Genomic DNA, 57,671 nt, shown 5'->3' with positions numbered 1-57,671 from the left:
CGTATGAATTTATTCGTCTTTCAACAGAAGAACTTCTTCGTAGAGTGGAAGAAGAAGCTGGAAATCCGAAGGCGGATATTATTATTGGCGGTACAGTAGATGCGCATCAAATGATGAAGCAAAAAAATCTTTCTATTCCTGTGATAAGTCAACATGCAAATCGTATTTCAAAAACTGTTAAAGATAAAGATGGTTATTGGTACGGTTATGAAGTAGAGAAGCTGGCAATTGCGATTAATAAAGAGCGGTGGAACGAGGAAATAGCGCCGCTCGGTCTCTCGTATCCGTTAAGATGGAAAGATTTATTGAATCCAGTATATAAAGGAAAGATTATCATGCCCGATCCAAATGTTTCAGGTACAGCATATACGTTTTTCCAATCACTTATTGATACATTAGGTGAAGAGGAAGCGAAGGAATATGTGAAGAATCTGGCAGAACAAGTTGGAGAAGTAACAGTGAATGGTTACATCCCAGCAGAACTTGTTGCGAGTGGTGAATATATGATAGGCATCAACTTTATGGGAGATCAGAGAATGCTTCAAAAACAAGGCTTTCCGATTTTAAGTAACGAACCTGAGCAAACAGGGTTATCTGTTAATGCGATTTCTAAACTAAAACGTGCACCGAGTGGTATTATTGCGGATTTATTTATTGATTATTGTTTATCAGAAGAAGCGGGGCATATTTTAGAAAAGGTATCGTTTGGCGTACCAACGATGTTTGCGAAGAATGAGAAAGAAATAGAAGGACAGCCGGTTAGAAGGACGAACCAAAATATATCAAATAGCGGAATAATCGAGATATGGAATAGACAGCGTCTCTCTCTGAAGTGAGAAAAGGAGACGAAAATATATGTTTAAATGGCTCAAGCCAGCACCTGCAATTGAAAGATTGCCAGCGGATATGATCGACCGTGTATATCGATTACTACGTATTCGTGTGTTAATCGGGATTTCAGTTGGATATGCTGCTTATTATTTAGTTCGTAGTAACTTTAATTTATCTACTACGTATTTAGTAGACGAGTTCGGATTTAGCACTACACAAATTGGATTATTAGGTGCAGTAATGGCTGTTGTTTACGGACTTAGTAAATTCTTTATGGGTAATTTATCGGATAAGGCATTTGCTCAACGATTTATTGCAGTAGGTTTATTTTTATCTGGGCTTGTTAATATTTGTTTCGGTTATGCATCTTCCTTTGGGATGATTTTAACATTACTTGTTCTAAACGGTATTGTACAAGGTATGGGAGCACCACCTTGTAGTATTGTAATGACGAAATGGTTTTCAAAGAAAGAACGTGGGACGAAAACAGGTCTTTGGAATATTTCACATAACGTCGGTGGATTACTTGTTCCACCATTCATTGGAATTGGTGTAGGTATCTTCGGTGAAAGTCATTGGCAAGGTGGCGTATTTATTTTCCCAGCGATTATCGCAATGGTAATTGCAGTTCTTGTTTGGATTAATGCGAAAGATACGCCAGAATCTGAAGGTCTTCCTCCCATTGATGAGTATCGTAATGACTATGAAAATCTTGAAAAAGCAGATAATGCTAACAAGATGTCTCCAAAAGAAATTTTAATGAAATATGTAGTGAAAAATAAATTTGTTTGGTTCTTATGTATTGCAAATGCATTTGTTTATTTAATTCGTTTCGGTGTTATTAACTGGGTACCGATTTACTTAACCACAGTTAAAGGTTTTACGAAAACAGAAGCACATGCAGCATATTCAATATTTGAAGCAGCAGCGATTCCAAGTTCTTTAATTGTCGGTTTTTTAAGTGATAAATTATTCAAAGGAAAACGTATGCCATTATGTGTTATTAGTATGGCTGGAGTTGTTGTTGGTACAATTGTATATTGGCAAGCAACTAGTATACTTGTTGTAAGTATTGCAGTTTCTGTAATTGGTTGTTTAATTTATGTACCACAGTTCTTAATCGGTTTAAGTGCAATGGAATTAGTACCGAAATTTGCAGTAGGTACAACAGTTGGTATGTGTGGTCTGTTCGGTTATGTTGGAGGTAGTTTCGTAGCAAACGCAGCAATTGGTATTATTGTTGATCGTTCTGGCTGGGATGGTTGCTTCATGTTACTGTTAGCAGGCGGCATATTAGCAACGATATTCTTACTGATTGTTCAAATGGGACATGAGAGAAAAGCTTCTAAGGTAGCATAATATTTTATTTGAAAAGGCTATCCAATTGTGCGTGATTGGATAGCTTTTATATTAGAAAAAACAAACAGTATGTAAAATTGCAGTTTAATATATAAATGATTTTTGTTAATTAATATAATTTTTTTAGATTTAATAAACCAATTACGTACATAGTTAGACCGAAAAATCCGCCGCCACAGATGAAAATTACAACCTTAAATAAAGAAATAGAGATTTCTTCTGAACCTACATAGGGAAGGATATAATTCATAAAAACAAACATTTGAAAGCCCCAAAGCACACCTGCTTTTAAGCCAGCTTTTCTTAATTTTTTCTTGTGTTGTAAATATTCTTCTTTTGTTGCACATTCAGTATCACTTAAACCTTTTTTCTTGAATTTAAAGGCTAAGTAATTAGCGTAAATCATATTAGATAGAAAAATGAATATTGTCCCTATAGATATTGTGTGATTCATAGTATCAACAAGTAACATAATAAGCATTACCAACATATTTAACCACCACAAACCAATTCCAGCTACAGATAACTCTTTATTGATTTCTTGTTTTTGGTATTCATCTCTCTCACTTAGTGTTCCAACAAAACTATTATAAACTCTTTCTTTCCATTCAATTTTCATCATTTAATCTCCCTCCCAAAATAGACTATTTAAATCTGTTTTTAGTGCTTTTGCTAATTCGATACATAAGGCTAAAGAGGGATTATATTTATTGTTTTCAATTAAATTTATTGTCTGTCTCGCCACGTTAACTTTTTTAGCTAACTCTAGTTGCGATAGCCCTTCAGATTTTCGATATTGTTTAACGTTATTCAAATATAACCCTCCCATTGATGGTTGTAGACCTCGTGTACCGAAATGTCATTTATATGTGACATTTTATAATTGAATAGATGAAATGTCAAATATATATGACAAAATAGCGATGGTGCAATTAGGAAAATGATTTTAATGATTCATTTTGGTAAGAAATATGTTAATAAAGAATGGCTTCCATTCAATTAAAATTGCTCTTTTTCCTTTCCTTAAATCTATCTTAAAAGATATAATGTCATATTTCTAATCATTGGAATTTTTGTTACAATATAAATGGATGTGTAAAACTTTGTAAAAAGATTGTAATAATATACAGTTTATTTTCAGAAAGTTTTATACAATTATGTTATTTATTAAACTATTAATTTATAAAGGGAGAGAGAATATGTTACCAAATACGGTTCGTACTCCAAACAAGAAGAAGAAATGGATTATTATTGGGGTTATTGCACTAATTGTTATTGTAGCGGCAATTAATATTTTTGTTATGCAAGGTAAGAAGAAGGGTGCATCAACAACGTCTGATGCTGTAAGTTTTGAGAAAGTGACAGAGCGTAAGCTGAATAATACAAAGTTAATTTCTGGTCAGGTGAAGCCTGGTAATATTGAAAGTTTTTATGCAGATCCGGCCAAAGGAAAAGTGAAAGATATTGAGGTAAAAGAAGGGCAAGAGGTAGAAAAAGGCACGAAGTTATTCTCTTATGATAATGAAGAGATTAATCTTCAAATGAAGCAAGCTGAGCTTGATCAGAAGATGGCGGATATGCGTTATGATCAAGGAAAGAAGAAGATTGATTCGCTCAAGAAAGAAATTAAGAAGGCGAAAGATAGCGGAGCTGGGAAAGAAGTAACAGATCCGATGGACGAGCAAGTAAACGAATTAGAGATAGCTCAAAAGACAACTGACCTTGAGAAAGAAAAAGGAAAGTTGCAGAAAGAAGAGTTAAGTAAGAAGCAGAAAGAGCTTACGATCTATAGTAATTTCGCTGGTGTTGTTCAAAAGTTAGATAAAGATGCGGCGCAAAGTTCATCTCAAGCGTTAGGTGGTCAAGGAAAATCGTTTTTACAAGTAGCTTCTAAAGATCCATTCCAAGTGCAAGGTACGTTAACTGAGCTTCAGAAGTCACAAATTCAAAAGGATCAAACATTCACTGTAACGGCGAAAGCAAATAATAAGAAGAAGTGGACAGGTAAGATTACAGAGGTAAGTGAGTTCCCTACGAGTGCAGAGATGGCGCAAGCTGGCGGCATGGGTGAAGCAACTCAAAATATGTCCCAATATACATATAAAGCTAGCCTTGATAGTCAAGATGGTTTATCTCCAGGTTATCACGTTTCTCTGCAAGTAAACTTAGAGAATAAGACGATGATTGCTGTTCCAAGTAAGAGCATTGTAGAAAAAGGCGATGATGCATTTGTTTATGTTGAGGATAAAGGGAAGCTTCGTAAACAAAATGTGAAAAAAGGTTCTACTGATGGAGACTGGACAGAGGTTGTAGAAGGCGTAACAGTGGGGCAAAAGGTGGTTAAAAATCCTTCCGACGATGTGTATGACGGAATGGAAGTGAAAGAGAAATGATTACGTTAAATAATATTGCTAAAACGTATTATCAAGGAAAATTGGCGGTGCCGATTTTGCATGGTATTAGTTTAACGATTCAGAGTGGTGAGTTCGTTTCGATTATGGGACCGTCTGGTTCTGGTAAGTCGACGCTTATGAATATTATTGGTTGCTTAGATCGTCCAACAGAAGGCAAATATATGCTGAATGACGTGAATATCTTAACAGCAGACGAGTCAAAGCTTGCTTTAATTCGTAATGAATATATTGGCTTTGTATTCCAACATTTTAATTTACTACCTCGTCTTTCCGCAGTGGAAAATGTTGAGCTTCCGCTCGTATATGGTGGCGTGAAGAAAGCGGAGCGTCGCAAGCGTGCTTTGGAGGCGCTAGGTAAAGTTGGATTGGCGGATCGCGTGCATCATTTACCAAATGAGTTATCAGGTGGACAGAAGCAGCGTGTAGCGATTGCAAGAGCGATTGCGAATAACCCAACGTTCATTATGGCCGATGAACCGACTGGTGCACTTGATACGAAGTCTGGTGAGCAAGTTATGGATATTTTCACGAAGCTTAATGCAGAAGGCACGACGATTGTTATGGTTACGCATGAAGAGGAAGTAGCAGCGTATTCTTCCCGCCGCATTGTACTGCGAGACGGGAAAGTTACAGAAGATAGAAGGTGTGCGGTATGAGTTTACTAGATAGTATAAAAATTGCCCTCTCTTCTATTTTAGCTCATAAACTACGTTCAGCTCTTACGATGCTCGGTATTATTATCGGGGTAGGTTCGATTATTACTGTCGTTGCAATTGGGCAAGGCGGGGAAGCTGCATTGAAATCGCAGTTTGTTGGGGCAGGTAATCAAACGGTTCCGATTCATTATAGTGCAGATATAAACGATCCTTTCGGTATGGGAATGGTAGAAGCACCGAAGATAACTGAAGAAGACATTTTTGAAATTAAAAAAATTCCAGAAATCGCACATGTGGTAACAACAAATTCAACCATGGAACCACTTGATATTGAAGATAAAAAAGAAATGGTGAGTATTACTGGATTAGATAGTGAGTACTTTGCAGTAAATAAAGTAAAGGTGTTAAAGGGACGTTCTTTACAAGAATCAGATGTGGATCAAGGTAATAACGTTGTTATGATTAGTAAACAAATGGAAGAAAAGGTGTTTAAGGATACCAATCCAGTCGGTAAAATTATTGAAATGAAAGGTCAACCGATGCAAATTATCGGTGTCTACAAATCAGATAATGAGTTTATGGGAATGGGACCATCAGAAGCACTAGTTCCAATTTCATTATGGCCGACACTGTATGGGAAAGATGAAATTCAAAATATTTCTGTTCAAGCAAAAAATGTAGATAATCTAGAAAAAGCAGGTAAAAAAGCTGCAGATGTTTTAAATAGTCGTAAACCGACTGATGCAACTGGTAAATATGAAGTTATGAATTTAAAAGAAATTCAAGAAGGTATTTCGAAGATGACCGGTATTATGACAATGATTATCGGTGGTATCGCTGGTATTTCATTAGTCGTTGGTGGAATTGGTGTTATGAACATCATGCTTGTATCTGTAACGGAGCGTACGCGTGAAATTGGTGTACGTAAAGCACTTGGAGCAACGCGTAGTAAAATTTTATTACAATTTTTAATTGAAGCAGTTATGTTAACACTTCTAGGTGGTTTGATCGGAATTGGTCTTGGGTATGGCGGAGCATATATCGTTTCTACATTCGCAAAATGGCCACCACTTGTTTCATGGGAAGTTGTCGTTGGAGGCGTACTGTTCTCGATGACACTCGGTATTATTTTCGGATTAATTCCAGCAAACAAAGCTGCGAAATTAGATCCAATTGAAGCATTGCGTTATGAGTAATTAATAGTGTAGTAGAACTACACATTACCGTTCTAGTGGGCGGTTCGTAGCCTCTTGCATGAGGAAGTGAACCGCCCGTTAGAACGGGTTATATAAATAGAAGGAGGCGTTATAATGGAAGCAAATATTAATACGCAAGATGTAGGTGCAAAGAAGCCATCATTATTAGGAATGATTACTTCTCCAGGTGAGCAGTTCGAGAGAATGAAGAATAGTAATGCGGTTTGGGGTGCGTTTTGGATACTTTCTTTACTATCGGGGATTACTGGTGGAATTGGTGCCTATGTATATTCTTTAACACCTGAATCAATTAAGCTCAATCAAGAATTAGGGGTTAATGTTACACCTGTAATGACTTTCGGTGCTGGTTTTGTATTTGGTGTTATCGGTATGATAATAGGTTTCTTCATTAGTGCTGCTGTATATAAAGTGTTAATGATGTTAATGAGCAATGATACTTCTTACAAGAAATTATTAACAATTAATGTATATTCAAGCATTATTTCAGTACTTGGTTTATTAATAAATATAGTTTTAGCACTTATTCTAGGTGGTTCAGGAAAAGAACTTTACACTGGTTTAGGCCCAATTTTTGCTTCAAGTGGAGGCGCTGTAAAAGGTATTGCAAATAGCATTGAAGTATTTACAATTTGGGGATTTGTTATTACATGGTTAGGTCTTCAAATTACGGCCGGTTTAAGTAAAAAGAAGGCAACGATTCTTATGGTTATCTTCTTCATTTTAACGATCGGCTTTGGTGCACTAAGAGGATTGGTGCAATAATATTGATATTTCATGTAACTAGAAAGAAATGCAGCAATTATAAAAGTAATTGCTGCATTTTTGTTATAAGGAGAAGATACATATGTTTAAGAAACTTATAGCAAATTTTTTGTTCATGTTACAAGTTGTATTTTAGCTACTGGTCTATATGCGATCGATAGATTTTTCAAAAATATAACTACAGAATAGTATAACTTGAGAATTCATAAACAAAAGGTTCCTTCTAATGTATAGAAGGAGCCTTTTTTATTTTTACCCCTACTTCAAATACCGCCAACAAAATTTCAAATACTACATAGTGTAATTTCAAATTCCGTCGGTAGTATTTGAAATTACTCACAGTGAAATCTTTCCCTTATTTTTATATTGTGAAGGTACCGCGGAATACTAGAAAGGTATACCTTTTAGAAACGGGTACTGTGTGAAGCCAGCGACTTTTAAAGAGGCAGTTGTTTTGTATGAAGGGATGATTGTGAATCAAATAAAGAAGCTAGGTATTTATCAAGATCATGAAGAGTATTATCAATGTGGTTTAATTGGTCTTTGGTATGCGTATGAAAGGTATGATGCTGAGAAAGGGAGTTTTCCCGCATATGCAGTCGTAACGGTGCGTGGTTATATATTAGAGAGATTGAAGAAAGAATCTACTGTACAAGAAAGATATGTATGTGTAGGGGAGTATGAGGATATCTTTCATTTTGAAGACGTTGAAATGAAAGTGAAGGATTTTATGAGTGTGTTAGACGAAAAGGAGAAGTATATTATTTTTGAACGTTTTTTTGTAGGGAAGACGATGGGAGAAATCGCGTTAGAGATGGAAATGACATATTATCAAGTAAGATGGATGTATCGGCAAGCACTCGAGAAAATGCGAGATAGTGTAAGAGGATAAATATTAATATAAGAATGGAAGGCAAGAGATGTTGCTTTCCATTCTACTTGTTAGTTTAATGTAGTAAATGTAACAAGGGGTTTTTAAATTGTAGTGAATCTTGCATGTTCATACGAGATAGTATGTATCCAGCTTTTAATAATTGTTGCTGCAATTTATGGGGACTGATAGATATTGTTGTAGTAGTGCCATTTGAAAAGTGTATTTTAGTCTTTTTAATCTTTTGGCAAAATTCTATATCGTGTATGTGGTTATAAAATAGCCATATACAGTTTGGAGATGAAGGAGATTCTGTTGGAAAAGTACAAATGTATTCCCGATGATTAATTGGAATTGGAACGTTTTGTTTAAATCTAAAATTTGTTTGGACTGCATTACGCCTGCCTTGATAAGTAGAGTGAATATGGGTTAAGCAAGATTGTTTGATGAGTTGTAATGCGGTTTGGCAGGAACGAAGATCATTTCCGCTACTGTCGATAAGTTTTGTACGATAATAAGGGTGATTGTATGGAACAAGCATCATAGTAGAACTAGAAATAATAATGTTATTTTCATCATTCATGATTTTAAGTCCTCCCTTATGAAATTAATATTTCGAATATAATTATATACGGAATAAGTAAATTAAGTGTTAATATTTTGTTTTGTATTGTAAATTTTGGCTATTCGTTTACAATCAATAGGTGATAGTCTTTCTAATTTGCATCGCTTGTACATATATATGAAAATAGAAAAGAGTAGGCGGTGATATAGTATGAAGAAAAAGTATATTATTATGGCTTTAGTTGTCATTCTCCTAGTATATTTAGCAAACAGCAATCCGAGTAAAGGAGAATATACAGAATGGGCAGCGAAGCAGTTTATGAAGCGTAATGATGTGAGTAAGAAGCTAGATGAAGTTCAAAAAGAGAATGAAGAGGGTCTCCTTGGCGACTTGGCATCGGCCGGTAAAAAGTTAGCGAAAAAGTATGTTGAGCCACAAGTTGGGTTATTAATTGATCATTATACGAAGCGAAATGATTATATATTCTTCTCAACATATACGACTGAGTTTGATATAGGTGAAGAACATTATAAGTACGTATGCGTCGGTTTTTCAAAGATTTTTATTCCGATTGAAATGCCGAAGAAAAAAGACGAATCTGCAAAATGATGCAGATTCGTCTTTTTCATTTTATAGAGTAATTGGAACTTCAGATACATTTTTTTCTACAAGGCGAGCGCCCTTTTTTCTTGTATTTTCATCAATGGATGAAAATACAGATGAGGCAAGGATTGTATCCATTACTTGATTTACGACTTGTGCATCGATTGGTGTGATGGGCGTATCGATAGAAAAAACGACTGTTTTTCCATCTTCTTTCGCGAAAATCAACTCTAGTACTTGCATGTGTTATTCCCTCCTTTGTATTTATCCCGCTATTTACGGGATTTGGGTCTGACGGTTAAATTGCGGGCTAATAATCAGCGGGGATGAATAAAATCCCCACTGATCCGAGTTTTACTTTATAGTTTAGAAAGATCTGATGTGCTTACAAGTTGTACAGCGTGAAGTGGTGATGCTTGTAAGGAAGCGAGAGCATGAGCTACGTTGTGTACTTGATCTAAGCTCGCATTTGTTTTAACACGTTTAAATTGTTTGCTCTTGAAAACTGTTTTGCCGTTCTTATCTAATCCGTTGTTTAAGACTAGACGTAAAGTTAAATCCATTACGATTGTTTCAATTGCCATGTGTATCACCTCCTTTCACTTTATAAATAGGGTACAAATGTCATGTTTTGGCGTGAAATTTTTTCTTTTTTTTGGTACCCTTAAAAGATTAAGAGAGGAGAATTCTGGATAATGAATCGTAAATGGTTATTTTGGATTCCTGTATTACTATGGATGGGGCTGATTTTCTATTCTTCGGCACAACCATATAAAAAGCAGGATATGCGTTCAGATATTGAACAATATGTAAATGTTGAATTTGTGAAAGAGCATTTTTCATGGGTATCTATCGATTATGGTGGAGGAACCCCTGTTAGTATTGCGAATAAAGGTGTAGGCGGATTTATTGAGTTTTTCCTTCGTAAAGGTGCTCATTTTATGGTGTTCTTTATGCTAGGTTCATTGATTTATTACGCTTTTCATCGATCAGGTCATTCGAGGAAAAGATGTTTTATATATGCCCTTCTTTTCGTTGCGGGTTATGCAACATTTGATGAGATTCACCAATGGTATACGGGGGACCGTACACCAATGTGGCAAGATTCATTGCTTGATACGTGCGGTGGATTAACGGGAATTATAATAAGTAATTGGTTTTGGAATAGAAAAAAGCGCTAATCTCATTTTGAGATTAGCGCTTTTTTGCGGGTAGTAAAATTTCCCGTAACTGGCCTGATTAAAGTTTCACTTTATACACCAAGTAATTCTTTTAGTTCGTCTGTTGATAGTTCAGTCATCCAACTATCGCTTGTGATGACCGCATTGTTTAGAGATTGTTTTCTTTCTAGCATTTCATCAATTTTTTCTTCTAACGTTCCTGTTGTGATGAGTTTGTGAACATGCACAAATCGTTTTTGACCGATACGATATGCGCGGTCTGTTGCTTGATTTTCCACAGCTGGATTCCACCAACGATCGTAGTGAATGACATGGTTGGCAGCGGTTAAGTTTAATCCTGTTCCGCCAGCTTTTAAGGATAAGATGAAAATGTCATACGTTCCGTTTTGGAACTCCTCAATCATCTTGTCACGATCTTTTTTCGGTACACTACCGTTTAAGAAGAGGACACGCTGGCCGAATTTTTCTTCTAGCACACGTTTTAGCATGTTCCCCATGCCGATGTATTGAGTGAAGATGAGGCAACTTTCATTTTGATCTTTTATATTTTCGATGAGCTCCATTAACGTGTTTGTTTTCATAGAGCGTTCAACGACATTTTGTGGTTCTTCTTCTTTTAAATAAAGAGCAGGATGATTACAAATTTGTTTTAGCTTGTTCAGCATAAGTAATATAAAGCCGCGTCTTTCAATTCCGCTTAATCCCTCGACATTTTGCAGTGTATCTTGAACAAGTTGTTCATATAAGGAAGCTTGTTCACCAGTAAGAGGACAGTAAGCTTTTTGTTCTTGTTTATCGGGTAAATTTAATGCGACTGTTTGATCTTTCTTCGTTCGGCGCAGTAAAAATGGTGAGATAAACCGTTGAACTTGCTGGATTTTTCCTTCATCACGATCTTTTTCAATCGGTGTGACGAAGCGGCGCTGGAATTGCCCTAAGCTTCCGAGATATCCATGATTAATAAAGTCGAAAATGGACCAAAGTTCAGCGAGGCGATTTTCCATCGGTGTACCAGTTAAAGCGATTTTGTGATTTGCTTGCAAGTTTCGTACTGCTTTCGACTGTTTCGTATGCGGGTTCTTAATATTTTGTGCTTCATCCAAAATAACAGCATCCCAGCATAATGAAGTCAGTTCTTCCTCATCGAGCTGAGCCAATGCATAAGATGTTAATACAACATCTGCCGATTGAAGGAAATCTTCAAATAAATTGCCCTTATCTCTATTACTTCCGTAATGTAATTGAACACGTAAATTCGGTGCGAAACGCTCAAATTCTTTTTGCCAATTTCCAAGAACAGATGTCGGTGCTACGATTAATGCAGGGCCTGTTTTGAGATTGTTTTCTTTTATATATAGTAAGTAAGAGATTGTTTGAATACTTTTCCCGAGTCCCATATCGTCAGCTAGCAATGCTCCAAATCCAAGCTTTCGTAAATATAATAACCATTCAATACCGTGTTGTTGATACGGACGAAGTGTTGCGTTTAGTGAAGTAGGGACATCTACTTTTGGAATATCTCCAATATGAAGCAGCTTCTGGAAGAGTTCTTCATAATATCCATCTAGTTCGATTTCAATATCAGTAAACGGGCTATTATCTTCTACAATTTCTGTTTCAGCCGTATTTGATAAATGTTGCTGCAGGACATCTTTCATCTCTAGTCCGTATTTATCGGCACGGTTCATTAGTTTCCTTACTTCTTCGATAAAGGCTGGATCTAGTCGCATCCATTGACCGTTTATATTAAATAGACGTTTGTTTTGTTCAACGAGTTCGAAAAATTCGCTTTCCGATAAATCAATGCCGTTCGTCGAAATGCGCCAGTCAAAATTAACGAGCGTATTCATACCGAAGAACGATTGTGTTTGTGCTGTATTTTGCTTCAACTGGACACGTAATTTCGGTTTTGTTGCTTTTAAATTTTGCCACCATGATGGTAGTAAAATTGTAATGCCGGCTGCAAGTAATTCATTGCTTGCTTCTGTTAAGAAGTTCCACGCTTCGGTTTCAAAGAGCTCATTTCGGAACGTATCTTCTTCTTTTAACCACGGTATGAGCTTACTAAAACCTTCTTGTGTTTCTGTAATCCGTTCTTCGTAATCATGCCATCTTTTCGGTAAGGAATCGATGTTTTCATATACATATATGCGATGCGCCCCGCGCTTTGGTGTCACAATTGTTTCAAGCTTCCACATTTCAAATTCTTCTTGTGGTTCTTGCAGTCTTAGTCCGATTGTAAATGGAAGATCATCTTCAATATAACCAATTTTTCGAAGCCAATCTTCTTCATGTAGTGCTGTTTCTAATTGTCTTTTCGTAAAGTCGTAATGTTCATATAGTCTTTTTGCATCTTCCCAGCCATCATTTGAGCGATTATCTTGTAATATGCTTTCATTAACTGCTGTTGAGAAAAGAGATGCTAATGTGTCATCTTCAATTGGTGTATTTTGAACTTTCCAAGATGGTTGTTTGGACCAATGATTCATATTTGGTACGAAGCTACCACTCGTAAAGGCATCCCATAATTCATTTGCATCTTTCGTAAGTGCTGTAATAGGATCGTTCATTTGAATATGTGCAAAGGAGTTCATCGGTTTGTTTGCAATGTATTCAAATGCTTGTGCGTTTGTTAGCATAACACCTTGTTTTCCTTCGAAGGTTGCATCTTTTAGAGACGTACCGTAGAAAGAAGTGGAGTGCCATGTGAATGCATTTCGTTTCCAACTTGTTACGGATAATGGAGTACCGCTGTCATCTTCTCCCCAAAGGAACCAACCTTGACTAACATGCTGGAGCCTAATTGTTACTTCAGTTTGATTGATCATCGATTAATTTTCCTTTCCGTAATTCCTCTTGTAGTGCACGCAGACGTGAATGGAGATTGGCAATGTGAATAATGAAAGCATCCCATTCATCGGTGCGTTTTAATCGTTTATATAATGTACGTAATTTCTTTAAGTAACGAACTGCGCGTTTATATGATTTACGATTTCGTTCTTCAATCGCCTCTACAGCAGCAAGATGGTAAAGAGGAAGTGCCGCTTCTGGCGCTTCTTTTTCAATATCTTTCAGTGGCTCTTTCAACAGTTCAATTGCTTCAAATCCATATAGGAGATGAAGTTCTGCCCATGTACGATACTGTTTTTTCGCGAGTACGTACTGTTCATAGTTTGTGAAACTATATGGTAATAGTTCTTGTAAAATCATTTCGAAACCAGCTTGTTCATTTGTATGTGTTGCATATGTTTCATACATGATTACAAATAGCCGAACGACATCTTTTATGAAAATCGTATTTTCGTGATCTTGGATTGTTTTCTTTACTTGTTTATACGTAAAGGAAAGCCAATTTTTCGCACGATCCCACTGCATGGCACTTAATAGTTCTTCTAACCAATAGAAGTATAGACTCACAACAGAAGCAGGCTGTTTTTTTAGTAAGTCCATCGCTAGTAGATCTTCGTCATTCAAAAAGAGAAGATGGGAAGACGCTAACGCTTTGGATAGTGGATTGATTTTTGTATCGATTCGTTTTTCTTCTTCTTGTATTTTCTCTTTATTGTTTAAAAGTTCACTCCATATGTGACGATAAATGAAAAATCGCTCTTGCGTATAAGCGTCGGTAGAGAAGAATACTTCATGAACGAGACGAGCTGTTTCTTGTAAAATTATTTCAGACTCTGAAGGAATCGCTTCTGATTGTAAGTCCCGAACGATGGATTCCACTTTGTCTACAAATAGGCGAATGACATTAACAGGTTGGTGATAAGAATACGTTTTGTTTGCGTCGAATGCCTGAATTTCTTCTAATAACTTTTGAAAGCAGTAAAGTGCTGCGTGTAACCTGAATAATTCATGTATCGCAATGACACGCGGAGCTTTCCGCTCAAGTTTCGTATAGAAATCTGTAAAGATACTCATAAGAAAATACATTTGTTTATAAGTAAGCCGAGCTTGTTCTTTTTTAAATGATTCATATTCTTTTTCAAAATACGATTGCCAACTTTTATAATCGGTTTCTTCAAAAGCTGATGATTGCAATACTTGTCTTGCAGTTCGAATAGGGGGAAGGGAAGGTTTCGTATTATTTTTAAATAAAGTTAATACATCTCCTACTTGCCCGAAACTAGACGCTGCAGATAGTAATACAGCAAGCATATGCTCACATTGTGTTGGTGCGAAGCAATCACAATAACTTTCAGCGACGTTACGAATCGGAATATGAACGCTATATACGTTGCCTTCCGCATCTACAGTTCCTGATAGTGTATAACCATCAAAGTCAACGTTGTAGACAACACCACTACGATATAGGTGCCGAGCTGTAGCGACATGTTCCTGATCAGCTGTTTGCTGTGGATCTAGTCCTTGAACGAACTCATTCGCAATCATCATAATTTCATCTTTCGTAATTGAGTGTTGCAGCATAATATTCCTCCGTACACATATTTCTTTCCTTTACCATTATAAACAAAAAATGCTCAAAACAGAAAAAATGAAATTTGGATTACATAACTTGAAAATCATGGTAATATATAAAATGTTAATTTCATATATAAATATATATGTATAGGAGGAGAAATAATTTGTCAGATTTACAGACGAAGTTAGGTAGTGGAATGAATAAGTTACAAGAAGGAATAGAACAAGGGAAAATGAAGTTGCAAGTTGCACAAGAAATTGCTCAATTGAAAAAGGGAATGCAAGTGCAAATGCAGAAAAAAGCAGAGGTTCTATTAGAGGTTGGACAGCAAGTGTACGTTCAATTAAGAGGAAATGGAGTAAATGAAGCGAGCTTAAAAGAAATGATTGCTCCAGTTCAAGAATTTGATGTAGCTATTTATCAAGCAAGAAAACGCATTGTTGAATTGCAAAAACAACAAGGTGAAAAAGCTACATGTGAATGTGGTGGACCTTTATCAATAAATGATAAGTTTTGTGGTTCGTGTGGAAAGCCTAACCCAATGTTAGCAGTAGAAAATGAAGGTGAAACGGTAAATTGTATTTCATGTAATGAGCATATCGATAAAAACTCTACTTACTGTCCAGTTTGTGGAATTAAGCAAAGTGGGGAGTGAATTAGATGTATTGTCGCACATGTGGAAAACAACATGGTGAAGAAGTAAATTATTGTCCAAATGAAGGTAGTATGGAGATTGCAGGAGCTATAGATGCAATAACATTAGAAAAAGATACTGCAAAATACTGCAAAGGTTGTGGCAATGAAAATGCTCAAAAAAATTTATATTGTCAAAAGTGTGGGTATTCTTTATTTGTTGCGAAGAAAAAAGAACAATCTGTAAAATTGCCTACAATGGATGGTGCTCCTAAAGTTGAATTTAAAGCAGATAAAGCCGTTTTACAAAAAGGTTTTATTGGTGGGGCTGTTGCAAGTATTCTCATGTTAATTGCTGGTTGGATTGGTAGTTTATTATTTGCTTCTATAATAAGTGAGATGTTTAGCAAATTTGCGAAAGAATTAGATATGTTGCCGAATTTTTATTCGAGTGCAACTTCTACGATGTTAAGTTATCATTTACTTGGTTTTACAGCTAACGACGATAGTGGATTGATATTTTCTTTATCTTGGCATACTCCATTTACATTACTACTAATCATTCCATTTATTATTTTCGTTGGTACAGGAATTTGGTTAGGGAAGCAGCATGTTGCGAAAACGATTAAAGATCAAATTTTTATGGCATCAACAGTTGGTATTATTTATGGCGTCTTTTTATTCATTATAAGTTTTATAGCATCACAATCTTTTGCAATTCCATTCTCAGAAGCAGGTAAGATTACGGTTGGCTATTCAGCGATTAAGAGTTTATTGAGTGGTTTTGTATGTGGGACATTATTTACTTTATTAGGATTTATTGCTCATACAAGCAAAAACAATATGGCAGCAGCATTTCAAGAGTTAATGCCATATGGAGCGTCTGTTTATTACGGTGTTTCAGCTATGATAAAAGGACTTTTAGTAACAGCGGTAGCGGTTTGTATTATGGCGTTAGTAAGTAAGGAAGATGGTATTGAACCATTAAAAGAAATAACAACTTTAAAATCAGAAAGTACATTATTAGCATTAGAGTTAGCACCTCAATTATGGAGTATGGCTCATTTTGCGCCGTTAGAAGTATCAAGTCCAGCACTTAGTAAAGAATTTACTGGAATTGGTAAGAAATCAAAAGCATATGAGAGCACACTATCATTTTCATTTATATCAGGCGTCTCTGTAAATGGCGTAGAGCTTAGAGAGATATTGATTTCAAAAGGAGCAAATGAGCGAAGCCTTGCAGAATTTGATAAAGTGAATAACGTATTCCATTATGGTTTATTACTGCTTATTATTCCATTGTTCTTTATGTTTAGAGCGGGAAGAAGGTTAGCTAAATTACCGACTGCCAATATATATATTACATTAGCGGTATGCAGTGGTTCTTACACAATTATGATGATTGTAATGAATATGATTTCTAAGTTCCAAATTAATGTTTCAGGAACTGTAACAGGTTTATTTGGAACAAGTGGAACGGTATTATCTATGCAAAATTCATTTATATATTTAACTTTGTTTAGCTTGATTGTGACATATGTAGCAGCATTTGCTGGAATGAAATTAGCTAAAAAATAGGAGGAGAGCACGTTGAAGTTTTGTGGAACATGTAAAAAGAACGTTGCAGACCATTTGAACTTTTGTCCTGAGTGTGGGAGTAAAGTAGAAGTAATCGTTGATAACACTGCTGCTTCATATACAGAATTACAAAGCGAGACAAAACCAGTGAAAAGTAAGAAAAATTTATTTTTAATCATTGGTTTTGCTATTATTGTTATTTTATTATTTGGGGCATATAAATTTGGAGCATATAAGTTTTCAAAAGAAAAGCAAGTAAATGTAATGATTGAAGCATTCCAAAAGAAAGATATTAACGCAATTGATGAGTTTGTGAAAGCAAATGATTCAAGTTTAAAGATTAAGACAGAGGATATTAAAGCGTACATGCGTTATTTAAAAGAGAATCCTTCTTACAACAAACAATTGTTGTCTTATTTACAGAAAGAGACAGTAGATCAAAAGTTAACAAAAGATAAACCTGCATTTAAAGACGGGGAAATAGTAGAAGAGGGAAAAGAGTGGTTCTTATATCCAAAGTATAAGTTCAGCATGAAATCTTATTATGTGAATGTAAGTACAACTGCAAAGAATGCAGAAATATATGTGAATGACAAAAAAGAAGCAGAACTTTCTAGTGATAAAAATTCGAAAGAGTTGGGGCCATACTTCCCAGGTACATATGTTGTAAAGGCAACGGCGAAGACGGAACTTACTGAATTAGAAACAGAGAAAGAAGTAGATTTAGCGGATGAGCAGAGCGAGAAAGTGAAAGTGGATTTATCACTTGAAGGCAAGTATGTAAGCATTTCTTCTGATGAAAGTGATGCAACTGTATTTGTGAACGGGAAAAAACGTGGAAAATTAAGTTATGGAAGTTATAAACTTGGCCCTGTATCCACAGATGAAACAGTAGAAGTACATTTAGAGAAAACTACTGATTTTGGTGTGATGAAATCTGAAAGTATTAAAATTGGAGACCAAAGCACGTATTACTTAAAATTCCCGAAAGAAACATCAAATTCAGCAGTGGGCGAATTTGTAAGAAATCATATTTATGATAACGTACGTGCAATTTCATTAAATGATTTTAGTTTAATTGAAAATAATTATGATAAGAGCGGGAAATCGTATAAGGAAGACCGTGATTATATACAGTATTTACACAAAAAAGGAATTACGGAAGACTTATTAACGATGGAAGTTCGTAATGTAGAGCGTCAAAGTGATACGAAATATAAAGTAACAACATATGAAGAGTATCATATTCGTTACGGTGATGGATCTGTGAAGTTCAAAAGTTTTAATAACGAACATATTGTAACTGTGAATGGAAATGGAAAGATGTTGTATTATTCTCTTGGTGCAAATAATACGTTGAAATCAGAAGATGTATCTGGTCCAACTCGTTAATATGAAAGAGGCTGTTCAATATTTGAACAGCCTCTTTTTTGTAGCTAAATCGATATTTTGTGTCAAACCGTTGATATATTGCGATTTATGATAGATATATTCGGAAAATCGTTGATATATTTTTCTTAAACTTTGTTCATGAAGGGAAAATAAAAAAGATATCACTTAGCCGAAAAATCCGGCGAGGTGATATCTTTTTTTTCAATTATGAGTGCGTTTCCTTTAATATCGCTTGTACATACGGATCATGTAATATTTGCTCTATAATTGGCAACATATTTTGTTCAAATGGAATGTCGATAGGAAATGGTTTTTGAGAGCCTGGTTTTATTCCATATTGCACAATTTTGTAATGTGTATTGTTTTCAGACTTGAGCACAATTAACTTATAGCGATTATCATCGCCAGCGAGTGAGAAATCAATAGAAGTAGCGTTATATGTTACTTCATCTTTATATATGTACGGTTTTGGCGTACCAATCCAGTCTACTTTTGCTTGTACATTCATGGGCATAGCCTCCTTATATGTATTATAAATAAATAAAAGCCAGCTCTCAATAAAGAGAACCGGCTTGTAATTTAGCAGTCATTGGTTATTTTAAAATTTTCACTTTAACAGTTTTGCGTCCCCATTTTTGAGCAGCACTATCTGATCCAAGTAAGATATCGATACGGTTACCTTTAATTGCACCACCAGTATCTCCAGCGATAGCTTCTCCGTAACCTTCTACCCATACTTTAGATCCTAATGGGATTACTTTCGGGTCAACAGCGATCATTTTCATGTTTGGATTCGCAGTTAAATCATGACCCATTGCAGTTAATACACGGCCGCCATATGTGCCACCGTTTTCGCTAGGGTGAGCTGTATATGCTGTAGCTACAACTGTTAACTCACGACCACCAGATGGTTCGCTAGTTTCAGCCGCTTTCACAGCAGGCTTAGCAGCTGGTTTTGCTTGTGCTGCAGGTGCTTGAGCCTTAGCTGGTGCTTCAGCTTTAGCAGGAACAGCCGTTTCTTGTTTCTCAATTACAGGTGCTGTACCTGTTAAGAAAGGAACGTGAACGTAAGCTGTTTTCCCGTTATATTCAAATTGTAACCACTCATTTTGTACTTGGTTCGTTGTTTCGATTACATCGTCTTTCTTCAACTTTCCAAGAATTTCTGAGTTTGTGTTCGCTTCAGCACGTACGTTTAATACGTTAGCTGTTACGTAGTAGATGCTTTTTGTGAACTCTGCACTTACGAATGCATCTTTACCGTCTAAAGTAACTTTTGACCATCCGTTCTCTGTATTTTGAACATCTATCTTATTACCGTCTAGTAATTTACCGACAACTTTTGATTCCATAGTAGGGTTTTCGCGTACGTTTAGTACGTCTGTTGTTACAACAGTTTCTGCATTAGCAGATGATGTGAAAATCCCAAGACCAAAAACTGCTGCTGTTGCTATTCCAATTAATTTTTTCATGATAGCCTCCATTGCGTTTGTTTTCGTGTCCTCATTATAGCAACAGATTTTTTCGGATTTAGGGAAAACACACAATTACAAACCATTCGTAATAAGTCGTTAACATCCTGTAATATAACAAAAAATATAGGAAAGCGTTTTTCATTCTATATGAATCATAGGTTTCTAGTTATATTCAAAATATTTAATACAACATATTTTTTTCGCCGTAAATAAAAATATTACAGGAATGTTACATGATGTTTACTAAACGATTACATTCCTTGAGTATTTTACCGTTTTATGGGTAATATAGTTATATAAACATAAACATTTTGTTTGTGAATCTATAAACACGTGCTATATACTAGCAAAAAAACCGCATAATTGTTACAAAACGAAAGGGTTGCAAGGAAGAAATTTGCCCTTTTTTACATATGTAACACATCCTTTTTTAGGAAAATACATTCCTATCCGCATTTTTCTCACACAATTTGACAGCAGTATTTCTATCTTGTAGCTCTTGCAGAGTGAAAAGGTTATACGAAAGGTAAGGCTGTCCATAAGAATTCTAATTGGTGAAGGTGAAAGTAAGAAAATCACCGCAAAATTATAGTTTTCTATCCGATTTTACATATCGGAATTTATGTTATTTACAAAAGCGAAACCTACGAAGGGGGATTTGATGAGGAAACTGACAAAAACATTCATCGTTTCATTAACATTATGTATTGCATTTACAATTTGGGGGATTATTCCCGAATCTATTATTGGAAAAGGTAGCTTAGGAAATGTAACAACCGCAATTCAAACTGCATTAGTTAGTAAGTTTGGGTGGTTTTATATTATTTCCGTTTCTATTATTTTAGGTGTATCTATCTTTTTAATTGTTTCGAAATACGGTTCTATTCGTTTAGGTAAAGATGATGACGAACCTGATTATAGTTATATGACATGGTTTGCTATGTTATTTAGTGCTGGTATGGGTATCGGCTTAGTTTTCTGGGGCGTTGCCGAACCATTAAACCATTTATACGCACCTCCGTTTGGAGAAGGTGCAACTGAGGAAAGTGCACGCCTTGCACTGCGTTTTTCATTTTTCCATTGGGGATTACATCCTTGGGGACTATATGCGTTTGTAGCGTTATGTATTGCTTATTTTACCTTTAGAAAAGGAAAAGCGAGTACGATTAGTGCAACAGTAGGTTCGTTATTTAAGGGCGGGGAACACGGACGTATTGCTCATTCGTTTGATGTGTTAGCTGTTTTCGCAACTGTGTTTGGTGTTGCAACGTCGTTAGGTCTCGGTGCAAAACAAATTGCAGGTGGTGTTAGCTATTTAACATCTATTCCGAATTCATTAACGACACAGTTAGTTATTATTGCAATCGTAACAGTTCTTTTCATGTTATCTGCACAAACAGGTCTTGATAAAGGAATTAAATATTTAAGTAATACGAACATTATTTTTGCATTTGCACTTATGATTATTGTATTATTTGCAGGTCCAACAAACTTTATTATGAATTACTTCACTTCAACAATAGGTTCTTATATTCAAGAATTGCCAAGTATGAGTTTCCGTTTAAGTCCATTGGATGAAGGCGGAAATCAATGGATTCAGTCATGGACAATTTTCTATTGGGCATGGTGGATTGCATGGTCACCGTTCGTAGGTACGTTTATTGCTCGTGTTTCACGAGGTCGTACAATTCGTGAGTTTGTTATCGGTGTGTTACTTGTACCGACCGTAATAGGTGCACTTTGGTTCTCAGTTTTCGGCGGGACTGGTATTCACATGGAGCTGTTTAGTGATGCACATGTCTTTGAAAAAATTAAAGAGATGGGAACAGAAGTAGGATTATTCGCTATGTTTGATCAAATGGGAAGCTTTGGATCAGCTTTATCTGTTTTAGCGATTCTTCTTATTTCTACATTCTTTATTACATCTGCAGACTCTGCAACATTCGTTTTAGGGATGTTAACGACACATGGTAGTTTAAACCCACCAAATCGTATTAAAATGATTTGGGGTATCGTTCTAGCCGCGATAGCTTCAACCTTATTATATATTGGCGGATTAGAAGCATTACAAACAGCAGCTATCATTGCAGCATTCCCATTCGTCTTTGTTATTTTCTTTATGATGGCAGCATTATTTAAAGAGTTACAAAAAGAAGGACGTATGAAGCGGCATTAATAATAGAAGGAAAAGAGCTGATTTTATATCAGCTCTTTTTTTAATCCCTCTATTTGTTGGGCTGCCTGTAAAAGTCCGATTGGTGAGTGCTGATTAAAGTTTCACTTTATATAGAAGGAATTTGAAATACGGGTAAGGGAAATAAAATACTTTATCATATAAGTAGTATGCCCTTTATATGAAGAAAAAACGATAAGTTTCGACAATATTCGATACCTTACGAATTCTATTCGTATTTTTGTCAAAAATATGTCGGAAATGTGTTGTCACTTTTATGTATATGTGCTATATTATTTCCTGTAAGCGATTTCAAATAGTTTTAAAGCGCATTCAAGGGGGACATCTAGAATAATGAAACGTTACGAAAGAAAGTGGAAGCATATTTGTTTGAAACGTGTGGCACATCGTAGTGTCCAAGAAAGCACGGAACCTAAGACTGAAACGCGCAAAGAACAGCAAGAGAAGCAATTGGTTCTACAAAAATAGCAATCACTTTTTCGTATATAAATGAAGGTCGATCGTTCGTTGGGGGATGGACGTGAAATTACTTTCAGCTAAGGGGTATTGTCTGATATATAATTTATACGGCAATAAATAAGCACAGAGCATACGGCGCTCTGTGCTTATTTTTATTATTTATCTTTTTTGAATCGAACTGTCTTATCCCAGCCGATGACTTGTTTCTTACTCTTTGCACGTAAGTATAAGATTAAGCTACGAATAAATAAGTATGTAAAGAGCTGTGCGTACGTAAAGTACATAATAACGCTAATAAAAATATTAGTCGGTGTAAAGGTTCGTTCGACACTCTGGGCACTAAATAATTGAGAAACATATGTAATATATGCGACATACCACATAAATAGTAGCGGAATGCTATATTGAATTTGGAATATCCCGAGTAGCCCAATTACAAACCAAACGTTCGAAATGATTAGGAATAGCCAAAATACAACATACACTAGAACTTGTTGTAAGGAATGAACGAGCAGTTTTCCTTTAAAGAAGCTTAATGACGAGAACATTTTTTCTAAAATGTATAAATTCCCTTGGAGCCAACGTGTACGTTGTTTAATAAGGATTTTTAAATGCTCTGGTTCTTGTTCCCAAGTAACTGATTCTGGGACGATTGGTAAGAGATAACCTTTTTGTGTAATTCGTAATGTTAATTCAGCATCTTCTGCAATTGCATAAGGGTCATAGCCACCAAGCTCTTCTAGTGCGGAGCGACGAAGAAGCATGTTTGTTCCTGTCAGTGAGCCCGTTTGGAATAGTAACCAGCGTCCAGATTGCATAAGGAGCTGGAAGATTTGAAATTCTAGTGAAATCATTCGCGTCAGCCAGTTTCTTTTTTCGTTTACTGTACGAACATGTCCAACAGCTCCAACAGCATCTTCAGTTGTTTCAGCGTGCTCTACAAGCATTCGCAGTGCGTGTGGTTCAGGCTGGTTATCTGCATCGTAAACACAGAAGTATTCACCATCTGAAATACTAAGGCCGTAGTTTAATACGCGTGATTTACCCTTCGGTTCACCGGACGGAACACGAATGTGACGAATGTGGGCATAAGCTTTTTCGAAATCATCGCCGATTTCAGGTGTTTCATCTTGAGAGTTATCATTTAATAAATAAATGGTTAGCTTTCCTGGATATTCAATCTTCGCCATTGCCTCTAAAGTATCTTTAATAACGACCCCTTCATTATGAGCAGGTATGAAAATATCGACGCTCGGATAATGTTCTAGCGTACGATCTTTTCGTTTACTATTTCGATGGATTAAGCCCGCGATTGTTAAGAAAGAGTAGTAAACGAGTAAGCCAGAGAATAGAAAGGCCGTAAAAATAAGTACATATTTAATTGAAAATGTGATACTGATCCAAAAAACGAGTACGCAAAACAGAAGAAATAAAAGAAGTATAACGAGAGTCATCATAACAATGTCTGTCCTTTGTTTCCAATTTGCTCGCGTGAAATTTTTATATCTCGGATTGCTTCAGCTGCAAGCCATTGCTCCATTTTTGGCTTTAGGCGGTTCATTACAATGTCAGCACCAGCTTCATTTGTGTTTTGTAATAAAATAACTAGTGTATTATTATCATATTCAGCAGCAAGGTCAAAATCATTCCTTACCGTTTCAACTAATAAGGAAGCTACACGGTCCATAACACTTTCCTTCGTATATTTACTAAAGGAAGTGAAATCAAAGTAAACAATAAAGCCTGTTTCATTACGACGATTCATTGCAGTCGTTAATAAAGCTTGGCGTCTCTCGAATTCTTGTCTTGTTAGTAATTTTGATTCTCCAATATATTGTTCCAACGTTCTCACACGCTCAGTTAAAGTTTTATTTTCATGAATAACTTTTTTCAATAGGTGAGTTGTTATGTATACAATGAAGAAGTTAGCTGCCATCAGGAAGTGGGTAATGATATATTGCCATTGATCTGATGTACTCCATAAATGAAGCCATGCTTCATAAAACAAATAAAATACGGAAATAATGGTTCCTAGTATGAAGAAAATAAATGCTGTTTTGTCAGCTAAAAATAAGAATAGTACATTTACGATTACGTATATTATTGTAAAAATGAGCGCATGCTCATAATTCGTCATATGTACAGTAGTAAAATAAAATACAATTTGTAGAATCCACATAGAGAGGATTTTATAGAACTTATCTTTCACAAAACTTTCCTCCTTAAAGCTATTTCATCCATAGATACTTGTAGTATGCACAATTATTAAGAAATTGACCATTTCGTTAAATTCTTTTGAAGGGCAACAACAAGTAGCCTTTCTATTTTCATCAGAAAAATAAAAAGACCTAAACATTATTGTATCATAATGTTCTTATATTTGGGATAAAGTGATTAGTAGATACATAAAAGACGTTTGGATTGCATGAAAAAAGTCTTCTCTTGGAGAAAGAGAAGACTCTATATAAGTTTATAGGAACATCATACCTGCAACTGCTGCGTTTAAGAAGTTCGCTAGTGTACCAGCGATAACTGCTTTAATCCCTAATTGTGCAATTTGTTTACGGCGAGTAGGAGCTAGCGTTCCTGTTACACCTAACTGAATTGCGATAGAAGAGAAGTTTGCGAATCCACAGATTGCGAATGTTAAAATTAGATTTGTTTTTGCAGAGAACTCTGCCATGTGTGGTCCTAAGTTTGCGTATGCAACGAATTCGTTAATTGCAAGTTTTTGACCGATAAAGCTTGCTGCTTGTACAGCTTCACCTGGAGAAACACCGATTAAGATTGCAAATGGTGATAATAAGTAACCGAAGATTAAATCAAGGCTAAGTTTAATATCGAACCAAGAACCAACCCATCCTAATAATCCATTTAATAAAGCGATTAATGCGATGAAAGCCATTAACATTGCTGCTACGTTAATAACAAGTTGCATACCTTCAGATGCACCGCGTGCAGCTGCATCGATAACGTTTGCATCTTCACGTTCTGTAGAAAGTTCAACGTTATTATCTACTTTTTCTGTCTCTGGCATGATTAGTTTTGCAATTAATAAGCTTGATGGAGCTGCCATAATTGCAGCTGCTAATAAGTGCTCTAACGGAATACCCATTGCTGCATAGCCGACAAGAACAGATCCAGCAACAGCTGTCATACCGCTTACCATAATAGTGAAGAATTCACTATTTGTTAAGCGTGCTAAGTAAGGTTTAATTAAAATTGGAGCTTCAGTTTGTCCTAAAAATACAGTCGTTACTGAGTTTAAGCTTTCTGCTTTAGAAGTGCCAAGAAGTTTACTTAATGCACCACCAACGACGCTAACAAATTTCTGCATAATACCGAAATGATATAAGATTGCTACTAATGAACTAATAAATACGATTGGAAGTAGTGCTTGAATAACGAAGATAAATCCCCAAGGGCCTTTTGCGTTGACTAAATCCCCAGCAACGAACCTAATTCCCTCGTAAGAAAAATTAATTAATCCTTGAACACCATCAGCAGCGTGTTTTAAACCTGCTTTACCAGCATCCCATCGTAACACGATAAATGAAAATGACATTTGTAATGCTAGCGCAATTAAAATTGTGCGCCAATTAACAGCTTTGCGGTTGGAAGATAGTAAGAAAGCAATTGCTAATACTCCAATCACGCCGCCAATTCCCCATAAAAGATTCATGCAGTGTATGCTCCTTCCTCATAGTAAAAAAGTGTATAAACCAGTTGTCTATACTTTTGCGAATATACATCTTAAGTAACTTATCATAATGGACATCGGAGGTCAAACGTCTAACGAAAAGTTTAAATAAAAAGAAAATTCTTCAAAAAAACACATATGAAATGAATGGACATGAAATAGGTTATGTTTTTTATGAGAATATATACATTATGATAACGTTATGGATTATTTTTGCAGAATAAAGTGTATGAAATGGAAGAATGGATACATTATTTTTATAGAGAGAAGGTAGGAGAAAGGGAGTAATGTGTTGAACTCATAGCAAAAAGCCTTCTAGTAAACTAGAAGGCTTGGAAACTATTAATTAAGGTGCTTTCGTGTATCCTAAGAAGTGGCTCTTCCAATAAGAGTTACTTAATGAAGCGATTGCTACACCTTTATCTCCAGCTTGGATAAATGATCCGCCCCCAAGGTAAATACCCATGTGAGAAGGACCTGATTTATAAGTGTTTTGGAAATAAATTAAGTCACCTGGTTGTGGATTTGAAGTTTGTGGTAGGCTACTCCAATATCCTGCAACACTTTGACGGCTAATGTTATGACCAAATTTCTTAAATACGTGGTAGATGTAGCCACTGCAGTCTACGCCGTTAGCAGAAGTTCCGCCCCAAACGTATGGTACACCTTGCATTGATTTTGCATATGCAAGTACGGAAGAACTGTCGCCACTATTATTGCCTGTATTATTATTGTTGTTATTGTTTTGATTGTTATTTTGGTTATTGTTAGGCTTATTATCTACTGCGCCTCCAACTGGTGTTTTAGATAGGTAACGTGTTCCGATATAACCAGCTTGACCGTTGTAGTTAATTTTGCTCCATCCAGAGTTTTCAGAGATTACTTGAACCTTCTGACCTTGTGGAAGTGCGCCTATGATTCTATAATTTGTACCTTCGCCGCTACGTACATTTAGTGCAGAAGCATTAATGTAGTAGTCGCCAATTGCACCTTGGTTAGGTTGTTCAGGTTGTTTTGGTTGCTCAGGAGTAGTAGTGCCACCTTTAACGAATTTTACAAATTCGCTACTAACAAAGCCTGTTTTTCCTTGGTAATTTACTTTAAACCAACCGTTTTCAGATCCAACTACGTTTAATGTTGTACCGTTTAAAACGCCACCAATTACACTATGGTAAGCGGCAGGGCCTGTACGAACACGTAAAGATGTAGCGTTAACTACGTAAGAACCGCCAGTTTGAATAGTTCCATTATTATTGTTTTGCTCTTGTTTGTTGCCTTCTGTAACGTTTTCGTTAGAGCCGCCTTTTGTTACGTAGTCTTTGCTTATATAAGCAGTTTGTCCTGCGTAATTGATTTTGAACCAATCTTGAACTTCGCCAACAACTTGTACTACTTGTCCTTTTGTAACAGAACCTACAGTTGTGTGAGAAGTACTAGGACCTGTACGAACACGAAGGGAAGATACATTTACTGTATAGTTTCCGCTTGCTGGTTTTACTTCTTGGTTGTTATTATTCGTGTTGTTGTTTGAAGAACCCGCATTAGAAGAAACGCCAGATACGAATTCGCCACTTACATAACCTACTTGTCCATTATGGTTAATTTTCACCCAACCATTTTCTTGTCCAATTACGTTTAAAGTTTGTCCTGCATATACACGTCCAGAAACAGAACTAGAAGTGTTAGGAGCTGTACGTACACGTAATACATCAGCAGTAACTTTATTGTTTCCACCTGTGCTTACATTGTTGTTTGTTGCTCCACTTTTTGATACAAATTCGCCACTAACAAAGCCTGTTTTTCCGTTAATGTTAATTTTGAACCAACCATTTTCTTCGCCAATCACGTTTAGTGATTGACCGTTATAAACGCGTGAGATGATGTCGTGAGAAGTGCTTGATCCCGCACGAACATGTAATACGCTCGCGTTTACCGTATAAGATGAGTTGTTTGATGCAGAAGCTTGGACAGTTGTAGCAGCTTTTTGTGTATTTTGTTCAGGTGCAGCTTGAACACTATCAAGTGTAGGCGCTGCTCCTCCTGCTACAGACACTGCCGCAAGACCGGCAAGATACTTTTTCATAATTTGTCGATTCCTTTCTGTCTGTAATGTAGTGAAGAAATATTTACCAACTGTTAAAAATTCTAAAGAGCATGTCGATTACTGTCAAGACTTATATAGGAATCTGAATATGACAAAAAGATTACAAGAAAAAAATCAAGGCATAAAATTACACCTTGATTTCCATTTAAATGCATATATTGAATATGAAAGGACAGAAATTATTCGTGTTTAAGAAGATGACATATTGGATTGTAACAAGATTTTATTAAAAGATTTTTGCAGTTTTTTGGTGATAGGTCCAACTTGCCCATCTTGAATTGCGGTTCCATCAAGGTGGGTCATTGGTAAAATTTCAATCGTTGTGCCTGTGAAAAAGCATTCATCTGCTTGATAAACGTCACGAACGCTGAAAAGTTCTTCCTGTACAGGTATGTGAAGAGTATTCGCTAAAGAAAGGACATATTGACGAATAATGCCATTTAAAATAAGGTGATTGGCTGGATGTGTGTAAAGAGTTCCGTTTTTAATTAAAAAGAAGTTGGAATGGCTTCCTTCCGTTACAATACCATTCCTTACGAGAAGTGCCTCTTTACAGCCTTTCCGTTCAGCTTTCGTAGCAGCTAGTACGTTTGGTAATAAATTTAATGATTTAATGTCACAGCGTAGCCATCGAGTATCGGGTTCTGATATAGCGCGTATACCATATTCGATCCATAACGCTGGTCTTTCTTTTTTTGTAATATAGGCATAAATCGTCGGAGGGTTGTCATATGAAAATATATGTGTGCGAGCTTGTACACCGCGAGATACTTGCAAATAAATTGTGCCATCTTCGTGGAAATGGTTTCTTTCAATTAATTTGTAAAGTAAAGTGATGAGTTCAGCTTTTGAGAAAGGGAGCGATAATTCTATTTCTTCCATGGATCGATATAATCTCGTTATGTGCGGATCTAATAAGTGAAAGTTTCCTTTATATAGGCGAATAACCTCGTAGACACCATCTCCGAACTGCGAACCTCTCTCTTCAAGTTCTATGTACGTTTGTTGTTTTGTTGTATCAATAACTTCATCATTCCAAAGTACAAATTTTTCGTATGCCAATTTCCGTCCCATCCTTTCGTAAGTACGTAAGTAACGTGAAACTTTCATTCATGCGAGATAAGAATCACTATAGTAATTTTTATGTAAGTAATTCTCTACATATGCCCGTAAATGCCCGATTGGTGAGGGCTGATTAAAGTTTCACTTTACAGCATTTTGTATATACAAATTCGAAAATAAGAAATGAGAATCCTGCTTTTAAATAAAAAAAAGCAACATTCTTATGGAATGCTGCACAAGGAGGGTAGCTATCTTTCATAGGGACATTGTCTCGTTGAATGCTTTGTGTATGGAAACAAAACATGTTGAAAGACAATTATAAGAAAGTAGAAACAAAAGATTTACACATTTCTTTAAGGGATCTTACGAAAGATGAGAGATAAGAAATATGTAGAACCTTGTTTACATATTTTATTATAGAGATTCTTCATTAACACTATGTGAATATTTGGTAAAGGTTATGTAATTTTAAAGTTAATGAATATAAGTAGTTGTATGGAAGAAAATAAAAAAAGAGGCTGAGATTACTCAGCGCTCTTCTTTTCTTCTTTAATAGCTGTTTTTACTTCACCAGTTTTAATCTTATTACTTTCAGAGAAGCGAAGTAAGTCACCTTCAATGATTTTATCAGACATGTTCAATTCATTTTGGGCACGATCAATTAGTGGTTGAGATTCTTCTTTCGGTAATTGTACTACTTCGCCAGTAGCACGGTCGTAGAATGTACTGTTTGTGTACATGTATTTATCTGTAACGAAGCTACCGTCACGAAGAACAACAAATCCTTTATTATCAGGTGAGAATACATCATGACCGAATCGAACGTCATTCGTAGAATCTACACCAAGTAAGTTTAGAATAGTTGGTTTAATATCAATTTCACCAGTTGGTTTCGAAATTGTTTTACCTTCTTTTTGACCTGGAACGTGAATAAACATCGGTGTTTTTTGTAAGTTCATATGGTCAAATGCAGTGATTTCTTCTTTTCCTAAGAACTGTGCCATTGCACGGTTATGGTTTTCAGAAATACCGTAGTGGTCACCGTAGAATACGATTACGGAGTTGTCGTAAATACCTTCTGCTTTTAGACGCTCAATAAAGTGTTTCATTGCTTCGTCTAAGTAACGAGCAGTTACCATGTAACGGTCAAATACGCCATCACCAGAATTATATTCGTCGATTAATTTTGTACTGTCATCGTAAGTGAATGGGTAATGGTTCGTTAAAGTAAGGAAGCGAGTATAGAATGGTTGCTTCACTTCTTTCAACATATCAATAGATTGATCGAAGTATTCGATATCTTTTAATCCCCAGTTTAATTTTGTTTCCGGCGTAATCTTGTAATCAAGCTCGTTGTAGTAACGATCATAACCAAGTGCTGGATACATAATGTTACGGTTCCAGAATGTTGCGTTGTTTGCGTGGAATACCGACGTGTGATACCCTTGCTGACGTAAAATTTCTGGAGTTGCTGTATATTCATTGTTACCGTGTGTGAAGAATACAGCACCGCGGTCTAGTGGATATAAAGAAGTATCTACTAGGAATTCAGCATCAGATGTTTTACCTTGCCCAGTTTGATGGAAGAAGTTATCAAAGTAATAACTTTCTTTCGTAAATTGGTTTAAGAATGGTGTAACTTCTTGTCCGTTAACTGTTGCGCCAATTAAGAATGTTTGTAATGACTCAAGAGAGACAACAATTACGTTTTTCCCTTTTGCAGTACCGAACATATTTGGATCTGGTTTACTTTGTGTTGTTTTCACGTAGTTTTCTGTTTCTTGTAATTTACTACCGTCAGCGAATGCTTTTTGTGAACTTGATTTCGCTTGTAAGCCAAGATCGTATACTTGGTGTACATATAATCCTAAGTTTTTAACAAGCATAACGCGGTCGAATGAACGTGTTAATAGTTCTGGACGTTCAGCTTCTGCAAGCCCTAAGTTTGCGAAGAAAATAGCAACTGTTGATACGAAGTATAGAGAACGCATCGGGCGTGCTACACGCTCTGTAGGTGCAAAGTTTTTCATTTTCTTCAACAGAACGAAGAATATGATAATGTCTGCAAATGCAAGAATAATTTTGTAGTTAAATAATTCTTTCACACTAGAACCTAAACTTCCGAAGTTAGATGTTTGTCCGAGTACTGGTAAAGTAACGAAGTCATTGTAGAATCCGTAGAACATTACGTTACCAACAAGAACGATTGTTAAGATAAAATTAATTCCTAGTGCTATATAGTTACGTTTTTTCCCTTTTGCAAATAATGCAAGACCAACAAGCAGTAATGATGCTGCTAATGGGCTAAGGAATAAAATGAATTCTTGCATGAAAGATTCAAGTTTTAAATCAAAGCTTGTGCGTGTAATAATGTAAGTTTTCAGCCATAAGGCTAAAGCTACGAATACAGTGAAACGCACATTTTGAAATTGTGATTTCAAGGTTTCTTTCATTCATTTCCACCCTTTCTCTATCAGGCTTGGTCGATTTTGGAGCGAAAAATGCTAAAATAAAAAATACATAGTTTTCTTGGCCATAATTAAAGGTTCTATATTCACCCATATACGACTATAACTATGCATACCCTTTTGGTTTCTTTTGTTGCTCATAAGCATAACGTCATTTCTGTATTATACAACAAAATTCATTTCTGAGAAACACTATAACATTTTACATTTTTTGTATAAGATTTGTCACTACCAGAGAAAACTTTAACATTCGTTTATATGTCCGTCAACTAGAAAATATAACAAAGATAGAGCAGAATGTTAAGTAGAAGTGAAAATTTTCTTTGTTGAGAAATAAGAAACGAAGATGGGTAAGGGTTATCTAGAAATCTATTATATGAAGGAAATCGTGTAAAAATTAACGAACACTTGTTCTTTTTCGGTTTGTTTGTTACAATGAAAGTTCATTGATAGGTTTTGTGTAATTTCCATGAACTTTTACTGATAACATATTGTAGCTTATTTCTTTTTAAAAATAGGGAGGCTTTTTCATGAAACAAAAATTTTCAGTTGAAGCGTTTTGGAAGAAAGTAAAACATGTTGCAAAGCAAGCAGGGCAGTCGGTCATTTATACAAGTTTATTACTGTTTTACGTTTTGCAAAGACCCGATGTTCCAAAACGAGTGAAAATTATTGTAATTGGAGCACTTGCTTATTTTATTGCACCGATTGATGCGATTCCAGATTTCATTGCTGGAATTGGCTATACGGATGATTTAGGGGCGTTAACGGCCGCACTAATACAGGTGTCGTTATACGTCAATGAAGATGTGAAAGATAAGGCACGAGTGAAGTTGGCAGAATGGTTTGGTTCGGATATAGACACAGCATTTATCGATCAGAAATTAGGTCAATAGGTGAAACCTGTCATAAGGTGACAGGACGAACGTAAGCGAGGAAGTGCATTATGCCATCAGGAAGAACGCATACGAAAATAAACTTAATATCCCTTCCGGTTGTTTTGTTTTTGCTCTTTTCGTATGGATTAACAAATTTTGATTTTTTATTAACTTTTGCAATTGGTTTTTTAGTAGGTACTTCATTTTTAACACCAGATTTAGATACGTACAGTAATGCTTATAACAAATGGGGTTTCTTACGTATATTTTGGTATCCTTATAAGAAAGTAATGCCACATCGATCTTTCTTTACGCATACGATTATACTTGGTGATGTGATTCGTATTGCGTACATGTTAATCGTCTTTTCTCCATTTTTATTCCTATTAAATGTAATCGCACTGGATGGTAATTTAATAGAAATTGCGAAGAAACATGAGGTTGAAATTGTAACGTTCTTAATGGGAATTGTTGTGGCAAGTACGCTTCACATTATAGCGGATAAAGTGAATACGCGCCGAAAGAAAATGATGAGAAAAAAGAAGAAACGCAGAAGATAAAGTGAACGAATCGGGAAAAGGACCCTTGCAATTTGCAAGGGTCCTTTTTTAAACAAACGTTTGTTTAAAATTAAGCTTTCAGTACTTTAATTCCTTTTACAATGTTCCAGATGAAGTAGTATAAGCTGATGATTCCGCAAATAGCTAAGACAATCATTGATCCAATTCCAAGTGTTATATCTGCTTGGTCAGATCCCATGCCCATAATTCCTAAAATGACTACGCCGATAAATGTAGCGATACTTGGAATGATGTGTGTCCATAGAGCACGTTTTGCATGTGGCTTTGTTTCAGCGTCCCCCACAATCCAAACGATAATTGGGAATAAGATAGGGGCAAATAGTACACTAAAGTACGATAAAGCAGCTAATATTTTGTTTCCATTCATATATATCACCTCATAAATAATGTCCGTTGTTATACTATTATTATGCAATAATTTTTGCAAGCTTTCTATCGATGAACATTACAGGAACATGACGATTTTGTAAGATTTTTTTGTTAAATGATAAAATTTTCAAAAAAATCTTTTTTAATGGAAATTGTTATGGTACAGTATAAATGAAAGTTGTTGAAAACGTTTTCTTAAACGTTTTTTTATTTTAGGCTTAAAGGTATGATGACCTGATAGTATATTGATGAGGTTATTCTATTTAAAAGGGGATTCTTTAGGGGGAGAGAACAATGAACACATGGACACAAGTTTATGATCCGTTCGGTAATATTTGGATTTCAGCAGCAGTCGCACTTATTCCGATTATCTTTTTTTTCTTAGCTTTAGCGATTTTTCGCATGAAGGGGTATGTGGCAGGATTTATTACAGTTGTACTTACAGTTTTAGTAGCGTTATTCGCTTATAAAATGCCTTTCACGATGGCAATGGCAGCAACCGGGTACGGTTTTTTGTACGGGTTATGGCCGATTGCTTGGATTATCATTATGTCGGTATTTTTATATAAAATTTCTGTGAAAACAGGTCAATTCGATGTGATTCGTGCATCGGTATTATCGATTACGAATGATCATCGTCTACTCGTTATTTTAATTGGATTTTCATTTGGAGCATTTTTAGAAGGAGCAGCAGGATTTGGAGCACCAGTAGCGATTACAGCAGCGCTTCTTGCGGGTCTTGGGTTAAATCCTTTATACGCAGCAGGTCTTTGTTTGATTGCAAATACTGCACCAGTGGCGTTCGGAGCGATGGGAATTCCGATTACAGTTGCTGGACAAGTGACAGGTATTGATCCACATAAAATTGGACAAATGGCTGGACATCAATTACCGTTCCTATCATTATTTGTTCCATTCTTCATCGTATTTTTAATGGATGGATTTAAAGGGATAAGACAAACGTGGCCTGCGTTACTTGTAGCGGGTAGTTCATTTGCGATTACGCAGTTCATTACAGCGACATTTTTAGGGCCAGAACTTCCGGATATTACATCGGCACTTGTAAGTTTAATTAGTTTAGCGCTGTTCTTAAAAGTTTGGCAGCCGAAAGAAATTTATCAATCCGGGCAAGCAAATAGTGAAGTAGCAGCAACAACGACAGCAGCATCGATGCCGAAATTAACGTTTGGAAAAGTAGTAAAAGCATGGTCTCCATTTATCGTATTAACGGTTATGGTAGTCATTTGGAGCCAAAGTTTCTTTAAGGCATTATTCGCTCCAGGAGGGGCTTTAGCAAGTCTTGTATTTAAGTTTGAAATTCCAGGTCTGCATAATCTAGTAATGAAAGCAGAACCAATTGTAAATAAACCAACGCCTTACGAGGCAATTCTGAAGTTCGATGTATTATCGGCAACTGGAACAGCGATTTTAATTGCTTGTATCATTTCCATGTTTATTTTGAAAATGAATGTAAAAGATGCAGTAGTGACATTTAAAGAAACGTTAAACGAATTAAAAATGCCAATTCTATCTATCGGATTCGTACTAGGATTTGCATTTATCGCAAACTATTCTGGTCTATCTTCTACGTTAGCGTTAGCATTAGCCGGAACTGGCGGACTATTCCCGTTCTTCTCACCATTCTTAGGCTGGATTGGCGTATTCCTAACAGGGTCTGATACGTCTGCGAATGCACTGTTCTCAAATTTACAAGCCATTACAGCGCAGCAAGTCGGCGTATCTGAAGTGCTTCTCGTTGCAGCAAATACAACAGGCGGTGTAACAGGGAAAATGATTTCCCCGCAGTCGATTGCGATCGCTTGTGCAGCAGTTGGTCTTGCTGGAAAAGAATCGGATTTGTTCCGTTTTACAGTGAAGCATAGTTTGTTCTTCGTAATTATTGTTGGTATTATGACTTATGTTCAGGCTTATTATTTAACGTGGATGATTCCATAAACAACAAAAGAAATAAACTTTGAATTTTCCAAATTATGGTGTATGATGGAAAAGTATTGAAAATTAAATCAGTGATAAACTAGGGGTGCCTAACGTATGCGTAGGCTGAGAGAGAAGCGCGTGAACTTCTTAACCCCTTTGGACCTAATCTGGCTCGTACCAGCGTAGGGAAGTTAACGGCTTTACATAATGATGTCTTTATGAGCCAGGTCCTTATTTTTTTATGGACCTGGCTCTTTTTATGGAAGATGCGCAAATTGGGAATACCGACAGTAGTGGATAGGCTTGTTCAACAAGCAATCAGTCAAGTGCTTGGTTCAATATTTGAAAAACAATTTAGCGAATCTAGTTACGGCTTTAGACAAGGGCTCTTTTATGTTTGTATTTCGGAACTTCATCATATTTCTTTAAATAATAAGCACGGTAAGTAGCTTCACGAAGTTGTACAGAGTTGGCAGCTTCAACCATGTAATAACGAAGATACTGGTTTCCCGTTCGTGTCATGGGTGTTCGTTCCGATTCAAAGTTTCCAGATTGCGATTTTTTCTAGTAAAGACCGGTGTATTTGGCCAATTGTGCTTCGTTCTCAAAGCGTTCAATTTGTCCAACTTCTGCAATGATTCCCGCGGCGTATACGACTCCAATGCCTGGAACACTTGTTAAATATCTCGCTTCTGGAATGGCTTAGAATAAAGCAGTAATGCTTTTTTCTATCTCTTTGATTTGTTTTTTCAATGTTTGAATCAATCGTGCATAAGTGGCTAATACAACGTCCACAGAGTCTTGAAGGACCTTACCTAGTCGGTAGGAGTCACGTATGGCTTTCTTGATGGTTTTCGCTAAATCTTCCGGGTCGCTAAAGCGTCCTTTCCCCTTTTTCTGAAGAAGAGTAGCGAGTGCTTCTAGATCCATTTCTGCGATTTCATCCAACGAAAGGGAATCTGAGAGTATTTCCATCATCGTCGCACCAAAAACAGAGGTATTTAACTCTTTCGATAACGTATTACATTTGTAGTAAAGGTTCTTCAGAAAGTGTTGCTTACATTCTGTTTGCTGGTGAACGAGTTGATATCTAGATCGTGTTAAACGTTGAAGGGCAACGTATTTTTCCTCCTTGATAAGAAACTTATTATACCGTCCGATTCGTAAAAAATCGGCAATACGGAAAGCATCTATTTTATCGGTCTTATCTTCTTCAAAGAGTTTTTTATACCGATGGATGGCTTTTGGATTTTGTACGACCACTTCCACGTCTAAAGCCCTCAAATCCTTATCTTCCGTTAGGAACATGGAAGGATGGAAACTATAGACGGAAGTAGATTCCATACCAATGACAATTTTTTTATAGTTGTACAACTGATGAAAATGGAGAACATCCTCCTTAATGGCGTTGGCACCATTCACATCGTTTGAAAGACAAATTTCTTTCAAAACAGTGTCATGACTGTCAAGAAAACATACATCAAGTTTTTCAGAGCTTACATCAATAGCTACGAATAATCTCAAAGAAAGGACCTCCTTTCTTTGAATAGTATTTGGAATGAGCTTGGATACTGTGGGATCTCCCTAGAGTCCAAAACATAGCCACAACCTCGCGTATGAGTATTCAATGATTGCCTTCATCTAAGCTGCCCTCCCCACTATGAGAGGTAAGTGAAGGAAAACGATACAGCTTGTGCGTATGCAGTGCATTTTGGTCTGGGTCACAGTCTTTTAACATGGTCGAACTACAGGAGGAGTAAGCATATTCCCGATGGGTCCATTTCCGTACTTCCATTATCTGGGGAAATCCCCCAGTATCCAAGACTAAATTTTACCCATACATCATTTTTTTGATGTAGCTCTTGAAGATAAAAACTATTTAATTTTCAAGGAACAGTTATTAACTTAAAACTTATTATACGAGGAGGGTGTATCATGAAAAAAATATGCTTTGTATTAATTGTCGATGCTGGTATAAATTATGGTTCAATATTTTCTCTACCATTTTTAAGGAATCAGGATGATTTGAAGGAATATTTTTCTAAGTATTATGATGTTTCAATTAATTATATTAGAGATAAAAACTCAGTTGACTATTTGGTAGTTCCCAAACCGTGTCCAGCTTTCGATAATGAAAATAATCTTCCAATAATTGAAGTACCAGCAATCTTATTTATGGAAAAGAATTTTGAAAAAATAAAGACTTATATAGACAATTATTTTTCTAATAACTCATAAAGAAAATAAAAGTACAGTAAAAAGAAGTCCGATAAAAAACGAGTGGTGTAGAATATTTCTATTAATCATTCGTTTTTTATTATATTTACATATATTTTTTAAAAGAGGATTATAGACGTTCTGAAAAAAATTAATTATAACAAGAACGGTGTTCGTGCTACTATCTACGGTTATTTTTTGTACTAAGTCCCCCTTTAACTAACAAGATAACAAAAAAATTAACATATTAAGGAAATGATGTTACAATAAATGTAAGAGATTTCTCTTTGAGTTTTAGCTCTGAATAATAAAGATAGTTAAATCACTAAATGGAGGAGCAGGTCAATTTTGTTCCTTGTATAGTAAATTGTTACCTATCTCTATTGCAGGTTGTATGGCAGGTAACAGTAGCAGTTGTAGCGAAATGCAGCAGAGACAAAGGCTCTTTGTCAAACGGGACTGATGAATGTATTTAGCAAGTAAAAAATGGTTCTTTCCGGAGTTAGTTGAAAAGTCTCATTCTCTCCAAAAGTAGAATCTTTGTCCGCAATGTGGAGAATTTGTATCGACCATACATGATTCTTTTAATAAGCTTTAACTTGTTTATGCTCCCTTCGGCAAGACCATTATTATTCTCATAAGTTACCGCATTTCTGACAGCTTCAATATCCCGGGCTAATCCATTCGTAAAGCTCTTAAACTCTTGTATATTAGTATTCTTAATTTTTTTAATACAATGGTCGAGATTCTCAACACTCTTTGTGGTGAAGATGTTTTTAAACTCCCATGTTAAGTTATAAACTATTTTTACAATAGGGTGTTCTTCGTAATTATTGTTGGTATTATGACGTATGTGCAGGCATATTATTTAACGTGGATGATTCCATAAGCGACAAAAGAAATAAACTTTGCATTTTTCAGATTATCGTGTATGATGGGAAAGTATTGAAAATTAAATCAGTGATAAACTAGGGGTGCCTAACGTATGCGTAGGCTGAGAGAGAAGCGCGTGATCTTCTTAACCCTTTGGACCTGATCTGGCTCGTACCAGCGTAGGGAAGTTAACGGCTTTACATAATGATGTCTTTTATGAGCCAGGTCCTTATTTTTTTATGGACCTGGCTCTTTTTATTTTGGCATGCGCTGGCCATATCTCGTCCTTGTCACGAACAGGGGAGGCAACAAAGGTTATGAAACAGTCTGTTTCAGCTGAGCAAATTGAATTGAAATCGAGTTTACCAGGGAGTAAGAAAGTATATGTGGATGGACCACGCGCAGGCATGAAAGTGCCGATGCGTGAGATTGAACAAAGCGAAACGAACGGCGTTCCAAATCCTCCAGTCCGTGTGTATGATACGAGCGGTCCTTATACGGATCCGGCGTATAAAGTGGAGCTGGAAAAGGGAATTCCAACGCCGCGTCATTCTTGGATCATGGAGCGCGGGGATGTAGAGGCATATGAAGGGCGCGAGGTGAAACCAGAGGATGATGGTGTGAAAGTGGCTTCGGAACATACACCTGTTTTCCCGCAAATGGATCGCCAGCCGCTTAGAGCGAAGCAAGGTGCAAACGTTACGCAAATGCACTATGCACGTAATGGCATTATTACGTCTGAGATGGAATATGTTGCGATTCGTGAAGGTGTAGAGCCGGAGTTTGTTCGTAAGGAAATCGCGGAAGGCCGTGCCATTTTACCAGCGAATATTAACCATCCGGAAGCAGAGCCGATGATTATTGGGCGTAACTTCCACGTGAAGGTCAATGCAAATATAGGAAACTCTGCTGTATCTTCTTCTATTGCAGAAGAAGTAGAGAAGATGACGTGGGCAACGCGCTGGGGTGCGGATACGATTATGGATTTATCTACAGGTAAAAACATTCATACGACGCGTGAGTGGATTATTCGTAACGCGCCTGTACCAGTTGGGACTGTACCGATCTATCAAGCGCTGGAAAAAGTAAACGGAATTGCAGAAGATTTAACGTGGGAAGTATATCGTGATACGTTAATTGAGCAAGCTGAGCAAGGCGTGGATTACTTTACGATTCACGCTGGTGTATTGCTTCGTTACATTCCAATCACGGCAAAGCGTACGACAGGTATCGTTTCACGTGGTGGTTCGATTATGGCACAGTGGTGTTTATTCCATCATAAAGAAAACTTCCTATACACTCATTTTGAAGAGATTTGTGAAATTATGAAGCAGTATGATGTTTCGTTCTCTCTCGGAGATGGATTACGTCCAGGTTCGATTGCAGATGCAAATGACGAAGCACAGTTTTCTGAGCTTGAAACACTTGGTGAATTAACCAAAATTGCTTGGAAACATGATGTGCAAGTTATGATTGAAGGACCTGGACACGTACCGATGCACTTAATTAAAGAGAATATGGAGAAAGAACTTGATATTTGTCAGGGCGCGCCGTTTTACACACTTGGGCCACTAACGACAGATATTGCACCAGGTTATGACCATATTACATCGGCAATTGGAGCTGCGATGATCGGTTGGTTTGGAACGGCGATGCTTTGTTATGTAACGCCGAAAGAACATTTAGGTTTACCGAATAAAGATGATGTACGCACGGGTGTTATTACGTACAAAATTGCAGCGCATGCGGCTGATCTTGCAAAAGGGCATAAAACGGCTCATCAGCGTGATGATGCACTTTCAAAAGCACGTTTCGAATTTCGTTGGCGCGATCAATTTAATTTATCTTTAGATCCTGAACGTGCGATGGAATATCACGATGAAACATTGCCAGCAGAAGGTGCGAAAACGGCTCATTTCTGCTCCATGTGTGGACCGAAGTTTTGTAGTATGAGAATTTCACATGATATTCGTGAATATGCGAAAGAAAATGATTTAGAAACGACAGAAGCAATTGAAAAAGGGATGAAAGAGAAAGCGAAAGAATTTAAAGACACTGGTAGTCATTTATACCAATAACACGTTACACCTCTTTACTTGATTGATCACACTGTAGTACCTAACTTAAATATAGAAGAAGCCCGCTTTGCTAAGACGGTAGCAAAGCGGGCTTCTGTCGTTTATCCCGCTATTTGTGGGCAGTAAGACCCCCACCTCAAAATTCAGCGGAAGCAAAGAAGTTAGGTCGGGGTCGGGCTGCCCGTAAAAGCCCGATTGGTTTAACTAATAATCAGTGGGGGATGAACAAAACCCGCACTGATTAAAGTTTCACTTTATAAGGCGAAGAAGAGGTGTACCCAGTAGTATAAGAGGAATAATGTGACGACTGTTGTGAGAGGAATAACGATAAGGGATACACTTAAATAGTCTTTCCATTTTACTTTAATTTTGTTTTGTTTCAGAATATACATCCAAATGAGTGAAGCTAGTGTACCAATTGGTAGTAATAGTGAACCGATGTCACTACCAATAATGTTTGCGAGGTAGATAGTTTTTAATGTGACTGGGTCTAGTCCCATTTCTGTTAATGTGATTGTACCAATCATAAGTGCAGGATGGTTATTGAAGACGTTAGAGAGGAGGGAGACGAGTCCACCCATTGCAAAGCTAGCATAGAGTAGATGTTGACTTACAACTGGTTCAAGCCAATTTACAAGCGCCGCTGTTAATCCTGCGTTGTGAAGCCCGTAAATAATGACGTACATAGAGAAAGCGAAAATTAAAATGTGCCACGGTGTCTTTTTCAAAATATCGACAGGGTTTGTTCGTAAGTAGTACCATCTCCAGATGAGAAGAACGAGTGAACCGAGTACAGCAACAATTTCGATTGGAATCGATAAGAAGGATGCAACGAATAAAAGGCAGCGCATAAGGAAGACGAAACCTAATACTTTTAACATGAATCTTGTACGCTTTTGTTTCGTATCAACAGAATTATTTCCTTTTAGTGGATGGAAGTTTTTCGTGAAGAAAATTTCTTCAATATCATATGAAGAAACAGGTAATTTTTTCGGAAGTTTTTTCTTTAAAACTGTATACATAAGCCATGACATAAATAATAAGCCTAATGTTGCAGGTACAAACATCATAGCAGTATGCATATAAAGAGTCATATGGACGATGTTTAATGCGATTAAATTTACGATATTACTTACACCAATTGGTGCACTAGATGCCGTAGCGATTAAAGCGCCACTTAATAAATAAGGAATTTGCTGATGAGGTTTTAATTGAAGATTTTTTAGAAGAAGAATTAAAATTGGAGTTGTAATTAAAATACTACCGTCGTTATTAAATAAAAGAGTCATAAGAAAACATAGTAATTGAATATACCAGTATAAACGGTGACCAGAACCCTTTGCTAAATTTGCTAGTTTTGCTGCGGACCAATGGAAGAAGCCGAAGCTTTCTAATATAACGGCCATAACGATGGTCGCTAATATTGTTATGGAGGCACCGCCAATTTTACTTATAATGTCCATGACGTCTGGTTTTGACACAAGTCCAGTAATCAGGATAATGCCAGCACCGATTGCTGCTGGCCATGCCTCATTTAAACCACGAGGCCGCCAAAAGATAACAATCATCGTTAAGAAGAATACAATAATAGTAATCCATATTTCAATGCTCATATTTTGCCTACCTTTCTATTTCCCCTTGAACAGATGTAGCTTGTCTCAAGTTTATATTGGTAGTATATTCAGCAAAAAATAAGAAGAACTAGACGTATAACGAGATGAAGCGAATATGTGTTTTTCAAGCTAAAGGACAAGTGTCACTAGTAGTGAAATAACTATTGTGATAGGAGTCTATAAATTGATTGGGTGGTAAGGTAGTAAATGAGACTTATATCGGTGTAACTGAAAATATATCAGCGATTATTGAAATATATCGGCGCAACTGAAAATATATCAGCGATTATTAAAATATATCGATTTACCGACAAAACATGAAAAAGGAGTCTATCCCAAAATACCTTTTGGAACAGACTCCAAGGCTATATTATTTTTCCTTCAAAAAAGTACGATCCTTCAAGAATAAATTCCAGAAGAAAATAAATCCTGGTAATAAAATTGCAATCCCAATTGCGTATAGAATGAGAAGTGCATAGAACGTTTCTGTCGTTGTAAAGCTTGTAAATACAGTTACGTCAGGATAAATAATATACGGTAAATGCGCGACGCCGTAAGCGTAGCTTGCAAATGCATATTGAGCGACGACAGCTAAAACGGCAATGCGAGGGTATCCTAGTGTATTGTACTTTTTGTTTGTCCACCAAAGGGACGAGTATCCGATAACGAATAAAACAATAGAAACTGTAAACCACGGGAATTGCTTTATTAATCCTTGCATAAGCCAATGTGTTTCTGGATCCATTACAACGAGGGCAATGATCGCCGTAACGAGCGTTGCAGGACCAAGGATGATGGCATTTCTTCTATAAATTCTATACGTATCTTCTGAACTTTGTTCTCTCGCAAAATCAGCGAGAAAGAGAGAGGAGAGAAATAGTTCAGACGTTATTCCGAAGAGCATATAGCAATAGATAACCGGGCTAGAAAGAAGTTTTCCATACAGGAGTACTTCTTTCCCTTCAGACATTGTAATATAGGCTCCCTCTGTAACGGGTAAAACGGTAATTAATAGTGCTGGAATTAAGAGACCAGTAATACCTGAAATAACCCGAAGAAGGTACTGATATTTCGGCAAGGAGTAAGCAAACACCATAAATGTACTACGTACTGCAACGAGCACTAAAATTAACATAACTGGTACGAACATTACTGTCGCAAGGGTAAAGGCCGCTTTCGGAAAGAAGCCGAGAAATGCGACAACGACGAAAACAAGAAACGTATTTGTTACTTCCCAAGTAGGTGATAAGTACCGATTCGCAAGTTTGGCAGCGAGCGTTGGATGTTTTGCGTATACCATGCCCCAAAAACCAGCGCCAAAATCGATGGACCCTAATATACTGTATACGAAAATAAGGGCCCATAAGATGATGATTGCAATACTTTCCTCATGCATGAGAATCGCCTCCTTGGTGTTGTAAATCATTCTTTAATGGATGTCTTCTAAAGAATGTCCGTAGAACAAAGACTGTTAAAATAGCGAGTCCAATATATAAAATGATGAACAAAATAAATAAAGGACCGACGAAATCAGCGCGTGTAGATGCATCGACGGTACGCTGCATACCATAAATTGTCCATGGTTGACGACCGCTACAACTGAAAATCCATCCGAATTCAATACCGAGCATCATAATTGGTCCGCATGCGGCAGCCCCCCAAAGTAGCCACTTCGGTAGTTCTGTTCCCTTTTTTCGGTAAACGAAGTACCAATATAAGAGCGCAATTGCTGCAACTGCAAAGGTAAACGCAGCAGTGCCGACCATTAAGTTGAACAGTGTATGTGTATAAAATGGTGGCCATGTTTCTTGTGGGAATTCCTTTAAACCTTTTACGACAGTGTTAGGGTCTAGTCCCACTAATAAGCTAAGCATGTTTGGAATTTCAAGTGCATAGTTTAGTTCAAGTGTATTAGGATCCACAACTCCGCCAATGGATAGCGGTGCGTGTGATGTCGTTTCAAATAAAGCTTCAGCAGATGCAAGTTTTTCAGGTGAGTGTTTATGTAAGGCAATCGCTGATTCATGTCCTGAAAGCCACATCGTAGCGCCTGTAATAAATGTAACGACAAGCCCTAATAGTAGCCCTTTTTTATGATAAGCAATTTCACGTGTACTTAAATTTTTCTTCAATAATTTAAATCCAGCGATAGAAGCAATGACAGCCGCACCAGTTGCATAAGCCGTAATAACGACATGGAATGCACTTGTGCCAAAACTCGGATTAAAGAAAGCTTTCCACGGATCAACGTTAAAAACAGATCCATCTGGATTCATTGAAAAGCCTGCCGGTGTATTCATCCATGTATTTGCTGATGTAATGAGCACGGCGGATGCCGTGGCACCAAGCATGACGAAAAATAGCGAGATTAATCTCATAAATGGAGGAAGTTTATCAGCTGCATATACGTAAATCGACATGAATAAAGCCTCCAAAAAGAAGGCGAAAATCTCAATTTGGAAGGGAACAGAAATAACTTGCCCGACAATTTTGGCAAAACCAGGCCAAAGAAGTGAGATTTGTACACCAACAATTGTTCCAGTTGGAATTGCTACACCGAGAAGAATAGCAAACGCCTTTGTCCATCTTTTCGCCATAATGGCATAGTCGGAGTCTTTCTTCCAGTGATAGAGTACTTCGCTTATAAAAATCATCAATGAAAGTCCGACACCAAGTGTTGCAAAGATAATGTGGAATGCTAATGAAGAACCAAAAAATGCTCTTGCTAATGTTACCGTATCCATATGTAAACTCCTCTTCTTTTTTGCCATTATTTTCTGATTGAATTGGAAGATTTATTCAAAAAAACTACCAAAAATATATATGTATTTAAAAAGTGAATATGATAATATAATGTTGTAATATTTTGAATAGAAAGAAATGAATAGTTGCTCATGTTTTGTTTGTTTTTTGCGCAGGAATATTTTATAATCTTTTATGCGAACATAAGTTCTGTTTTCGGAATGAAGAAGTTTATGTGAAATGGAGAGGGTGTTTTATGTATCCTGAAGTCATTAAAAAGATGGCATTTTCAAAAGAGCATAGAGATTTATTATTGAAGCTATATAATAAAGAGATTACACGTCGTGAATATGATCGACTTGTACAATCGCTATATAAACCTTCTAAAGAGGTTTGCGGGGGATAGAAATGTGGGAGACAATCTAATAGATTGTCTTTTTTAAATTTATGTATGTTCTGATAAAATTAAGGTTAGCCTTACTAGGGAGGTGAAAAGATTGCGGAAACGTTTATATATAGGGATTGGAGTTATCTTCTTAATCGCTTTAGGTGGAATTGTATTTTGGTCAGCTTTACAAGGAAACCGTACAGAAAATTTTATTTTAAGACATATGGTGAATGAAAATGGAACGCTTGCCACGTATCGTTTAGTAGATACTAAGGCAGGTACGGGTGAAGCAAAGGGACGTGAAGCTTTATCAGAATCGGCGGGATTATGGTTACAATATACACTTGATAAAGATGACCAGGCGTTATTTGATGAGCAAGTAAAGGTTATTCAAGATAATTTCGTATATAAGAATCATATCGTTTTATGGAAACTCTCTGAAAAGGGAGAGAGGCAGTCAGCTACAAATGCACTTATAGATGATCTTCGTATTATAGAACAATTATATCGTTCTTATGAAATGTATAAGGAAGAGCGTTATAAAAACCTTGCTGATCAATTAAGTGATGCTGTACTTCGTTATAATAAAAAAGATAATTATTATGTTGATTATTATGATGCAGATGCAGGGAAACAAAATAATTTTGTAACAACATCATACATAAATCCGCGTGCATTCTCCTATATGAAGAAGTACGGCAAAGTTTCTGCTCAGCAATATCAGGAAGTCGTTCAATTTTTAGCGGATTATCCAAGGCATGGCTGGGCATTCCCAAAAGAGTATAAAGAAGATGGTACATTTACGTACGATAAAGAAGTGAATCTTATTGACCAATCATACGTTGCATATCATCGGAGTTTAGGAGGTCTTTCATCAGATGCTTATTTGGAATTTATAAAGAAGAAGTTCCAAGAGGATGGAAAGCTATACGGTCGTTACAATTTAGAAACGGGAAAACAAACTGTGAATTATGAATCGCCGGCCGCGTACGGATTAACGATTTTGTACGTACTACAAACAGGTGATACAAAGTTTGCGAAGGAATTGTATGATCATATGTCCACATTCCGAAATGACAACGTATTTAGTAGATATTACGGTGGATATGTAACAGGTGAAAATAATAATACGCATATTTTTGATAATGTACTACCACTTTTAGCTGAAATGGAATTAAAAAAGAGTGAACAATAAAAGGTGCCACCATATGAGGGTGGCACCTTTTATTGTTCATATAATTTTACGTCCTAATATTAGAAAAGTAGTCAATCACGAATTCACGGAATTGCTGAGCTGTTTTTGATAAGTAACGTTTTTTGGACCAACTTAATCCGATGGTTCGCTGACAATTGGGTTCAATAATACGCAACTTGCTTGATGCTAAAGTAGAGTTTTTTAATAAAGTTAAACTTGGAACAAAAGCGATGCCGAGCCCTTGCTTAATGAGGTCGCTAATCACTGTCGGTTCATCTACTTCAAAAGCAATATGCGGAGTGAAACCAGCTTCTTTACAAAATTCATCCGTTAAGTGCCGAAATCCATAGCCAGTATTCATACTAATAAACGGTTCGTCTTTTACTTCATGCAGGTGGATGTTTTCTCGGCCGGATAAACGGTGGCCTGAAGGGACGACTAAGAAAATTTCTTCTGTAATAAGTGGTTCCCAAACAATCTCCTCACCTGCAATTGGCACAGAGGAGATACAAAAGTCAATTTCTATATTATCTAGTTGTCGTTTCATAGAAGGAGTAGATGCAAGAAATTGTTGGAATCTAACGTTAGGATGTTCTAGTAAAAAAGAGCCAAGTAGTTCCGGTAATATTCTTGGAATAGAAACGGCCAGTGTAATAGAGCTTTGTTGTAATTCGGCTAAATCTTTAATTTCTCGTTCCCCTTCACTTAATTCATGAAAAATACGTTCTACCCGTTTTAAAAATACTTTTCCGAAAGAATTTAAAGTAATCTGTCGGCCTTGGCGATCAAATAAAGGGACGCCTAAATCCTTTTCAAGTCTAGCAATTGTTTTGCTGAGTGAAGGTTGCGCGATATGCAATTCTTCAGCTGCCTTTGTCATATGTTCTAGTCGTGCGACTGTCTGAAAGTATTTTAACTGGAGCAGTTCCATTTCGAATCCCCTTTCTATAGACCAAAAGGAATGAATTGATAATTAAAGATGTATTATACAGTATGGAAAGTGACGTGTATAGTAAATCTGTTAAACCATTCTAATGGTGTTAAATTCGGAGAAGGAGTATGTTTCATGAAGGGAATTAAACTTATATTTAAAGATTGGAAAGCGATGTGGCACCATAAACATGGACGTATCGCTTTAATTTTTTTGTTAATCGTTCCTTTAATTTATTCAGGATTCTTTTTAGCTGGATATTGGGATCCGTACGGAAAATTAGATAAATTACCTGTTGCGGTTGTGAATTTAGATAAGGGTGCTGCGATGGATGAAAAAACAATTCATGCAGGAGACGATTTTGTTAAAAATTTAAAAGAGAATAAGGAACTGGCTTTTCATTTCGTATCAGAAAAAAATGCAGATGAAGGGTTAAAAGAAGATAAATATTATATGGTTGTTACGATTCCGGAAGATTTCTCTAAAAAGGTAAGTACACTTATGGATGAGAAACCAGAGCCGGCAAAGTTGCAGTACAAAGTAAATCCAGGTAAAAACTTTGTAGCAGCTCAAATTGGAACGACAGCTGTTGAAAATATGAAAACAAAAATCTCAAACAGTATTACGAAATCTTATACAGAAGGTGTCTTTTCAAAGTTTCAAGATTTAGCACAAGGATTGAGTGATGCAAGTAATGGTGCTGGGAAGTTACATGAAGGAACGACCGATGCAAAAAATGGAGCGAATCAGCTTGCGGATGGTATTGATCGTTTAAGTAATGGGACATCGAAATTGAAAGAAGGAAGTGACAAGCTTGCATCCAGTCAAGCTGCTTTAACTGGGGGAGCAAATGAGCTGAGTCAAGGAGCGACATCACTTCATAGTGGTATGGAGTTATTAGCACAAGGTGAAAAAACGTTACAATCAGGAGTTAGTGAATTAAGTGCTGGTACAAATGAATGGGTGAATGGAAATGAAAAACTTGCTGAAGGGCAAGCGAAAGCGGACAATGCGGCAAATAATGTGAAACAACAATTAGAAGAGTACGTGAAAAATCATCCAGAAGTGCAGCAAGATCCCGCTTTTCAAAAAATTGTTGCTACGTCTGATGGACTAGCTAAAGCAACAAGTACTTTAAATAATAGCCAACAACAATTGACACAAGGTGCGAAGAAGCTTACTGACGGTCAACATAAGATTGAAGAAGGCATGAATACATTCGGAGTTAAGTTAAATGAAGCTACTGCTGGAACGAAAAAGATAGCAGATGGTGCATCGAATTTGGCTGATGGATTTACGAAGTGGGGAAATGGATTTACATCATTGCAAGAAGGTGTAAACCAGCTTGCGAGTGGTGGAACGGAGCTGAATAACGGTGCTAGTAAATTAACAAATGGACTTGTTAAACTTGATGATGGTGCGAAAGAACTTTCTACGAAATTGGGAGAGGGCGCAGAGAAGATAGCGGATGTTCGTAATGATGATGCACGTAATACGATGTTCTCAGAGCCAGTTCAGTTAGTGAAGTCAACAGTTTCTGACGTTCCTAACTACGGTTCAGGCATTGCGCCATATTTCTTATCACTTGCATTTTATGTTGGCGGAATTATGGCATCGAATATTTTACCGCTTGGCCGCAGACAAAATATGAAGGTAAGCGGAACGGTACATTTTATTAATAAACTAGGATTGGTATATTTAATTGGACTTATTCAAGCGCTACTCGTAGATGTAGTTGTGCTAGGTGTTATGAAATTAGAAGTCGCAAGTGTGCCACTCTTTGTTTTATCAAGTATTGTTATTTCCTTTACGTTCATGACATTTATTCTTATGTTAGTAACAGTATTTGGTCTTGTTGGAAAGTTCTTAGCGGTAACGCTTCTTGTCTTGCAATTAGCGACAAGCGGGGGGACTTTCCCAGGAGAATTAAACATAGCTGTTCTTAGCAAAATTGGACAGTTTCTCCCAATGTCTCATTCTCTTAGAGGATTACAAGATGTTATCTCTTTAGGAGATTGGTCGCAATTACAAATGCAAATTTTAATATTGTTATGTTATCTCGTTGTTGCCGGTGGAATTGCTTGGATCACGAGCCATATACAGCATAGAGAAACGAATGTAGAACAAGTTTCTTAAAATGAAAGAAGCTATCCGATTTTTTCGGATAGCTTCTTTTTTATTTGCGTTCCATTACTGCAAAGTAATTATTTTCATTATCAGCAAAGTTGAATGCTCTACCAGTAGGTAAATCTACAACCTGTCCAACTGTGACATTTTTCTCAGAAAGATCTTTATATAGACGGTCTAAGTCATTTGAGAAGAACATAAGTGAAGGTGTATTAAGGTTTAGTTCAGGTTGCATCTTCGCGATTAACGCTTTATCGTGAAGGACGATGCTTGTTCCTGCTTCTTTCGCCGGTGCAATTTCAATCCAGCGGAATCCGTTTCCGTTATTTTCTTCCGCAATGATTTGGAACCCTACTTTTTCTGTCCAAAATTGTACTGTTTCGTCTTGGTTATTTACATATAGCATAATTTGTCCAACTTGATTAATCATAGGTGTCTCTCGCTTTCTTTTTTATATGCATATTATTATATCAAATATATGGTTTGAATAGTTTTTTATGATTTTTTCGGAATACAACCTTCGTCCATTCCATCTTTGTTGTAGGAGAAGGCCCTGTAATCCAAGTATGAAATGGTATTGTGCTACAAATGACCATTGTTGAAATAGAGATAATAGCCGTCAACACAAATAGTAATAGGCTATATAATATAGTATTTTCTTGCAGTGTGAATAAAGAAAGAAACTTTGTACATAGTTGCAAGAAGAATAAGTGAGCTAAATAAGCACCATACGTGTAATTTCCAATGAAACGTAACGTTTTATATAAGAAACCACGACGCTGTACTATCATAATAGATAACACATACAGTATGATAATTTCGCAGACGATATATAAAAACATAGATGGTTTTAAATAGGTAGAAACAGTTAAATGAATAGAGTTTGCTCCATAAAAACTAAACAACTCATAATTGATGAATAAAAATAAGATGAAAAATAATATTGTTATAAGCGGGATATGTTTCATGACGAATAGACGCCAAGTTTTTAGTGCTACAGCGGCAATGCCACCCATAACGAAATAGAATGAGTAGAATAGAAATGATCGATCTGTATAATGTAAAATTGTTGAACTTGTTAATTTTTCTCCATTAAAAATATAGTGAGAAGAGAACCACATTAATAGAAAATATAGGCACGCGAAAAAGGTCATATATTTATATATGTCTTTTTTATTTTCTGTTCGTTTTTGAAACCAATAAAAAAGTGTGCATAGTAAAGGGAACAATAAGTGAATTTGGAACATCATAATAACGTACCAAAGATGGGGCGCGGCTGTTCCGAGTAATAAACTTTTTATTCCACTTTGTAACGTAATAAGATCGTTTGTTGTTAATAAGTAAAGAATAGACCAAAAGAAATAAGGAATGAGTAAGTGTGTCGCTTTTTCAGAAATATATTCTTTATATACTAATTGTTTCGTATAGTGACGAATTAAGTGAAATCCAACGATAAATATGAATGCTGGTGCTGAGAATTTTGCAAGATTAAATAGCATGCCCATAATGAGGGATTGCTCAAGTAAGACATTTCCTTGATTCATTGTATATAATAAGGAACTTTGCAAAACGACAGCGAGAAATGCAATGCTTTGCAAAACTTTAAATTCAGGTGCGCTTTGTGTCATCGTGTCCATCTCCTTTTCCATACATGATTATAGTACGGAGAATGGATAATGGATGTGGAATATTTGTGAAGATTTTAACAAATTTGTGGCGAGAGGAGATATCAACTTATCAACAAATAACGACAAAAAGAGGATGCTCGTTTAGAGCATCCTCTTTTTAGCTATTAAGCAAACTTGTTTTTGATCCAATTCTTACCTTCTACAAGGCGAGCTGTCATTACCGCACAAGCGTTATCTGCTGTTACGTTTAACATCGTTGCAGGAGGATCAATGATTGTACTAATTGCTGCAATAATTGGTAATGCTTCTGGCGGGAAGCCGTATAGAGAAACGATTAACATTTCACCAATCATACCACCGCCTGGAATAGCACCCATTACTGTTCCTACTAATAGAGAAACAACAAGTGCGATTGCTAATGTTTTCGGTCCTTCGAATTCCATGTTGAAAATACCGAATAAGAAAGCAATTTTTAATACGCCACCTAAAACAGAGCCGTCTTTATGAAGTGTAGAACCAAGAAGGACAACTGTTTCACGAACGTCTGAAGAAATACCCATTTTCTTCGTTGCTTCTAAGTTCGCTGGAATACTTGCGGCACTACTACAAGTTGCAAGTGATGTAACTGTAGGAGAGACCATGTTTTTCCAAAATACTTGTACACCTTGTTTGCGACCTGCAAGGTATGCATAGAATGTGAAAAATACAAAGAAATAAATTAGAGAAGCTGGATAGTATACCATTGCTGCTCGGAAGTAAGTTCCAAGAAGTTGTGGTCCGAATTCACCAACTAATGCTGCGAAGTAAGCAGCAAGTCCGATTGGAGCGTAGTACATAATGAAAGATACAACCTTCATTGAAATCTCTGCACCAGCTTGTAGGAATGTAGCGAATGGCTTTCCTTTTTCACCAACTGCTGAAGTTGCAATCCCCATTAAGATAGAGAAGAAAATAAGAGCTAACATATTTTCACGAGATAGTAACTTCGAGAAGTCAGATACTGTTAAAATACCGACGATTTGATCTGCAACACTAACAGCTTTGCCGGCTTTGTCAGGTTGTGTTAGTTCTAGTACAACACCTTGTGCTGGTGGGAATACTTTCACGACAATAATCATAAAAATAGCAGCTAAAATACTTGTAAATAAGAAAGTCCCAGCCATACTAGACATAATTTTACCGAAACGTTTTAATCCATCCATATTAGCAATAGACGATGCGATGCTAAAGAACACTAGAGGTACAACAATCGTAAACATTAAGTTTAAGAAAATGTCACCAAGCGGCTTTAAAGCAACTGCATCGGCACCCATGAAATAACCAATGAAACCACCAATTAGGATAGAAGATAATAAAATAAGTGGAAAGCGATATGCCTTCATAAATATATCCTCCTATCAATTAAAAAAAATCATACTGAATCATTATAGCGAGTTAGAGTCCTCTTTACTAGGAGAATACGGATAAATGGAATAGCGTGAAAACCAAGAAATTTTTGTTTTTAAGCTCGGCATACAGCAGGAAATCTAGACATATATATTTGTAACCTAGTGGTGGCAAGGGGTGCACCGTAAGTTAGGTTTAGAAAAAGGGGGAGGGAAGCGGGATGAATATTTTACTTTGCTGTGCAGCGGGAATGTCTTCCAGTTTGATTGTTACAAAGATGGAGAAAGCAGCAGAGGCAAGAGGGATGGAGGTAAAAATCTGGGCAGTATCAGGTTCTGAAGTAAATAGTCACATTGATAAAGCTGATGTCCTTTTACTTGGACCGCAAGTACGTTATTTATTACCGAAAATGAAAGAATTATGTAAAGAGAAAGGGATACCTGTTGATGTCATTCAATCCGTTCATTACGGACTTTGTAATGGGGAAGCTATCTTGCAAGCAGCTTTGTCAATGAAACCATGAGGAGAGTGGGATAGATGATACGGTTTTTAGAGAAGTATGTAATGCCGGTAGCAGGGAAGGTTGCAGAACAGAGGCATTTACAAGCAATTCGAGATGGAATTATTTTAACGATGCCTTTCTTAATTATTGGATCGTTTTTCCTCATTATTAGTGCGCTGCCGATACCGGGATATAACGAGTTTATGGCAGGTTTGTTTGGTGAGAATTGGCAGAGAGCTTTAGGGTATCCAGTTAGTGCAACTTTTAATATAATGGCTTTAATAGCTGTTTTTGGAATCGCTTACAGGCTTGGTGAGTATTATAAAGTGGATGCTTTAGCATCCGGGGCATTGTCGCTTGTGACGTTTTTACTTGCGACTCCATTTCAAGTTGCATATATTATACCAAGTACAAAAGAAAGCGTACTTGTAGAAGGCGCAATCCCAGCTGCATTAATGGGAAGCCAAGGGTTATTTGTAGCAATGATTATTGCACTTATATCTACTGAACTTTATCGGTTTATTGTACAAAAAAAGATAATTATAAAGATGCCAGAGACAGTTCCACCAGCTGTCACGCGTTCATTTGCCGCACTTGTTCCAGGATTTATTGTTGTAACGGTTATTTGGATTTTGCGCTTAATTATAGAAAACACTTCTTTTGGCAGTATCCATAATATCGTAGGACAAATTTTACAGGAACCACTTAGTGTACTTGGTGCTAGTCTTTGGGGCGCAATAATAGCAGTTATTCTAGTTCATGTTCTTTGGTCTTGTGGAATTCATGGTGCTACTATTGTTGGTGGTGTAATGAGCCCTGTTTGGTTGTCGTTAATGGATCAAAACCGAGTTGCTTTTCAAGCTGGGCAAGATGTACCAAATACCATTACGGCACAGTTTTTTGACTTATGGATTTATATGGGCGGTTCTGGTGCAACGCTTGCTCTAGTTGTCGGAATGTTACTATTTGCACGAAGTCAACAATTAAAAAGTTTAGGGAGATTGTCAATTGCACCTGGTATATTTAATATTAATGAGATGGTAACTTTTGGTATGCCGATTGTGATGAACCCACTTTTACTAATTCCATTTATATTAGTTCCAGTTGTGTTAACAATTGTTTCTTACTTTGCAATGGAATGGGGATGGGTCGCACGTCCAAGTGGGGCCGCTGTACCTTGGACGACGCCTATTCTTTTTAGTGGATATTTAGGATCGGGCGGGAAAATTTCAGGTATTATTTTGCAGCTTGTTAACTTTGCGCTAGCATTCTTCATTTATTTACCGTTCTTAAAAATATGGGATAAACAAAAATTGGCGGAAGAAAAGGGGGAGTAAAGAACTAAAATGGATACGATAGAGACGAAAGCTTTTCATTTAATCTTGCATGGAGGAAACGCGAGAAGTTGTTCAATGGAAGCAATTGATTGTGCGAAGCGTGGGGATTTTACAGAGGCAGAAGCTAAATTACAAGAAGCACTAGATGAATTAAAAGAGGCGCACCGTGTACAAACGGAGCTTATCCAGAAAGAAGCTGGTGGCGAAAAGACCGAAGTTACTCTTTTAATGGTACACGCGCAAGATCATTTAATGAATGCAATTACGGTGAAAGAATTAGCGAGTGAGTTTGTAGAGTTATATAGGAAGATGTCGGTGGATGAATGAACCTTGCTTATGCAAGGTTTTTTTATCTCGAATTAACGGGCAGTAAAACTCCCACTAATTAAAATTTCATTTTATGTATGTGCCTGTACCATCAGTGGAATGTTCACCCCACTGATGGTATTTACAATCCTCCTTTTTTCGGATGAGTAAGAGTTATAATTAATCGACAGTAACAATTTCTCCTATACCACGAATTAATCTTTTTATATGCATCCGTTCCGGTTTTAATATATTTACGATATAATCAATCGCTATTTGTGGTTCGACGGTTGTACCGCAAGTATAACAGTCAATAGCTGCAAAATTTTGTTCCGGGTAAGTGTGAATGGAAAGATGGCTTTCCGATAGTAAAACCAAAACAGTAACGCCATGCGGATGGAATTCTTTTGTACTTACGTTTAAAACATGAGCACCAGAGCAATTTGCAGCGTTAACTAAATGGTATTCTAAAAAGTGAATATCATCTAATAGGGAAAAGTCCACTCCCCACAAATCTACTATTATATGCTTGCCAAAAGTAGAATATTCCATAGGGTAGCACTCCTTACTATAATATCGTCAAAACTCCATTTCTGTTTTGTAACATTGATGTAGGATAAGGTTCGATTCTGAATTTATAAGAGCATGGTTACGTTGTTCTAGATGTTCTTCTTTAAATTGAAATAAAGGAAAAAGAAGAGCAGGCAATGTTCGAGGAGTTGGTACTACATATAATTGCTCAATTTGATTGAGTACATGTGCAGAGCTAGCCGCAATATGAAATCCCCAGTCAGTTCCGAAAGAAGGAACGATTGTATGATAACTTTTCACAGTTAATCCAGCATGTTCAATTGTGTTACCGATACTCCAGTATACAAGAGGTGCGTCCGCAGGAGAATTAGATTGGCAGACAAAAGCACCACCTTTTGTTAAGAATGTAGCTATACGAGCAAATAGTTCGCTTGTATATAAAGTACTTAATAATTCTGTCGCTGGATCAGGAAAATCAATAATGATTACATCGTATAAAGATGAAGGCGTATTTAGAAATTCTTTTGCATCGCATACGTGTACGTTCACTCGATTATCAAAAAAAGCGTTTTTGTTTAAAGATACTATTTCTGGAACATTACGTGCCATATTAATCATTGCTTCGTCTAGGTCAACAAGGTCTACATGTAGCACAGTTTCATATTTCAAAACTTCTCGTAAGGCAAGGCCATCGCCGCCACCTAATATGAGAACACGTTTTGGATCAATTACTTTTGACATAATTGGGTGTACAAGCGCTTCATGATAAATTTGCTCATCAACGGAACTAAATTGTAGTTGCTTGTCCAAGTATAAGCGAACATCATTTACTTGGACTAAATTAATATTTTGATAATTACTCTTTTCTTCAAATAACTTCGTATGTTCACCAGCTTGTATTTCCTTTAGAGAAATTTCATCCCACACATCTAAGCTGTGTGAATCCGTAGGTACTATAATTACATTTTCTGATTGTACTTGCTTATCCTGTGCATCTTGTTCTTCTTGTTTACCATGCTTGTCCTGCTTATTTTCTATTTCCTGCGCTTCTAGTTCAAACTTGTCAGAGTTTAATTCAGAACGTTTATCTTTCTTACAGCATGTTATTTTATAAATCTTCATTTTGTTCTTTTTTTCATGTTTGGGCATAGGAATCTCCTTTCAAAGTGTGTGATTTTATTCTATTTTATGTAATCTAGTAGAGTTTGCTTGGACAAAAGATAGAAGAGTGTGTTCAAGAGTATGTTGTTTTTTTACTAGATTTCTACGATGAAAAAAATTTTTTAGTGTTTTTTTATGTTAAACATAACTAGACAACTAAACACTAATCTATTTTCATACAGTTATGTGTTAAAAGCGTGTTGTTTTATAACACACTGTGTGTTTTTTGAGTAACACACTAATTGAAAGCGTTAACACACAAAGAAAATGCTCGAAAAAGCACTGATTTTAGTGGTTTTAAAAAGTTGGCACGCTAATTGCATTAATAAATAGCGTAAAGAAAAATAAATAAACATAAATTTTTTATACTACACAAGGGGGATTTTCAAATGAATATTTTATTATGTTGTTCAGCAGGGATGTCTACAAGTTTACTAGTTACAAAAATGGAAGCGGCTGCAAAAGCTCGCGGTCTAGAAGGAAAGATTTGGGCTGTATCTGGGGATGCAGTAAAAACGAATATCGATCAAGCAGATGTGTTATTACTAGGACCACAAGTTCGTTACATGCTTTCTTCAATGAAAACGCTTGCTGATGAGAGAAACGTTGGAATCGATGTTATTAATCCAATGCACTACGGCATGATGAATGGAGAAGCAGTTTTAGATCACGCATTAACACTTAAAAAATAATTAGGGGGGAAGCGAAATGCAAAAGTTTATTGCATTTATGGAGAAATATATTGTTCCTGTCGCTGGTAAAATCGGATCGCAACGTCACTTAGCTGCGATCCGTGACGGATTTATTGCAGTTATGCCACTTATTTTAGTTGGTGCACTGGCATCACTAATTAATGGTTTTCCGTCTGAAGCTTTCCAAGATTTCATGAAAGGTTTGTTTGGTGAAACGTGGAAACAAGTCGGCGGTGGAATGTGGACTG

General features: G+C 36.5%; 52 protein-coding genes, 2 pseudogenes and 2 riboswitches (2 of these 56 running past the window's edge). Of the genes and pseudogenes, 27 read left to right on the top strand and 27 right to left on the bottom strand.

The window, feature by feature from the left end; genetic code table 11:
* Positions 1-836, top strand: partial view of an ABC transporter substrate-binding protein gene (locus tag RT27_RS08805; RefSeq protein ID WP_043935850.1) — the 3' portion only. The gene continues 199 nt to the left of window position 1, outside the view; only the last 836 of its 1,035 coding nucleotides appear in the window; the start codon falls outside the window, past its left edge; its stop codon occupies positions 834-836.
* 19 nt (positions 837-855) lie between these two features.
* Positions 856-2,190 carry an MFS transporter gene (locus RT27_RS08800; protein WP_000477584.1) on the top strand — a complete coding sequence of 445 codons (1,335 nt, stop codon included), beginning with the start codon at positions 856-858 and terminating at the stop codon, positions 2,188-2,190.
* 109 nt (positions 2,191-2,299) lie between these two features.
* Here the strand turns inward: RT27_RS08800 and RT27_RS08795 are convergent, their stop codons facing one another.
* A complete protein-coding gene (locus tag RT27_RS08795; RefSeq protein ID WP_000975591.1) occupies positions 2,300-2,812 on the bottom strand; it encodes a DUF3278 domain-containing protein in 513 nt (170 codons plus the stop codon).
* The gene (locus tag RT27_RS08790; RefSeq protein WP_001067016.1) at positions 2,813-3,004 is read right to left on the bottom strand and encodes a helix-turn-helix transcriptional regulator; all 192 of its coding nucleotides are present in this window, start codon (positions 3,002-3,004) and stop codon (positions 2,813-2,815) included.
* Between the two features lie 385 nt (positions 3,005-3,389).
* Here RT27_RS08790 and RT27_RS08785 point away from each other — a divergent pair, with 385 nt between their 5' ends.
* The 5 genes from RT27_RS08785 to RT27_RS08765 all read left to right on the top strand — a co-directional run bounded on the left by RT27_RS08785 (position 3,390) and on the right by RT27_RS08765 (position 8,131).
* A complete protein-coding gene (locus RT27_RS08785) occupies positions 3,390-4,583 on the top strand; it encodes an efflux RND transporter periplasmic adaptor subunit (RefSeq protein ID WP_016079689.1) in 1,194 nt (397 codons plus the stop codon).
* The gene (locus RT27_RS08780) at positions 4,580-5,260 is read left to right on the top strand and encodes an ABC transporter ATP-binding protein (protein ID WP_043935847.1); all 681 of its coding nucleotides are present in this window, start codon (positions 4,580-4,582) and stop codon (positions 5,258-5,260) included. The genes RT27_RS08785 and RT27_RS08780 overlap by 4 nt, the downstream gene beginning before the upstream one ends.
* Positions 5,257-6,456 (top strand): ABC transporter permease, encoded by a 1,200-nt coding sequence (locus tag RT27_RS08775; protein WP_043935846.1) that lies wholly within the window; start codon positions 5,257-5,259, stop codon positions 6,454-6,456. Before RT27_RS08780 ends, RT27_RS08775 begins: the two co-directional genes overlap by 4 nt.
* A 114-nt stretch (positions 6,457-6,570) precedes the next feature.
* Positions 6,571-7,239 (top strand): Yip1 family protein, encoded by a 669-nt coding sequence (locus RT27_RS08770; RefSeq protein WP_000387916.1) that lies wholly within the window; start codon positions 6,571-6,573, stop codon positions 7,237-7,239.
* Positions 7,240-7,660: 421 nt separating this feature from the next.
* Positions 7,661-8,131: a sigma-70 family RNA polymerase sigma factor gene (locus tag RT27_RS08765; RefSeq protein ID WP_043315568.1), complete on the top strand. Its 471-nt coding sequence runs from the start codon at positions 7,661-7,663 to the stop codon at positions 8,129-8,131.
* 55 nt (positions 8,132-8,186) lie between these two features.
* On the opposite strand, the gene RT27_RS08760 is transcribed toward RT27_RS08765, so the two are convergent.
* Positions 8,187-8,693, bottom strand: coding sequence for a competence protein ComK (locus RT27_RS08760; protein WP_043935843.1), 507 nt, complete (start codon positions 8,691-8,693; stop codon positions 8,187-8,189).
* Positions 8,694-8,885: 192 nt separating this feature from the next.
* Between RT27_RS08760 and RT27_RS08755 the strand changes: the two genes are divergently transcribed.
* A complete protein-coding gene (locus RT27_RS08755; protein ID WP_000731400.1) occupies positions 8,886-9,284 on the top strand; it encodes a DUF4359 domain-containing protein in 399 nt (132 codons plus the stop codon).
* A 21-nt stretch (positions 9,285-9,305) separates the two neighbouring features.
* Here RT27_RS08755 and RT27_RS08750 read toward each other — a convergent pair whose 3' ends face one another.
* Together RT27_RS08750 and RT27_RS08745 are read right to left on the bottom strand one after the other, a co-directional pair.
* Positions 9,306-9,521: a DUF2922 domain-containing protein gene (locus RT27_RS08750; RefSeq protein WP_001197593.1), complete on the bottom strand. Its 216-nt coding sequence runs from the start codon at positions 9,519-9,521 to the stop codon at positions 9,306-9,308.
* A gap of 116 nt (positions 9,522-9,637) precedes the next feature.
* On the bottom strand, positions 9,638-9,862 hold the full coding sequence (locus tag RT27_RS08745) for a DUF1659 domain-containing protein (RefSeq protein ID WP_000963861.1): 225 nt from the start codon (positions 9,860-9,862) through the stop codon (positions 9,638-9,640).
* A gap of 111 nt (positions 9,863-9,973) precedes the next feature.
* Between RT27_RS08745 and RT27_RS08740 the strand changes: the two genes are divergently transcribed.
* Positions 9,974-10,459: a VanZ family protein gene (locus RT27_RS08740; protein WP_001080707.1), complete on the top strand. Its 486-nt coding sequence runs from the start codon at positions 9,974-9,976 to the stop codon at positions 10,457-10,459.
* Between the two features lie 71 nt (positions 10,460-10,530).
* On the opposite strand, the gene RT27_RS08735 is transcribed toward RT27_RS08740, so the two are convergent.
* Together RT27_RS08735 and RT27_RS08730 are read right to left on the bottom strand one after the other, a co-directional pair.
* A complete protein-coding gene (locus RT27_RS08735) occupies positions 10,531-13,287 on the bottom strand; it encodes a DEAD/DEAH box helicase (protein WP_043935841.1) in 2,757 nt (918 codons plus the stop codon).
* Positions 13,271-14,890 (bottom strand): hypothetical protein, encoded by a 1,620-nt coding sequence (locus RT27_RS08730; RefSeq protein ID WP_043935840.1) that lies wholly within the window; start codon positions 14,888-14,890, stop codon positions 13,271-13,273. Before RT27_RS08730 ends, RT27_RS08735 begins: the two co-directional genes overlap by 17 nt.
* Positions 14,891-15,048: 158 nt before the next feature.
* Here RT27_RS08730 and RT27_RS08725 point away from each other — a divergent pair, with 158 nt between their 5' ends.
* From RT27_RS08725 to RT27_RS08715, 3 genes are read left to right on the top strand one after another with little or no spacing between them, the layout of a single operon-like run.
* Complete coding sequence (locus tag RT27_RS08725) at positions 15,049-15,540, top strand: zinc ribbon domain-containing protein (protein WP_001281749.1); 492 nt, start codon at positions 15,049-15,051, stop codon at positions 15,538-15,540.
* 5 nt (positions 15,541-15,545) lie between these two features.
* A complete protein-coding gene (locus RT27_RS08720; RefSeq protein WP_043935839.1) occupies positions 15,546-17,096 on the top strand; it encodes a zinc ribbon domain-containing protein in 1,551 nt (516 codons plus the stop codon).
* A 12-nt stretch (positions 17,097-17,108) separates the two neighbouring features.
* Entirely contained in the window at positions 17,109-18,488 is a 1,380-nt protein-coding gene (locus RT27_RS08715) for a membrane protein (RefSeq protein ID WP_043935838.1), read from the top strand.
* Positions 18,489-18,693: 205 nt separating this feature from the next.
* Here RT27_RS08715 and RT27_RS08710 read toward each other — a convergent pair whose 3' ends face one another.
* Both RT27_RS08710 and RT27_RS08705 read right to left on the bottom strand, forming a co-directional pair.
* Entirely contained in the window at positions 18,694-18,996 is a 303-nt protein-coding gene (locus tag RT27_RS08710; RefSeq protein WP_001102539.1) for a DUF3910 family protein, read from the bottom strand.
* A gap of 85 nt (positions 18,997-19,081) precedes the next feature.
* Positions 19,082-19,960, bottom strand: coding sequence for a cell wall-binding protein EntA (locus RT27_RS08705; RefSeq protein WP_043935837.1), 879 nt, complete (start codon positions 19,958-19,960; stop codon positions 19,082-19,084).
* Positions 19,961-20,624: 664 nt separating this feature from the next.
* On the opposite strand from RT27_RS08705, the gene opuD reads away from it, so the two are divergent.
* Positions 20,625-22,139, top strand: coding sequence for a glycine betaine transporter OpuD (opuD, locus tag RT27_RS08700; RefSeq protein ID WP_029443628.1), 1,515 nt, complete (start codon positions 20,625-20,627; stop codon positions 22,137-22,139).
* A 632-nt stretch (positions 22,140-22,771) separates the two neighbouring features.
* On the opposite strand, the gene RT27_RS08695 is transcribed toward opuD, so the two are convergent.
* From RT27_RS08695 to RT27_RS08670, 6 genes are all read right to left on the bottom strand, one after another.
* On the bottom strand, positions 22,772-24,073 hold the full coding sequence (locus tag RT27_RS08695) for a glycosyltransferase (RefSeq protein ID WP_016079700.1): 1,302 nt from the start codon (positions 24,071-24,073) through the stop codon (positions 22,772-22,774).
* Entirely contained in the window at positions 24,070-24,825 is a 756-nt protein-coding gene (locus tag RT27_RS08690; RefSeq protein ID WP_029443627.1) for a diguanylate cyclase, read from the bottom strand. The genes RT27_RS08695 and RT27_RS08690 overlap by 4 nt, the downstream gene beginning before the upstream one ends.
* A 261-nt stretch (positions 24,826-25,086) precedes the next feature.
* Positions 25,087-26,298, bottom strand: coding sequence for a NupC/NupG family nucleoside CNT transporter (locus RT27_RS08685; RefSeq protein WP_016079702.1), 1,212 nt, complete (start codon positions 26,296-26,298; stop codon positions 25,087-25,089).
* 364 nt (positions 26,299-26,662) lie between these two features.
* Positions 26,663-28,399: an SH3 domain-containing protein gene (locus tag RT27_RS08680; protein ID WP_043935836.1), complete on the bottom strand. Its 1,737-nt coding sequence runs from the start codon at positions 28,397-28,399 to the stop codon at positions 26,663-26,665.
* Positions 28,400-28,609: 210 nt separating this feature from the next.
* The gene (locus tag RT27_RS08675; protein ID WP_080117270.1) at positions 28,610-29,494 is read right to left on the bottom strand and encodes a D-amino-acid transaminase; all 885 of its coding nucleotides are present in this window, start codon (positions 29,492-29,494) and stop codon (positions 28,610-28,612) included.
* A gap of 512 nt (positions 29,495-30,006) precedes the next feature.
* Entirely contained in the window at positions 30,007-31,935 is a 1,929-nt protein-coding gene (locus RT27_RS08670; RefSeq protein WP_000665343.1) for an LTA synthase family protein, read from the bottom strand.
* Between the two features lie 545 nt (positions 31,936-32,480).
* On the opposite strand from RT27_RS08670, the gene RT27_RS08665 reads away from it, so the two are divergent.
* Together RT27_RS08665 and RT27_RS08660 are read left to right on the top strand one after the other, a co-directional pair.
* Positions 32,481-32,846, top strand: coding sequence for a YkvA family protein (locus RT27_RS08665; protein WP_016079706.1), 366 nt, complete (start codon positions 32,481-32,483; stop codon positions 32,844-32,846).
* 50 nt (positions 32,847-32,896) lie between these two features.
* The gene (locus tag RT27_RS08660) at positions 32,897-33,388 is read left to right on the top strand and encodes a metal-binding protein (protein WP_001139059.1); all 492 of its coding nucleotides are present in this window, start codon (positions 32,897-32,899) and stop codon (positions 33,386-33,388) included.
* A gap of 70 nt (positions 33,389-33,458) precedes the next feature.
* On the opposite strand, the gene RT27_RS08655 is transcribed toward RT27_RS08660, so the two are convergent.
* Positions 33,459-33,776, bottom strand: coding sequence for a DUF4870 domain-containing protein (locus RT27_RS08655; RefSeq protein ID WP_016079707.1), 318 nt, complete (start codon positions 33,774-33,776; stop codon positions 33,459-33,461).
* A 296-nt stretch (positions 33,777-34,072) separates the two neighbouring features.
* Between RT27_RS08655 and lldP the strand changes: the two genes are divergently transcribed.
* Together lldP and RT27_RS35720 are read left to right on the top strand one after the other, a co-directional pair.
* Positions 34,073-35,734: an L-lactate permease gene (gene lldP / locus RT27_RS08650; RefSeq protein ID WP_016079708.1), complete on the top strand. Its 1,662-nt coding sequence runs from the start codon at positions 34,073-34,075 to the stop codon at positions 35,732-35,734.
* A 71-nt stretch (positions 35,735-35,805) separates the two neighbouring features.
* Positions 35,806-35,922, top strand: a riboswitch (TPP riboswitch).
* A gap of 57 nt (positions 35,923-35,979) precedes the next feature.
* Positions 35,980-36,096, top strand: a pseudogene (locus tag RT27_RS35720) (Retron-type RNA-directed DNA polymerase); the annotation flags it as partial.
* On the opposite strand, the pseudogene RT27_RS08640 reads toward RT27_RS35720, so the two are convergent.
* A pseudogene (locus RT27_RS08640) lies at positions 36,095-37,240 on the bottom strand (IS110 family transposase); the annotation flags it as partial. The pseudogenes RT27_RS35720 and RT27_RS08640 overlap by 2 nt on opposite strands.
* A gap of 411 nt (positions 37,241-37,651) precedes the next feature.
* On the opposite strand from RT27_RS08640, the gene RT27_RS08635 reads away from it, so the two are divergent.
* Complete coding sequence (locus RT27_RS08635) at positions 37,652-37,954, top strand: hypothetical protein (RefSeq protein ID WP_000717611.1); 303 nt, start codon at positions 37,652-37,654, stop codon at positions 37,952-37,954.
* Between the two features lie 481 nt (positions 37,955-38,435).
* On the opposite strand, the gene RT27_RS35160 is transcribed toward RT27_RS08635, so the two are convergent.
* On the bottom strand, positions 38,436-38,705 hold the full coding sequence (locus RT27_RS35160) for a transposase (RefSeq protein WP_230690617.1): 270 nt from the start codon (positions 38,703-38,705) through the stop codon (positions 38,436-38,438).
* 188 nt (positions 38,706-38,893) lie between these two features.
* Positions 38,894-39,009: riboswitch (TPP riboswitch) on the top strand.
* A gap of 114 nt (positions 39,010-39,123) precedes the next feature.
* Between RT27_RS35160 and thiC the strand changes: the two genes are divergently transcribed.
* On the top strand, positions 39,124-40,884 hold the full coding sequence (gene thiC / locus RT27_RS08630) for a phosphomethylpyrimidine synthase ThiC (RefSeq protein WP_043935833.1): 1,761 nt from the start codon (positions 39,124-39,126) through the stop codon (positions 40,882-40,884).
* A gap of 254 nt (positions 40,885-41,138) precedes the next feature.
* Here the strand turns inward: thiC and RT27_RS08625 are convergent, their stop codons facing one another.
* The 3 genes from RT27_RS08625 to cydA all read right to left on the bottom strand — a co-directional run bounded on the left by RT27_RS08625 (position 41,139) and on the right by cydA (position 45,241).
* A complete protein-coding gene (locus tag RT27_RS08625; protein ID WP_016079710.1) occupies positions 41,139-42,497 on the bottom strand; it encodes an arsenic transporter in 1,359 nt (452 codons plus the stop codon).
* Positions 42,498-42,867: 370 nt separating this feature from the next.
* Entirely contained in the window at positions 42,868-43,893 is a 1,026-nt protein-coding gene (locus RT27_RS08620; protein WP_000544183.1) for a cytochrome d ubiquinol oxidase subunit II, read from the bottom strand.
* Entirely contained in the window at positions 43,886-45,241 is a 1,356-nt protein-coding gene (gene cydA, locus RT27_RS08615; RefSeq protein WP_016079711.1) for a cytochrome ubiquinol oxidase subunit I, read from the bottom strand. Before cydA ends, RT27_RS08620 begins: the two co-directional genes overlap by 8 nt.
* 254 nt (positions 45,242-45,495) lie before the next feature.
* On the opposite strand from cydA, the gene RT27_RS35155 reads away from it, so the two are divergent.
* Positions 45,496-45,645, top strand: a complete 150-nt coding sequence (locus RT27_RS35155; protein ID WP_000283180.1) for a hypothetical protein — start codon at positions 45,496-45,498, stop codon at positions 45,643-45,645.
* 91 nt (positions 45,646-45,736) lie between these two features.
* Positions 45,737-46,822 carry a hypothetical protein gene (locus RT27_RS08610; protein WP_016079712.1) on the top strand — a complete coding sequence of 362 codons (1,086 nt, stop codon included), beginning with the start codon at positions 45,737-45,739 and terminating at the stop codon, positions 46,820-46,822.
* Between the two features lie 46 nt (positions 46,823-46,868).
* On the opposite strand, the gene RT27_RS08605 is transcribed toward RT27_RS08610, so the two are convergent.
* Positions 46,869-47,753 carry a LysR family transcriptional regulator gene (locus RT27_RS08605; protein WP_016079713.1) on the bottom strand — a complete coding sequence of 295 codons (885 nt, stop codon included), beginning with the start codon at positions 47,751-47,753 and terminating at the stop codon, positions 46,869-46,871.
* 135 nt (positions 47,754-47,888) lie between these two features.
* On the opposite strand from RT27_RS08605, the gene RT27_RS08600 reads away from it, so the two are divergent.
* A complete protein-coding gene (locus RT27_RS08600; RefSeq protein WP_043935832.1) occupies positions 47,889-49,889 on the top strand; it encodes a YhgE/Pip domain-containing protein in 2,001 nt (666 codons plus the stop codon).
* A gap of 40 nt (positions 49,890-49,929) precedes the next feature.
* Here RT27_RS08600 and RT27_RS08595 read toward each other — a convergent pair whose 3' ends face one another.
* The 3 genes from RT27_RS08595 to RT27_RS08585 form a co-directional block, all read right to left on the bottom strand.
* A complete protein-coding gene (locus tag RT27_RS08595; RefSeq protein WP_000610162.1) occupies positions 49,930-50,310 on the bottom strand; it encodes a VOC family protein in 381 nt (126 codons plus the stop codon).
* 40 nt (positions 50,311-50,350) lie between these two features.
* Entirely contained in the window at positions 50,351-51,508 is a 1,158-nt protein-coding gene (locus RT27_RS08590; RefSeq protein WP_043935831.1) for an acyltransferase, read from the bottom strand.
* Positions 51,509-51,672: 164 nt separating this feature from the next.
* Positions 51,673-52,890, bottom strand: a complete 1,218-nt coding sequence (locus RT27_RS08585; protein ID WP_000649376.1) for a dicarboxylate/amino acid:cation symporter — start codon at positions 52,888-52,890, stop codon at positions 51,673-51,675.
* Between the two features lie 224 nt (positions 52,891-53,114).
* Between RT27_RS08585 and RT27_RS08580 the strand changes: the two genes are divergently transcribed.
* Genes RT27_RS08580 through RT27_RS08570 form a run of 3 tightly spaced genes read left to right on the top strand, consistent with a single transcriptional unit; the run spans position 53,115 to position 55,060 of the window.
* Positions 53,115-53,417 carry a PTS sugar transporter subunit IIB gene (locus tag RT27_RS08580; protein WP_043935830.1) on the top strand — a complete coding sequence of 101 codons (303 nt, stop codon included), beginning with the start codon at positions 53,115-53,117 and terminating at the stop codon, positions 53,415-53,417.
* Between the two features lie 14 nt (positions 53,418-53,431).
* On the top strand, positions 53,432-54,733 hold the full coding sequence (gene celB / locus RT27_RS08575; protein ID WP_029443619.1) for a PTS cellobiose transporter subunit IIC: 1,302 nt from the start codon (positions 53,432-53,434) through the stop codon (positions 54,731-54,733).
* Between the two features lie 9 nt (positions 54,734-54,742).
* Positions 54,743-55,060 carry a PTS lactose/cellobiose transporter subunit IIA gene (locus RT27_RS08570; RefSeq protein ID WP_029443618.1) on the top strand — a complete coding sequence of 106 codons (318 nt, stop codon included), beginning with the start codon at positions 54,743-54,745 and terminating at the stop codon, positions 55,058-55,060.
* 159 nt (positions 55,061-55,219) lie between these two features.
* Here the strand turns inward: RT27_RS08570 and speD are convergent, their stop codons facing one another.
* A complete protein-coding gene (gene speD / locus RT27_RS08565) occupies positions 55,220-55,591 on the bottom strand; it encodes an adenosylmethionine decarboxylase (RefSeq protein ID WP_043935829.1) in 372 nt (123 codons plus the stop codon).
* A gap of 27 nt (positions 55,592-55,618) precedes the next feature.
* The gene (locus tag RT27_RS08560) at positions 55,619-56,719 is read right to left on the bottom strand and encodes a polyamine aminopropyltransferase (protein WP_043935827.1); all 1,101 of its coding nucleotides are present in this window, start codon (positions 56,717-56,719) and stop codon (positions 55,619-55,621) included.
* A gap of 401 nt (positions 56,720-57,120) precedes the next feature.
* Between RT27_RS08560 and RT27_RS08555 the strand changes: the two genes are divergently transcribed.
* The gene (locus RT27_RS08555; protein ID WP_001023569.1) at positions 57,121-57,423 is read left to right on the top strand and encodes a PTS sugar transporter subunit IIB; all 303 of its coding nucleotides are present in this window, start codon (positions 57,121-57,123) and stop codon (positions 57,421-57,423) included.
* A gap of 16 nt (positions 57,424-57,439) precedes the next feature.
* A protein-coding gene (celB, locus tag RT27_RS08550; protein WP_001168820.1) for a PTS cellobiose transporter subunit IIC crosses the window boundary here: on the top strand, positions 57,440-57,671 show its beginning. 1,076 nt of this gene lie beyond the right edge of the window; 232 of the gene's 1,308 nt are visible here — the first part of the coding sequence; its start codon is at positions 57,440-57,442; its stop codon lies beyond the right edge, outside the window.

It is taken from the genome of Bacillus sp. L_1B0_5 (assembly GCF_000836715.1).
GTDB lineage: Bacteria > Bacillota > Bacilli > Bacillales > Bacillaceae_G > Bacillus_A > Bacillus_A thuringiensis_S.
Note: the sequence above shows the minus strand (reverse complement) of the source record. Positions and strands in the feature narration are given on the sequence as shown.

Excerpts from the sequence above, each read along its gene's own strand:
- RT27_RS08800 (WP_000477584.1), top strand. The coding sequence starts at position 856 with ATGTTTAAATGGCTCAAGCCAGCACCTGCAATTGAAAGATTGCCAGCG.
- RT27_RS08795 (WP_000975591.1), bottom strand. The coding sequence starts at position 2,812 with ATGATGAAAATTGAATGGAAAGAAAGAGTTTATAATAGTTTTGTTGGA.
- RT27_RS08785 (WP_016079689.1), top strand. The coding sequence starts at position 3,390 with ATGTTACCAAATACGGTTCGTACTCCAAACAAGAAGAAGAAATGGATT.
- RT27_RS08780 (WP_043935847.1), top strand. The coding sequence starts at position 4,580 with ATGATTACGTTAAATAATATTGCTAAAACGTATTATCAAGGAAAATTG.
- RT27_RS08775 (WP_043935846.1), top strand. The coding sequence starts at position 5,257 with ATGAGTTTACTAGATAGTATAAAAATTGCCCTCTCTTCTATTTTAGCT.
- RT27_RS08770 (WP_000387916.1), top strand. The coding sequence starts at position 6,571 with ATGGAAGCAAATATTAATACGCAAGATGTAGGTGCAAAGAAGCCATCA.
- RT27_RS08760 (WP_043935843.1), bottom strand. The coding sequence starts at position 8,693 with ATGAATGATGAAAATAACATTATTATTTCTAGTTCTACTATGATGCTT.
- RT27_RS08755 (WP_000731400.1), top strand. The coding sequence starts at position 8,886 with ATGAAGAAAAAGTATATTATTATGGCTTTAGTTGTCATTCTCCTAGTA.
- RT27_RS08750 (WP_001197593.1), bottom strand. The coding sequence starts at position 9,521 with ATGCAAGTACTAGAGTTGATTTTCGCGAAAGAAGATGGAAAAACAGTC.
- RT27_RS08745 (WP_000963861.1), bottom strand. The coding sequence starts at position 9,862 with ATGGCAATTGAAACAATCGTAATGGATTTAACTTTACGTCTAGTCTTA.
- RT27_RS08740 (WP_001080707.1), top strand. The coding sequence starts at position 9,974 with ATGAATCGTAAATGGTTATTTTGGATTCCTGTATTACTATGGATGGGG.
- RT27_RS08735 (WP_043935841.1), bottom strand. The coding sequence starts at position 13,287 with ATGATCAATCAAACTGAAGTAACAATTAGGCTCCAGCATGTTAGTCAA.
- RT27_RS08730 (WP_043935840.1), bottom strand. The coding sequence starts at position 14,890 with ATGCTGCAACACTCAATTACGAAAGATGAAATTATGATGATTGCGAAT.
- RT27_RS08720 (WP_043935839.1), top strand. The coding sequence starts at position 15,546 with ATGTATTGTCGCACATGTGGAAAACAACATGGTGAAGAAGTAAATTAT.
- RT27_RS08710 (WP_001102539.1), bottom strand. The coding sequence starts at position 18,996 with ATGAATGTACAAGCAAAAGTAGACTGGATTGGTACGCCAAAACCGTAC.
- RT27_RS08705 (WP_043935837.1), bottom strand. The coding sequence starts at position 19,960 with ATGAAAAAATTAATTGGAATAGCAACAGCAGCAGTTTTTGGTCTTGGG.
- opuD (WP_029443628.1), top strand. The coding sequence starts at position 20,625 with ATGAGGAAACTGACAAAAACATTCATCGTTTCATTAACATTATGTATT.
- RT27_RS08695 (WP_016079700.1), bottom strand. The coding sequence starts at position 24,073 with ATGATGACTCTCGTTATACTTCTTTTATTTCTTCTGTTTTGCGTACTC.
- RT27_RS08685 (WP_016079702.1), bottom strand. The coding sequence starts at position 26,298 with ATGAATCTTTTATGGGGAATTGGCGGCGTGATTGGAGTATTAGCAATT.
- RT27_RS08680 (WP_043935836.1), bottom strand. The coding sequence starts at position 28,399 with ATGAAAAAGTATCTTGCCGGTCTTGCGGCAGTGTCTGTAGCAGGAGGA.
- RT27_RS08675 (WP_080117270.1), bottom strand. The coding sequence starts at position 29,494 with ATGGGACGGAAATTGGCATACGAAAAATTTGTACTTTGGAATGATGAA.
- RT27_RS08670 (WP_000665343.1), bottom strand. The coding sequence starts at position 31,935 with ATGAAAGAAACCTTGAAATCACAATTTCAAAATGTGCGTTTCACTGTA.
- RT27_RS08665 (WP_016079706.1), top strand. The coding sequence starts at position 32,481 with ATGAAACAAAAATTTTCAGTTGAAGCGTTTTGGAAGAAAGTAAAACAT.
- RT27_RS08660 (WP_001139059.1), top strand. The coding sequence starts at position 32,897 with ATGCCATCAGGAAGAACGCATACGAAAATAAACTTAATATCCCTTCCG.
- RT27_RS08655 (WP_016079707.1), bottom strand. The coding sequence starts at position 33,776 with ATGAATGGAAACAAAATATTAGCTGCTTTATCGTACTTTAGTGTACTA.
- lldP (WP_016079708.1), top strand. The coding sequence starts at position 34,073 with ATGAACACATGGACACAAGTTTATGATCCGTTCGGTAATATTTGGATT.
- RT27_RS08635 (WP_000717611.1), top strand. The coding sequence starts at position 37,652 with ATGAAAAAAATATGCTTTGTATTAATTGTCGATGCTGGTATAAATTAT.
- thiC (WP_043935833.1), top strand. The coding sequence starts at position 39,124 with ATGAAACAGTCTGTTTCAGCTGAGCAAATTGAATTGAAATCGAGTTTA.
- RT27_RS08625 (WP_016079710.1), bottom strand. The coding sequence starts at position 42,497 with ATGAGCATTGAAATATGGATTACTATTATTGTATTCTTCTTAACGATG.
- RT27_RS08620 (WP_000544183.1), bottom strand. The coding sequence starts at position 43,893 with ATGCATGAGGAAAGTATTGCAATCATCATCTTATGGGCCCTTATTTTC.
- cydA (WP_016079711.1), bottom strand. The coding sequence starts at position 45,241 with ATGGATACGGTAACATTAGCAAGAGCATTTTTTGGTTCTTCATTAGCA.
- RT27_RS35155 (WP_000283180.1), top strand. The coding sequence starts at position 45,496 with ATGTATCCTGAAGTCATTAAAAAGATGGCATTTTCAAAAGAGCATAGA.
- RT27_RS08605 (WP_016079713.1), bottom strand. The coding sequence starts at position 47,753 with ATGGAACTGCTCCAGTTAAAATACTTTCAGACAGTCGCACGACTAGAA.
- RT27_RS08600 (WP_043935832.1), top strand. The coding sequence starts at position 47,889 with ATGAAGGGAATTAAACTTATATTTAAAGATTGGAAAGCGATGTGGCAC.
- RT27_RS08595 (WP_000610162.1), bottom strand. The coding sequence starts at position 50,310 with ATGATTAATCAAGTTGGACAAATTATGCTATATGTAAATAACCAAGAC.
- RT27_RS08590 (WP_043935831.1), bottom strand. The coding sequence starts at position 51,508 with ATGACACAAAGCGCACCTGAATTTAAAGTTTTGCAAAGCATTGCATTT.
- RT27_RS08585 (WP_000649376.1), bottom strand. The coding sequence starts at position 52,890 with ATGAAGGCATATCGCTTTCCACTTATTTTATTATCTTCTATCCTAATT.
- RT27_RS08580 (WP_043935830.1), top strand. The coding sequence starts at position 53,115 with ATGAATATTTTACTTTGCTGTGCAGCGGGAATGTCTTCCAGTTTGATT.
- celB (WP_029443619.1), top strand. The coding sequence starts at position 53,432 with ATGATACGGTTTTTAGAGAAGTATGTAATGCCGGTAGCAGGGAAGGTT.
- RT27_RS08570 (WP_029443618.1), top strand. The coding sequence starts at position 54,743 with ATGGATACGATAGAGACGAAAGCTTTTCATTTAATCTTGCATGGAGGA.
- speD (WP_043935829.1), bottom strand. The coding sequence starts at position 55,591 with ATGGAATATTCTACTTTTGGCAAGCATATAATAGTAGATTTGTGGGGA.
- RT27_RS08560 (WP_043935827.1), bottom strand. The coding sequence starts at position 56,719 with ATGCCCAAACATGAAAAAAAGAACAAAATGAAGATTTATAAAATAACA.
- RT27_RS08555 (WP_001023569.1), top strand. The coding sequence starts at position 57,121 with ATGAATATTTTATTATGTTGTTCAGCAGGGATGTCTACAAGTTTACTA.